42 protein-coding genes, 2 pseudogenes and 1 other annotated feature (2 of these 45 only partly in view) are annotated in these 57671 nt (G+C 36.0%); of the genes and pseudogenes, 9 read left to right on the forward strand and 35 right to left on the reverse strand.

Translation table 11 applies throughout. From position 1 onward, the window contains the following. On the reverse strand, nt 1-581 hold the 5' portion of the coding sequence (locus B4U37_RS19450) for a cell wall-binding repeat-containing protein (protein WP_088019571.1). Its footprint begins 1699 nt before the window's first position; 581 of the gene's 2280 nt are visible here — the first part of the coding sequence; the start codon lies at nt 579-581; its stop codon lies off the left edge, out of view. Nucleotides 582-853: 272 nt separating this feature from the next. On the opposite strand from B4U37_RS19450, the gene B4U37_RS19455 reads away from it, so the two are divergent. Then, nucleotides 854-1219 (forward strand): hypothetical protein, encoded by a 366-nt coding sequence (locus B4U37_RS19455; protein ID WP_088019572.1) that lies wholly within the window; start codon nt 854-856, stop codon nt 1217-1219. 54 nt (nt 1220-1273) lie between these two features. Here the strand turns inward: B4U37_RS19455 and B4U37_RS19460 are convergent, their stop codons facing one another. Continuing rightward, entirely contained in the window at nt 1274-3121 is a 1848-nt protein-coding gene (locus B4U37_RS19460) for a cell wall-binding repeat-containing protein (RefSeq protein ID WP_245840105.1), read from the reverse strand. A 162-nt stretch (nt 3122-3283) separates the two neighbouring features. Then, a complete protein-coding gene (locus B4U37_RS19465; RefSeq protein WP_088019574.1) occupies nt 3284-5443 on the reverse strand; it encodes a cell wall-binding repeat-containing protein in 2160 nt (719 codons plus the stop codon). A gap of 192 nt (nt 5444-5635) precedes the next feature. Between B4U37_RS19465 and B4U37_RS22295 the strand changes: the two genes are divergently transcribed. Next, nucleotides 5636-6565, forward strand: a complete 930-nt coding sequence (locus B4U37_RS22295) for a hypothetical protein (RefSeq protein WP_198317050.1) — start codon at nt 5636-5638, stop codon at nt 6563-6565. Between the two features lie 48 nt (nt 6566-6613). On the opposite strand, the gene B4U37_RS19475 is transcribed toward B4U37_RS22295, so the two are convergent. The 13 genes from B4U37_RS19475 to B4U37_RS19535 form a co-directional block, all read right to left on the reverse strand. Further along, on the reverse strand, nt 6614-7408 hold the full coding sequence (locus tag B4U37_RS19475; RefSeq protein WP_157663847.1) for a hypothetical protein: 795 nt from the start codon (nt 7406-7408) through the stop codon (nt 6614-6616). Between the two features lie 18 nt (nt 7409-7426). Beyond that, nucleotides 7427-9028, reverse strand: a complete 1602-nt coding sequence (locus tag B4U37_RS19480; protein ID WP_088019576.1) for an ABC transporter ATP-binding protein — start codon at nt 9026-9028, stop codon at nt 7427-7429. A 19-nt stretch (nt 9029-9047) separates the two neighbouring features. Beyond that, nucleotides 9048-9851 (reverse strand): ABC transporter permease, encoded by an 804-nt coding sequence (locus B4U37_RS19485; protein WP_088019577.1) that lies wholly within the window; start codon nt 9849-9851, stop codon nt 9048-9050. A 176-nt stretch (nt 9852-10027) separates the two neighbouring features. Beyond that, nucleotides 10028-11452 (reverse strand): acylphosphatase, encoded by a 1425-nt coding sequence (locus tag B4U37_RS19490; protein WP_088019578.1) that lies wholly within the window; start codon nt 11450-11452, stop codon nt 10028-10030. Between the two features lie 54 nt (nt 11453-11506). Beyond that, nucleotides 11507-13168 (reverse strand): acylphosphatase, encoded by a 1662-nt coding sequence (locus B4U37_RS19495; RefSeq protein WP_198317051.1) that lies wholly within the window; start codon nt 13166-13168, stop codon nt 11507-11509. Between the two features lie 17 nt (nt 13169-13185). Further along, a complete protein-coding gene (locus tag B4U37_RS19500) occupies nt 13186-14811 on the reverse strand; it encodes an acylphosphatase (RefSeq protein WP_088019580.1) in 1626 nt (541 codons plus the stop codon). A 20-nt stretch (nt 14812-14831) separates the two neighbouring features. After that, nucleotides 14832-16328 carry an ATP-grasp fold amidoligase family protein gene (locus B4U37_RS19505; RefSeq protein ID WP_157663848.1) on the reverse strand — a complete coding sequence of 499 codons (1497 nt, stop codon included), beginning with the start codon at nt 16326-16328 and terminating at the stop codon, nt 14832-14834. Between the two features lie 15 nt (nt 16329-16343). Then, the gene (locus tag B4U37_RS19510; protein WP_245840106.1) at nt 16344-19109 is read right to left on the reverse strand and encodes a glycosyltransferase; all 2766 of its coding nucleotides are present in this window, start codon (nt 19107-19109) and stop codon (nt 16344-16346) included. Further along, nucleotides 19006-21540: a glycosyltransferase gene (locus B4U37_RS19515; protein WP_245840017.1), complete on the reverse strand. Its 2535-nt coding sequence runs from the start codon at nt 21538-21540 to the stop codon at nt 19006-19008. The genes B4U37_RS19510 and B4U37_RS19515 overlap by 104 nt, the downstream gene beginning before the upstream one ends. Nucleotides 21541-21705: 165 nt before the next feature. Beyond that, nucleotides 21706-22911, reverse strand: coding sequence for a glycosyltransferase (locus tag B4U37_RS19520; protein ID WP_088019583.1), 1206 nt, complete (start codon nt 22909-22911; stop codon nt 21706-21708). Between the two features lie 17 nt (nt 22912-22928). Beyond that, nucleotides 22929-24032: a glycosyltransferase gene (locus B4U37_RS19525; protein WP_342746488.1), complete on the reverse strand. Its 1104-nt coding sequence runs from the start codon at nt 24030-24032 to the stop codon at nt 22929-22931. Between the two features lie 266 nt (nt 24033-24298). Continuing rightward, on the reverse strand, nt 24299-26410 hold the full coding sequence (locus B4U37_RS22110; protein ID WP_157663849.1) for an SH3 domain-containing protein: 2112 nt from the start codon (nt 26408-26410) through the stop codon (nt 24299-24301). A 234-nt stretch (nt 26411-26644) separates the two neighbouring features. After that, nucleotides 26645-27925: a nucleotide sugar dehydrogenase gene (locus B4U37_RS19535; protein ID WP_088019585.1), complete on the reverse strand. Its 1281-nt coding sequence runs from the start codon at nt 27923-27925 to the stop codon at nt 26645-26647. Between the two features lie 335 nt (nt 27926-28260). Here B4U37_RS19535 and tagU point away from each other — a divergent pair, with 335 nt between their 5' ends. After that, a complete protein-coding gene (gene tagU / locus B4U37_RS19540) occupies nt 28261-29187 on the forward strand; it encodes a polyisoprenyl-teichoic acid--peptidoglycan teichoic acid transferase TagU (protein WP_088019586.1) in 927 nt (308 codons plus the stop codon). A 50-nt stretch (nt 29188-29237) separates the two neighbouring features. Here tagU and B4U37_RS19545 read toward each other — a convergent pair whose 3' ends face one another. The 4 genes from B4U37_RS19545 to B4U37_RS19560 all read right to left on the reverse strand — a co-directional run bounded on the left by B4U37_RS19545 (nt 29238) and on the right by B4U37_RS19560 (nt 32278). Further along, on the reverse strand, nt 29238-30008 hold the full coding sequence (locus B4U37_RS19545) for a tyrosine-protein phosphatase (RefSeq protein WP_088019587.1): 771 nt from the start codon (nt 30006-30008) through the stop codon (nt 29238-29240). A gap of 327 nt (nt 30009-30335) precedes the next feature. Next, nucleotides 30336-30965, reverse strand: coding sequence for a class D sortase (locus B4U37_RS19550; protein ID WP_281252755.1), 630 nt, complete (start codon nt 30963-30965; stop codon nt 30336-30338). A 69-nt stretch (nt 30966-31034) separates the two neighbouring features. Further along, entirely contained in the window at nt 31035-31352 is a 318-nt protein-coding gene (locus tag B4U37_RS19555) for a hypothetical protein (RefSeq protein ID WP_088019589.1), read from the reverse strand. A 137-nt stretch (nt 31353-31489) separates the two neighbouring features. Further along, nucleotides 31490-32278 carry an N-acetylmuramoyl-L-alanine amidase gene (locus B4U37_RS19560; RefSeq protein WP_088019590.1) on the reverse strand — a complete coding sequence of 263 codons (789 nt, stop codon included), beginning with the start codon at nt 32276-32278 and terminating at the stop codon, nt 31490-31492. A 223-nt stretch (nt 32279-32501) separates the two neighbouring features. Here B4U37_RS19560 and B4U37_RS19565 point away from each other — a divergent pair, with 223 nt between their 5' ends. From B4U37_RS19565 to B4U37_RS19575, 3 genes are all read left to right on the forward strand, one after another. After that, nucleotides 32502-33062, forward strand: coding sequence for a BsuPI-related putative proteinase inhibitor (locus tag B4U37_RS19565; RefSeq protein ID WP_088019591.1), 561 nt, complete (start codon nt 32502-32504; stop codon nt 33060-33062). Nucleotides 33063-33344: 282 nt separating this feature from the next. Continuing rightward, complete coding sequence (locus B4U37_RS19570) at nt 33345-34910, forward strand: hypothetical protein (protein WP_157663850.1); 1566 nt, start codon at nt 33345-33347, stop codon at nt 34908-34910. Continuing rightward, on the forward strand, nt 34903-37722 hold the full coding sequence (locus B4U37_RS19575; protein WP_088019593.1) for a DEAD/DEAH box helicase: 2820 nt from the start codon (nt 34903-34905) through the stop codon (nt 37720-37722). Before B4U37_RS19570 ends, B4U37_RS19575 begins: the two co-directional genes overlap by 8 nt. A 25-nt stretch (nt 37723-37747) precedes the next feature. Here B4U37_RS19575 and B4U37_RS19580 read toward each other — a convergent pair whose 3' ends face one another. Both B4U37_RS19580 and B4U37_RS19585 read right to left on the reverse strand, forming a co-directional pair. Continuing rightward, nucleotides 37748-38278 (reverse strand): VanZ family protein, encoded by a 531-nt coding sequence (locus B4U37_RS19580; RefSeq protein WP_010197342.1) that lies wholly within the window; start codon nt 38276-38278, stop codon nt 37748-37750. Nucleotides 38279-38366: 88 nt separating this feature from the next. Continuing rightward, complete coding sequence (locus B4U37_RS19585; RefSeq protein WP_088019594.1) at nt 38367-38861, reverse strand: hypothetical protein; 495 nt, start codon at nt 38859-38861, stop codon at nt 38367-38369. A gap of 231 nt (nt 38862-39092) precedes the next feature. On the opposite strand from B4U37_RS19585, the gene B4U37_RS19590 reads away from it, so the two are divergent. After that, the gene (locus B4U37_RS19590; protein ID WP_010197348.1) at nt 39093-39497 is read left to right on the forward strand and encodes a helix-turn-helix domain-containing protein; all 405 of its coding nucleotides are present in this window, start codon (nt 39093-39095) and stop codon (nt 39495-39497) included. A 267-nt stretch (nt 39498-39764) separates the two neighbouring features. Here the strand turns inward: B4U37_RS19590 and ssb are convergent. From ssb to B4U37_RS19625, 8 genes and pseudogenes are all read right to left on the reverse strand, one after another. Beyond that, nucleotides 39765-40196, reverse strand: a pseudogene (ssb, locus tag B4U37_RS19595) (single-stranded DNA-binding protein); the annotation flags it as partial. Between the two features lie 357 nt (nt 40197-40553). Further along, nucleotides 40554-40748, reverse strand: a complete 195-nt coding sequence (locus tag B4U37_RS22635; protein WP_281252757.1) for a GrpB family protein — start codon at nt 40746-40748, stop codon at nt 40554-40556. A 58-nt stretch (nt 40749-40806) separates the two neighbouring features. Further along, nucleotides 40807-41084, reverse strand: a pseudogene (locus B4U37_RS22640) (GrpB family protein). Between the two features lie 114 nt (nt 41085-41198). Beyond that, nucleotides 41199-42251, reverse strand: a complete 1053-nt coding sequence (locus B4U37_RS19605; protein ID WP_157663851.1) for a hypothetical protein — start codon at nt 42249-42251, stop codon at nt 41199-41201. Between the two features lie 189 nt (nt 42252-42440). Next, nucleotides 42441-44075, reverse strand: a complete 1635-nt coding sequence (metG, locus tag B4U37_RS19610) for a methionine--tRNA ligase (RefSeq protein WP_088019596.1) — start codon at nt 44073-44075, stop codon at nt 42441-42443. Between the two features lie 56 nt (nt 44076-44131). Then, nucleotides 44132-44399, reverse strand: a binding site (T-box leader). 380 nt (nt 44400-44779) lie between these two features. Further along, nucleotides 44780-45661: a S16 family serine protease gene (locus B4U37_RS19615; RefSeq protein WP_088019597.1), complete on the reverse strand. Its 882-nt coding sequence runs from the start codon at nt 45659-45661 to the stop codon at nt 44780-44782. Between the two features lie 117 nt (nt 45662-45778). Further along, nucleotides 45779-46543 (reverse strand): CPBP family intramembrane glutamic endopeptidase, encoded by a 765-nt coding sequence (locus tag B4U37_RS19620; protein ID WP_088019598.1) that lies wholly within the window; start codon nt 46541-46543, stop codon nt 45779-45781. 104 nt (nt 46544-46647) lie between these two features. Then, nucleotides 46648-47094 carry a GNAT family N-acetyltransferase gene (locus B4U37_RS19625; protein ID WP_088019599.1) on the reverse strand — a complete coding sequence of 149 codons (447 nt, stop codon included), beginning with the start codon at nt 47092-47094 and terminating at the stop codon, nt 46648-46650. A gap of 295 nt (nt 47095-47389) precedes the next feature. Here B4U37_RS19625 and B4U37_RS19630 point away from each other — a divergent pair, with 295 nt between their 5' ends. Both B4U37_RS19630 and B4U37_RS19635 read left to right on the forward strand, forming a co-directional pair. Next, nucleotides 47390-48520 carry a winged helix-turn-helix domain-containing protein gene (locus B4U37_RS19630; RefSeq protein WP_088019600.1) on the forward strand — a complete coding sequence of 377 codons (1131 nt, stop codon included), beginning with the start codon at nt 47390-47392 and terminating at the stop codon, nt 48518-48520. A gap of 68 nt (nt 48521-48588) precedes the next feature. Next, nucleotides 48589-49872 carry an MFS transporter gene (locus B4U37_RS19635; RefSeq protein WP_088019601.1) on the forward strand — a complete coding sequence of 428 codons (1284 nt, stop codon included), beginning with the start codon at nt 48589-48591 and terminating at the stop codon, nt 49870-49872. Nucleotides 49873-50182: 310 nt separating this feature from the next. On the opposite strand, the gene ltrA is transcribed toward B4U37_RS19635, so the two are convergent. From ltrA to B4U37_RS19660, 5 genes are all read right to left on the reverse strand, one after another. Then, a complete protein-coding gene (ltrA, locus tag B4U37_RS19640) occupies nt 50183-52000 on the reverse strand; it encodes a group II intron reverse transcriptase/maturase (protein ID WP_088017010.1) in 1818 nt (605 codons plus the stop codon). A 1284-nt stretch (nt 52001-53284) separates the two neighbouring features. Then, entirely contained in the window at nt 53285-54571 is a 1287-nt protein-coding gene (locus B4U37_RS19645) for an IS110 family RNA-guided transposase (RefSeq protein ID WP_088019602.1), read from the reverse strand. Nucleotides 54572-54725: 154 nt separating this feature from the next. Next, nucleotides 54726-56681, reverse strand: coding sequence for a TniQ family protein (locus B4U37_RS19650; RefSeq protein WP_157663852.1), 1956 nt, complete (start codon nt 56679-56681; stop codon nt 54726-54728). A gap of 71 nt (nt 56682-56752) precedes the next feature. Further along, nucleotides 56753-57634: a TniB family NTP-binding protein gene (locus B4U37_RS19655; protein WP_088019604.1), complete on the reverse strand. Its 882-nt coding sequence runs from the start codon at nt 57632-57634 to the stop codon at nt 56753-56755. A gap of 14 nt (nt 57635-57648) precedes the next feature. Beyond that, nucleotides 57649-57671, reverse strand: partial view of a Mu transposase C-terminal domain-containing protein gene (locus tag B4U37_RS19660; protein ID WP_088019605.1) — the final stretch only. 2038 nt of this gene lie beyond the right edge of the window; only the last 23 of its 2061 coding nucleotides appear in the window; the start codon falls outside the window, past its right edge; its stop codon occupies nt 57649-57651.

A 57671-nucleotide genomic window follows, 5' to 3' on the forward strand; every position in this document is an offset into this window, starting at 1 on the left:
CCAGTAGATTGAAAAGAAAAGCTCTCTGTAACAGTTTCTTTAGTAATTCTTTGTTTTTCACCTTGCTCTACTAAAATTAAAGAACCATTATCAGCATGCGTATATGTATCTTTTAGTAGCATGACACTATCTATAAGATTTTTATTCGCATCTACATAGGTTACTTCTATTCCGTCAGTATCAACATTTACAGAACCCATCTTATACTCTTCGGATAAGTACAATTGCTTTGAAATACCTCCTGTCAATTCCAATAAGATGAATTGCATGTAACCGCCTGTACCTTGTTTTTTATTTTCTAATAAAACATACCCTTTATTGTTTACATTCCAAGTGGATACTGAGGAAAATTCAGCAAGATCCATCACTAATTCCTCTAGCAATTTTCCTTCGAAATAAACACTTGCGGTAGAAGTTTCTCCATTAGAAACCGTTACTTCATAATTCCCTAGCGACACTGTAGCATTTCCGCTTGGATGAACAGAATGTTTCTCCCCCTTCCATTCTGCGTGGCCTTTATCTACAGCCAGTACCAGCAAAAGCAACAAACACAACTTTACGGCAATAATACTTTTTTGCACGAAAAACTTTCCTCCTTGTTATAAAACTACAATTATTTCATTACAGTATTAATTTTATCAAATAGATTACAAGAGAATGAATAGGTAATTTGTCTATTATTTGCCGATATTGTCGTGTTTCCACTAAAAATGTAAATAACTGCGTTTTAAATTTCTATAAAAGTTGTGAAATCAATGTTACAAATCTAGTAATTGGGGAATAAAGTAAAGTAGGAATATTACTAGAATGGCATACATATGTTGAGAATAGAAGATTAAAGGGGAGGTTTCTAATGGAATTTACAAAACGTTTTCTACCTGCACTAAAACTCAAACGGCCAAAGTTAAACATTGCCTTTGAAAGAGAAAACTTCTCAGTTTTTTTTGAAACATACTGGATACAAATGATTATAGTGTCTTGCCTATCCAGTGTGGCACTGGGACTGCCGGCATACATCATTAAATTCGCCCACACCGAAGGAATCTTTACCTTTTATTTGCTTGCTCTATTACTCTCCATTCCTTGGTTTTTAGTTCCATTACTTTTTGTTTTGTATTATGTGAAAGACACTACCCTTGCCAAAAAGGTAGTTGGAATTACTAGCGGAGTATTACTTTTAACTTTCACTATTTGGATTATTGCACTTTTTCAATTATAAAGCTTGGCACGAAAGTTAATCCCCACTCCGTTATAGGGAGTGGGGATTGTTGTATTATTTAAGGATAAGTCTACTCAAAACATCATTATTGACTGCAGAGTCTCCTCCTAGTACATAGAAAGTATCAATGTTGTGTTTAGCAATGAGATTTGTAGTTTCTATGCTCTCTTGGTTTTGTATATTTCCAATTAACAAGATTGCTGCATTCTCCTTTGCTGCTAAAACAGAGCCAGTCAATGCATCAGCAAAGCTCTTTCCTGTTGCAACATAAAGCATATCTATTGGCATCTTAAGTTCTTCAATAATCGCAACAGATGTAGCATAACGATCCTTACCTGCAATTCTATCAGCTTTAGGGAGGGCATTGAATGCTTTTTTACTTACCACATTGTCTCCACCTACTACAATAGTTGAAGTAACCTTATGGTTGTTAATGGTATTAGCCACAACTGAATTTAAAGGTTCGCTTCCTCCACCCTTTGTTAACAAGATAGGGATGCCATTTTTTGCGGCATAAGGTGCAATGGCAAGAGCATCTGGGAAGTTGCTACCACTAGCTACAACTGCTTGAGAAGTAACTCCTAGTTCTTTTGCAATGAGGGCAGATGTTTCATATCTATCTTTCCCTCCAATTCGTTTAACTGTTAACCCCATTTCCTTTATGGTGCTTTGAACCTTAGAAGACACGGCACTTTTACTACCCAAAATAATAGCCTCTGTTGCTCCTAGCTCTTTTATTTTTGCTTTGGTAGATTCATTGAGCTCTGCCTTTTTATGTGAAGTAAGCAAGATTGGTGCATCTAACTTATACGCTAAAGGGGCACCGGATAGTGCATCTGGAAAGTTGCTTCCGTCTGCAATAATGACAGTATCCGCTTTGTTTCCCCATCCCTCTTCGGAAATCTTGGTAGCAGTTTCATATCGATCCTCTCCTGCAATTCTTTTACCGAAAGGCTTTAAGTAACTGGAAGCGACATGACCCGTTAATTTATTTTCAACCCCACCATTAGAAGCTAAATACCAGCCAAAATGGTTGTATGAGCCGTGTATATTTTCTTTATCGGTTTCATCAGTTTTCACCAAGCTTTTTATGGTGAGAATACCCGGATTGAAATAAGGTTCAAAATCCTTAATGGTTCTTGGTTGTGCCCTTCTTCTAACTTTTGTATCCACTCTTACTAAATCATCTGGTCCGAATAAATAAGCTGTGTGTGTAAGCGGACCAAAAGTAGTGTAACTTTTCTTCTTGAAACGAATTATTTCTTTCCCACCTGCAACTTCAACATACTCTAAATCTTCCAGTTTAATTTGGTCGAATGTTCGATTTAATTCAATACCAGGATTCCCCTTTTCTAATGCTGTCAACACTCGGTCCTGGTAAGATTTAATATTTCTTTGTCCCTTTTTATCTTTATTTTCATCAGATAAATAAATAGGGCTATTCATAGGCACAATACCATTGTATGCCATGATTGCAAAATACCAATTCTCAATATACATACGATTACCATCATTAAGCATCGGAATTACATTACCACTGAATCTCTCAAACTTATCATTTAGAATCATAACACCACTTTTAATATTATATTGAATGTCGGTTACTAATCTTTTCTGATCTAGTTTATACTCACCTTCAGGATCTGTAACTTGCATAATTCCAATTCCACCATCTCCAGAGATAATCGCCTTATCACCAACACAGTGGGCCCACCCTAGTGACTCAACAAATGCAATCGCTTTAACTATTTCAGCTGGTACATCCTGTTTAATTGCCTCTTCTGTTAACATGCGGTCAATCTCATTCAATGAAGATGGTTGCTTACATCCCGTGTTCTCTTGTGCACTAATGGATTGCGGCAGGAACAGAGTAAGTGTTAATAGTACAACTAGAAATTTCATTTTTTTCACTAGCTAAAATCCCCCTTAAAATTTGTCTGTCCTGTTCTATGATAACAAGATTACTAGATAAATACACTAATTTTTACCACAAAAAGAACATTTTAATATATTTAAATAAAAAATGGAGAACCTCTTCAAAGAGATTCTCCCTCGTTTTCTTCATCATTTTCCAATAAACATCTGAGTCCAATGCTTGAACTCTTTCTCGTACCCTACGCCAATATGCGTCAAATCAGGATTTAATATATTTAACCTGTGACCATCTGAATTCATCCAAGCATTAACAACCTGCTCAGGACTTACATGACCTCTAGCAATATTCTCAGCACCGATTGTGTACTCGATATTGAAGTGATTCATCATGTCAAATGGGCTACCATACACAGGACTTGTGTGATGGAAGTATTCGTTCTCTTTCATATCTAATGATTTTTCCCTTGCCACAAGACTAAGTTGAATATGAGTAGATAATGGCGGAACTCCATGCTTTGTACGTTCCACATTGACTAGCTCAATTACTTTTCTTTCCTCAGTACTTAATTCAGCAGTATTATAAACACCTTTACTAGCTTTAAAGAGTAGATTAAGAGCTTTGTCATTGACCGCACTTCTCCCTCCAAGCACTTGGAAGTTAGAAATGTTTCTATTACTTACCAATTCAGAAACTACTGATCTTTTTTTGTCATCGACAAGTAAAATGGAAGTTCCCTTCTTCGCAGCGAGAACAGAGCCTGTCAAAGCATCAGCAAATGACCTGCCTGTTGCAGTATAAATATTCTCAGTAGGCAAGTTAAGTTCTTTGATAATTTCCACTGAGGTAGCGTAGCGGTCACTACCTGAAATACGCTCTGCTTTAGGCAGTGCTTTCATTACCGCATCGCTCACTGCAGACGGACCTCCAGCTATTATGGTTTGGCTAATTTTCCTATCTGTTAATAATTCCGCTGTCGGGGCATTAATTGTTTTTGATCCACCTTTAATTAAAAGGATTGGATAACCGTTTTCCGCTGCATATGGTGCGATTGAAAGGGCATCAGGGAAATTGGAACCATTAGCAATTATCGCTTTTTCTGGTGTCCCTCCCAGACGTTCTGCAATTCTGACAGCAGTTTCATATCGAGTAGTACCGCTAATACGTTCTACTTCCACGCCTTTAATATTCTCAATGCTCTGTTTAACCTCATTACTGACAGCACCCGTCCCGCCTAACAAAATGACTTTACTCGCACCGAGCTCTTCTATCATCTTCTTGGTCTGAAGTGGTAAGCTATCTTTTTTAGTTAAAAGGATTGGAGCATCTAATTTATAGGCCAGCGGTGCGCCTGCTAAAGCATCAGGGAAGTTCTGTCCACTAGCAATAACAATTGTTTCTGCCTTAGCCCAGCCTTCGCGGGCAATTTCATTAGCAGTAGAATATCTATCTGGTCCAGATATTCTCTTACCAAAAGAAGTTAAATAAGAAGAAGCGACATACCCATGTTTCTCCTTACCTTCCAAGTCGTTAGAAATAGGATACCAACCAAAATGATTAAAGTTTCTATTAGCCGTATCATAGACATATGAATCTTCAATCATGATTACTTCTTGATTAAGCTTTCCAAGTCTTGTACCTGTAGCGCTAGGCGTATCCCTAACATTTACTTCCTCCGTTGCTATAACCAGTTCTTTTGGTTGAAATTTATGCTTAGTTTTATGTACGATTCCTTCTTGCTTATAGTCTAGCTTATCAAAGGATAAAGAACCATTTTCACCATATGTTAGATGAGATAATTCTATTTCTTCTAGAGCAGTATTTAAATTTAAATCAGAGCTTTTTCCAATGCGTTGAAAAACACGATCCTGATAGGAATCAAAATTTCTCTCCCTTGATGCTCGTATTAACGGACTGTTAACCTGCTTAATCCCGTTATATGCCATAACTGCGAAATACCAGTTCTCAATAGTATCGCGGTTACCATCATTTAGCACAGGGATGTCAACGCCACTATATTCAAATTTCTCATTCAGGATACTTATTCCAACACGAACGTTATAGTCTATGTCATATTTTAATCTTTCTTCATCATACTGATTTGCATGGTCCGTTATTTGCATAATCCCAATGCCATTGTCAGGTGCAACCAAAGGTTCTCCCTCCACGCATTGTAACCAGCCTGATTCTTCAAACGCAATTGCCTTTACTATCTCTGGCGGGATGTCAGCTAGAAGCGCTTCTTTTGTAAGCTTTTCGTCGATTTCATTAAAGCTAGGTTGCGCACATTCTTTATATTCTTGTCCCAAAATCGACGTTGGCATCGTTAGCGAAAATAGTAAAATTAACATGATGTACCTAATAGTCTGCAATTCTCAATTTCCCCCTTTAGTTTGAATAATTGTACTGGTTCTATGATAGCAAGTTATTATACAAAATAATACTAAACTATGTAAAATAATGTTTATTTTTCTATAATCTATAAATATTCTTTGAGAGAAATGTGCTAAAATAACGGATAGAAGAGTTATTAGGAGGAAACTATGAAAAACAAATGTTTTAAACCAATATTAACTATCCTGTTTGCTTCTTCCCTACTGTACTTACTAGAAGAAGAAACTACCGTTTTAGCCAATACCAATGATAGTAATATGGAGGCTATAAAGTTAACTACTTTTTCTTTTGCTAGTCCTATTATTAATCCAATAACAGAACCTGAGCCCGAACCGGAACCCGAGCCCGAACCAGTTCCGGAGCCGGAGCCTGAACCCGAGCCAAAACCGGAACCAAAGCCCGAACCAAAGCCCGAACCAAAACCAGAACCAAAACCAGAACCAAAGCCCGAACCAAAGCCAGAACCAAAACCGGAACCGGAACCTGTTCCAGCACCACAACCTAAACCTGAGCCTAAGCCTGAACCTGCTCCACAGCCGGAGCCAGTAGTTGAACTGGAACCTGAGCCAGATGCTATTGAGGAAGAGGACACTGTGTTGGAAGAAGAGATGACTGAGTTTAATGTCGATGAAGCCTTGTACTTATACCATATCAATCAATCGACTTACCCTTCCTTTAATTATTACATTCTAGACAATATCTTAAGGATGATGTCTGATAGCAGCAATTCGGATGAGGAGCACAGTTTAGAAGAACTGGTAAAAAAATTATCAGATAAGCAAATGAAAGAGTTAGATGTATTAATTAATTCTGAGGAATTCCAATCTTTAAGTCAGTCCGTTTTAATGGTTGAAGTATATAATAGGATGATGGAACTCCGAGAAGAGTATAAAAATGAAGTTAAAGGAAAAAAGCCTAAAATAATTTCAAATAAAGAAACCAAAAAAAGTACAGATAAGAAGATAGAAGAAACAAATAGTACAGAACAAACTATTAATGAAAAAGAAGCGGAAGAAAGCAACGTATTTGTCAGAGTTTATAAATCAGTAATCTCTTTTATTACAAATATATTTAACTAACCTAAACAAAAAAACTTGTAAGAATTGTATATCTTACAAGTTTTTTTATTACTCTTTATTTGTAAAGTATTTGATAAGATAGCTTGCCCAAATATCCTGACCTTCTTGTTTAGAAATGGTAGGTGTATTTTCCTCTTCAGATGGCCATGTTTCCCAGTGATCTAGGTATACATAATTATTTTCACTTGCAAAATTCTCTAATTCCTTTACTTGATCAAGATAATACTCATTATCTGCGATTGGGTTGGCCGGTTGCAGCATTATTGTAACGTTTGGTTTAATTATTTTTACCGTACTTAACAAAATATCTAAATGGTAAAGGGTGTCTTTCATGGTGGTATACCCTAAATCATTTAAAAGAAATGGCTCAATTATTAGAATGTCTGGTTGAAGTGTGACAACCTTTTCATGGATATTTTCCTCGATTACTTGGCTAGAGTTTTTTGTTCCAACGTTTTCAATGTGATATTCAAACAGATCTGCATATGATGCATTTAGTTCTTCTACAAAACGTTTTGTCCACGAAGTCCCTTCCTCATGCTCTCCAATAGCCTGGGATCCAAGTATAACTAAAGTAAGCTTTTTCTCTTCTTCAAGAGCGTTTGAAATTTTCTGTGCTAACGGCTCTTGTAGATTAGCTGTTAGAGTAGATAGTTCCTTTGTATCCATTAGTTGAGGCTTACTAGTTTCCTTTTCTTCATCAACATTAGTATCTGTTTCAGCAATCTTTAACTTGGCTTGCTCACTAGTCGTTTCAATTTTCTTGTCATATTGAAAAATACCAAAAGCAATTACCCCTATTGATAATACACAAATTATACTTATTACTAGTTTCCCCATCATTGTACTCCCAATCTTTACTTATTCGTTATTTACAGTAATCATTAAAATCTTTTTCTCCAGATTAATGACTATATCATATCCATCAATAGGTATAAAAATCTGTTTTCCATCTTCAGAAACTACATGTGCATTATTTTTAATGGCATCTAGCAGATCTTGGTCACTATAAATCTGAGAGATAATCAGTTGATGTCCAATACCATTTTCGTTAAAAGTGAAAGTGACATTATCATATGAGTATTCTAAGAAAGCATATCCTTCGTTATTTACTCCTTCATTCGTTAAGCCGTTCAATTGATTTTTCACATTTTCAAAATCCATATTCAAGTGAGCTAAGAAGAATAGGTAGGAACTAGATAATCCTTCGGGAAGCAATGGATCAAATTCTAAAATAGTAAAGTTCGCAACAGGAGTGTCCTTCATGATCTCTACATTTTTTTGGTCGGTATAGTATACATTAGAATCGTAGTTTACTTTGTACACCTCTCCAATTTGTTCAAGTACCTGCACTTCACTTCCAAACGCTAGGTTAGTGACTTTATTTGTCAATTCAACATTATCGTAGAAATTAGAAACCTCTACTTTTACCCTCCCTTGTTTATCAACCTTCTCTGGAACAAGATCACTATTATTAGGGACCTCTTCTTGAAGTTCTATCGGGATTACTTCCTTTTCTGAATTAAAAAATGCCAACGGTGATCGTTCAGTGTACATAAAGAAAGCACTAACTACTGTGAAAAGGAATATTACGGAAAGCTGTAAAAAGGTACTTAAAAACATTTTATTTGTAGGAACTACATTTTCTGCGTAAGATCTTTGTTTAGCTACATCTCCCTGCTTATCCAACATATCTTTTCTATATGCTTTCTTTTCCTCATTCGATAATGTATTTAGCCATTCAATAAACTCATTGTAGTTTTCCAATACTTTATTAGTTTCGCCAAACTCTTTAATTTCACCATAATGTAACCATAGCACTCTATCTGATATATACTTTGTTTGTTTCATGGAATGACTAATGAAAAAGATAGTTTTGCCGGCTGCCTTAAATTCATTAATTTTCTTTATACATTTTTTATAAAAAACTCTATCACCAACGGAAAGGGCTTCGTCAATAATTAGAACATCAGGATTTGTAAATGTTGAAATGGCGAAACCTAATCTTGATTTCATCCCACTTGAATAGTTTTTTATTGGTTGGTCTATAAATTCACCAATATCAGCAAACTCAATGATTTGAGGGGTTATTTCTTCTATTTCTTTTTTATCTAATCCCATCATAATGCATTTAAGCTCTATGTTCTCAAGGCCTGTCAATTGCTTGTTTAACCCCTCATTAATTGCAATGAGTGATGCTTCTCCTCTAATAGTTAGCTCTCCTGAAGTAGGAGGAATAATGCCAGCTAAAATATTCGATAGAGTGGACTTCCCAGACCCATTTATTCCAATGACTCCTATTGCCTCTCCTTCAAAAACTTCGAAGGATATATCGTTTAAAGCAGTAAAGGTACGCTCTTTACTCTTTTTCTTAAATGATAAAGCATCATATAATTTATCAGATTGTCTTTTATATAGTTGATAACTTTTAGATATGTTTTCAAATTTCACTTTTGGCTTCATTTAAGTCAAGCCTCCATTATTACAAATAATCCACAAACTTATTTCTAAATTTAATGTGTAAAAAAGCCCCAATAAATAAAACTAGTAGAACAAAGGACCAAAAATAAATAGTTAATAGTAAATCCTCGTAAAACCATGTCCCATTTAATAGAGTATTTCTAAATCCCTCGATAATATAATAAAAAGGGTTTAACTTCAGTAGATTAATCAAAGAATTAGAAAGGCTACTCGCATCCCATAATATAGGCGTCAAGAAGAAAAACATCCTCATAAGGGAACTAATTGCAGTTTGAAAATCTCTTATCAAAACTGAAATGGTAGAACTTAATAATGTGACGGAAAAGAGTAAAGCAATTAATGCAAAAAGGTAGTATGGCAACTGCAGAAAATAAATCCCTGGATAAATCTTATTTAAAAGTAAAATTATTAATAAACCACAGAATAATAGTAAAAAATTGTTTGCATTTTTTATTATCGTAATTGTAGGTAATACACTAACTGGAAACTTCATTTTAGCTACTAAACTGACCTTTTTATATATACTATTTGATCCTTGAGTTATAGAGGAACTTATAAAGAACCAAGGAACAATCCCTACCAATAACCAAATAAAAAATGGTGTATCCCCTACAGGAGCTCCTCCCCTTATTCCAATACCAAATACAAACCAATAAGCAAGAATTTGTACGATCGGGTTAAGGAACTGCCAAATAGTACCTAAGTAATGCATTTGATATGCACTCTTAATATCGTATCCAGCCAACCGGAAAATTAGAGGGATATTTGATATTTGCTCTCTTACTATTTGTAAAACAAATTTCATTATGTCAACTTCCTTTTTGTTTTGCTTAACGAGAAATATAAATGAGTTTTGAGTTGGACCCCAAAATAATATTATACGATATAATTACTATAGATTGAACAAAAATAACATAATTTACAACATTATCCACAGCTAACTTAAAAAGTCCGTCAAGAAGCTCTCAACGGACACTATTCTTAAATAATAGTAAAACCAATTTTTATAGGCTTAGAATACGATTTTTCTGTAACATTCTTCACAGTGGCATCTTTTGGACTTGTTTTATCTAATGTCTTACGCATTTTTTCTAAGTTATCACTTGGCCCTGATACAACCACAAGTACATCCCCGTTTTTTAAGTTTTTCGCGTACCCATTTAACTTTAAACTAATAGCTTTTTTCATAACCCATTTTCTATAACCTACATTTTGAACCTTACCTGATACCCGAATAGCTCTTACTTTATGTTTATACTTTGGTACGTTAGGGACTTTTATTTCTTTAAATAACCCAGCTTCTATAGGCTGTATTATGCTATCAAAGTCAAAAAACAACTTAGTGTTTCTGATATTTACCATATTTTTGGTCTCAGGGAAGTAATAATCAATAATATCTGAAGGCAAGTCTCTAGGCTCTCCCTCCGCCGGAAATGTATGAAGTGAAACTTCCGCCTTTGAGTTAATTTCTAGAACTACCCCATTGTTCGTTTCTTTATTTACCACCATGTCAACAGCACCTTGAACCAGTCCTGGAATGGCGTTTAGAGCACCAATAGCCATCTCTTTAATTTCAGGCGTAAGAGTGTTGGTAATATCTACAGGATCCCCTCCTGCAGAAACATTGCTTTTTTCGGCTAAGAAAATTCTTCGTCCCTCTTCTAGCACACTATTAAAATTAAGATTTAATGCTGTCAGTAGTTTTTTTGCCTCATTATTTAATCGTATTGGTTTATTAAACATATAAGGATTTTTATCTCTATTAATATTCTTTGCTTCTACTAATTCTTTAATAGTGCTTTTTCCATCTCCTATTACATTAGCCGGAATTCTGGTTACAGCCCCCAAAACTCTATCTTCAATAACATAGATTCGGAAGTCTTCCCCTTTTACGAATTGTTCTAACATGACCGCAGGAAGTTTAAGATTCTTCCTTACATAAACTAGAGCTTCTCTCAGCTCTTGTTCGTTCTGGATGTTAGCAACAACTCCCTTTCCAGCAGATCCATCAGAAGGCTTAACCACCAAAGGGAAGCCGATTTTTTTTGCAACCTCTACGATTTGATCATCTGTTGCTGTTTCATCAAAATTATCTCCAAGCGGCACTGATACTCCTGCATCTGACAAAAATTCCTTTGTCAAATTTTTATTAATACAAATCTTAACAGCACCTTTAGTCGTTAAGTCACCTCTAGTAGCGGAAAAATGATGAGTTTTTTTGCCATTACTTAAACTGTATCTTAAGTTCAGCTTCCCATTTATAAAGCTACTATAAAAAAACAGCTCTAGTCCTCTTCTCCATCCTTCAAGTGCTACTGTATAAGTGCAAATTTTATATCCGTAGGCTTCTTGTGGTATTGCGTTTGTTAAGTGTGGTAACCATTCTGTTGTGGTATTTACTGTCATTTTTGTTGCGCCTCCAAAGTAGTATATTCTTCGACTATAATACTAGTTTTTTAGTTACACGGTATATTCAGGAACTGCCCTTCTCTTTCCTTTAACCTTGGTTCCAATCTTTCTAATTATGCTTGTATATCTCCAAGACCTACTTTGTTGCAATTTAACTTTTTCATAGTCTAATTTTCTTTTCACTTTTTTCAGCCTGTCCAATTCTTTCTCGATTGCTTTTAAATTGGTTTCTACTGATTTCAAGTTTCTAACATTAACTTCCTTACTAACATTAAAGCCAATTTTCACAGCCAGGTTCCAGTCTTGTTCGATAACCTCTGTTATGTTGGCATGGTTTGTTTTATTACTTATAACATCTATAAATTCAGCTAATACTTTTTCATTAGTACCAGATACAACTACTTCTATTTGGCCTTCGAATAAGTTATCAATATGGCCATACAACCCTCGGTTAATTGCTTCTCTTTTTATTTGTCTGTGGAAAGATAGGTTTGTAACATCCCCCATCAGAATTAATTTCTTCGAATAAAGTTCTCCTATAGGAGCTTTTGGCAACTCTACCTCAAGTGCAGATCTATTCTGTAATGGTTCCAGCACATTTGTTAAATCAAAGTACGCTTGAGACTTTGGTAAGTTTACAGTCTCAGGAAAATAATAATCAATAATAGCAGAAGGTATATCTCGAGCTTGTCCCTCTACAGGGAATAATATCCCACCAATTTGTGCCGTTGGATTAAGCTCAATAACTACAGCTGCTCTTTCGATTGGTTTGGTCTTATCCCAAATAATATCTACTCCACCATGGTAAAGTCCAGGTATTGCCTTCACAGAATCAATGGCGATTTGCTTTATTTCATCACGTAATTGATCCGTAGCATCAATGGGATCTCCCCCAGCAGAAACATTTGTCTTTTCCTGTAGAAGTACAAATGTTCCCTTTGAAGGAATGCTCTTAAGTGTGTATCCAGACTTACTAAGGAATTCCGTAGTCTCCTTGTCAATGGTAATTAAGCAATCATGTAAACGAGCGTTCTTTTTTCTCTGCCTATTCTTTAGACTTATTAACTCACGGATTGTGTGCACACCATCTCCAACTACATTGGCAGGTATACGGTTGTAAGCCGCTACCACTTTGTCTTCAATGACATAAACTCTATATTCTTCCCCAGTTGCAAACCGTTCAAGTATAACATCTGGGTACCCTAGTTCTTCCCTTACATATTTAATGGCATTTTTTAATTCTTTAACATCTTTAATATTAGTAACTACACCATTTCCTAAACTACCGTTTGTTGGCTTAAGTACTAGAGGAAAATCAATGGTATTAGAGAAATTAATAATCTCCTCATCGACTGACTCCTCCGTGAACCTTTTACCCATCGGTGTTGGTACCTTCGCTCTAGAAAGCCAAATCTTGGTTTCGTCCTTATCTGATCCAATCTCTACGGCTTGCTTAGTTACTTTATCACCTCTAGTTCGAAAGAAGTAATGCGTTCTATCTTTAGAACTAAGAGAAAATAACCTTCCAGGTGGATTTACCCCAAAAGTAATCATGTGATCAAATTTGTCAGAATCCTTTGTGTACCATTTAAGAGTTAGGCCTCTTCTCCAACCTTCAAGTGCTACGGAATAAGCACATAATTTTGTTTTTCTTGCACCTACGAGCACTTCTTTAGGTAAGTGAGGCAGACTTATTACTTCATTCTGATTCAACTTTACAACCTCCATAGTTAATTCTTCTTTTTAAAATAATTTTTTATAGGTAAAGTTACCTTCCTTACCGGTTGAGTCAGCTTCCACGAAGAACTATTCTTCGTGTTTCTAATTTCCTTTTTTGCTAACCTGATTTCTTTTTCTAACTGTTCTTTCTCAGATATTAACCTTTGAAGGTCTTCAAGTCCTGTTTTCAGATCGGCTCTTATTTCAAAACCTACTTTAACGGGTTTATTCCAGTCAATTTCTTCAATTTCCAAAACTTCAGCTCTTTCGGTGTCTTCATAGAAAGCTTCTTTAAATTGTTCAACTTCCTCTTTGCTTGTACCACTTATAACGACCTCAATATCTCCATTATCTAAATTACTTAGGTAACCTACGAGTCCTCTCTCAAAAGCTTGCTTCCTTAAGCCACGATGAAATCCTTTGTTTTGAACAGAGCCTGAAACTGTATATTTTTTCGAGTAAATAGTCCCTACCGGTGCCATTTTTACAGTTGTAACTAGAGCATTTCTATTAAATAGAGGTTCAAGAGCATCTGAAAAATCATAATAGATTTTCTGACGGTCAGTTTGTAATCCTTTTGTTTCTGGAAAATAAAAATCAATAATATATTTTGGGATATCTGTCGCTTTTCCTACTAATGGAAATAGCAAAGAGCCGATTTGAGGAGTAGGATTTATTTCAATAACATGTACTCCTGCTTCATTAACAATGATATCTATTGCTCCATGTGGAAGTCCCGGAATGGCTCGTATTGCTTTAATACATATTTCCTTAATATCAGTAGACAGAGAACTTAATGCTTCTTCAGAATCTCCTCCTAAAGAGATGTTACTCTTATCTGTTAAGTAGACTTCTACTCCCGACTCTGGAACTGATTCGTATGTGTATTTGTTTGCGAGAATATACTCAACCATTTCAGCATTTGGCTTAATCATGCAACTAACCAATCTAGGGTTATCTTCTCGCTTCTGATTCTTCATTTCAATTAATTGTTTTATAGAATGCTTTCCATCCCCGATTACATTGGCTGGTATTCTTTTAATCGCTCCTACCACTTTTCCATCACAAACAAATACTCTATAATCCTGACCCACAATATGTTTTTCAATAACAATATTAGTTGCACTATGAGTAGTTCTTACTTTTTTTATCGCTGCTTTTAATTCTCCAGTGGATTTAATATTTGTATAAACACCTTTACCGAAGCTTCCGTCAGATGGTTTGATTACTACTGGAAATCCTAGTGAAGAAGCGTGTCTAACAATTTCTTCATCCGTATTCTCTGATTTAAACCCTTTTCCTGGAGCTATAGGTATACCCGCTTCTTCTAACCATCTCTTAGTTACAGCTTTATCAGTGCAAATATCTACCGCTGAGTTAGCAATCTTATCCCCTCTAGTTTTAAAGAAATAATGTACTCTAACTCCATTACTCAGTGAAAATAATTTACCTGGTTTATCTGTAAACCAGGTTTTCATCCCTGAGAAATCCTCCGAATCTTTCGTATACCATTTTAGTTCTAGGCCTCGTCTCCAACCTTCCAACGCAAGTGCATATGCATCAAGTTCGGGGCCACGTGCGTCAGCTACTATTTCGGTTGTTAAGTGTGGTAATTGCCCCTCATAATTGTCTTCCATTTCAAATCCTCCTAGATTGCTTATCTAAACGAAATTTTTTCGTTATATCTGTTTTTCTGTAGATATTGATATTGAATAAATTGTTTCCCATTAATGAGGTCAGCTGAAAGCCTTGACTCTGCATCTAAATAATAATTACCTAGCAACGTATCTATTTCCGAGTTAAACTCATCATAATTGCCTGGCTTAGGTGTAAATTCTCCAAACACTAATTCATTATTTGTTTTCAAAAAATCTATTCTCATAAATGGAGCTGGTATTTCCGAGCTTAAAGACGCTGCTATTTCTTTATCATACTCGGAAAATCCACTCCCTTTAAATAAATCATTTTCGTATTTCCCTGTACTAATCCTTGTACCATCAGGTTTCCACCAACAATAATTCAATGTTGGAAAACGCTGAATCTCTAATATTAATGCTACTTTTCCGTAGAAACAATAGAATTTCAAATCTTTTGCTGGGGTAAATGTTTGAGTTTGTTCCAATATAAGTTCTTCTATCATCCATTCATCATTTTCGACCCAACTTGTTTCTATATCATTAAGCATGCTAACAGTGAGGGCCTCCCAACCATGTAGAATTCTCCCTCTTCGTACATCTTGAATATAGTCTTTTTCAAAGACTAAATATACGCCTCTCGATCCAGACCCTTTAACAGGTTTGATAACTACACCTGTATCTCTTGGAATAGTTAAATAAGTAAAAGTTTTATCTTGTACGCTGGGTCTTCTCAGTCCCAAAAAATCTACCCAGCTATAGGCTATTCGTTTATCATCAAGAATCGATTGTGGGCTGTCTTGTATGAATTGAATTCGTCTCGTTTGTAAAGCCATGCTTGTCTTAAACGATCCAACCTCTTTAAAAGGAAAAAACACATCATTATCTTGAGTACGAAAAATAAATTCAGGTATTTCTTCAGTCGGTAAAGCCGAAAGCACCCGACTATATACTAGGTTTTTTAGTTCTACTCTTTCATTTTTGAACAATTTAGCCGCATATTTTAACGATTCAATGTACTTTTTTTGATTAAGCTGCTTATCGTCAATAATAGAATCCAATAATTCGATAAAATTACCATCATCTTTTGCTTCCTTAAGCAACATAAAGATAGACTCCCTATTGTACCCCTCATCGTCTACATCCGATATTTCAAGTAGCTTTTTTCTGTTAGCTTCTTGCTTTAGGACCTCCACTTGACCCTTTAAATAATTATTCTCTTGATGGAGCTCATCATTTATGCCCTTTTTTACTGGATTGATAGAGTCTCTTAGAAAACTAACTAACCAGGAGATTTTATTTAAATGTTTAGACGTTTGCCAAATCTTAGTACTTCTAATTTTTTTACATTCTTTTTCAAGCCTTTTATTATCTCTTAATAAGTTCTTTTTCTCAGCATCTTTTTTCAATAATATTTGGAGCAGTTTTCTTTCTCTTTCTTCTTCTTTATCTATTTCCCCTGACAAACTCTCTATTTGTGACATTTCATAATAACTTGTTTCTTTTGGATTAGTATTCATAAAGGACATCACCTATTATAGTAATTTTAGTACATGATTTGATAGCCTGGAGATATGTTGACTGTGTCCAAAGTTTCTCTCTACAAACTCATGGGCAATCTTAACCTGTTTTTCATATAGTTGACTATCATTCATTAACTCGTTAATTCTTTCTTTAACTTCATGTACTTCTGCATATATGGCTGCATTACTAAAAAGAGTTTGATATTTAGGGTGTATAATTACTGGTACGCCAACTGCCATAGCTTCAAAAATTACCCTTCCAAAAGCTTCTACCCAATCCGGATGTGTATAATATACAAAAACATCCAAGTCTTTAAGAAACTCTTTTGGCTCCATTTCACCGAACTCGTACACTTTCCAGTTATCAGGCAGCTTTCCTAGAAGCTTTCTTGGACTCTCTGCCCCCCCTAGAATATGGACCTCGTATTCGGGGGTTGGAGGATATAGCTCAAGTAGCTCACTTTTCGTATTTGGCCATTTTACGTATTGGGACCGAGAATGACGACCTATTTTTATCACAGAATCTTGAACTTGAGGTGTTCGCAAATCCCTTTTCCATTCATTAACATCAATTATGTTAACCCAGTCATCAGTAGAGAGTTTTATATGTTTTAAATCATTGGAATGATAGCGATTTAAGGTATCTCTTACTTGCGGCCCTATTGGATACCATTTTCCTTTACTACCAGTGTAATCATATAGGTTCTTTACACATTTTTTTATCTCGTATAATGTTACACCTTGTTTGCTATAATCTCGTTTAGGAGGTTGATTTATTATTACTTTCACTGACTTGGCATCAATATTTGGCAAATACCTCTGCCATTCTTGTAAAACAGGGGGATGCCTAACAATAAGTAAATCGCAAGATACACTTTCACCATAAACAATTAACTGAACTTGTTCTCCATCTATCAGATTCCTGACATGGTAATTCATCTCTCTTTGAGATTCAAAATCAAACCTCGACAGCTGAATTAAACCTGTTGTAAGACCTGCAGCATTTTGGGCTTTAATTTCTTCTATATTTGACATGTTGGTGCCACCTTGCAACCGAAATTCAGAAGCGATAATGACATCAAAATGCTTTCTTTTATATGCATTTTCCCGTTTAGGAAGCATAGTATCTGGTACAGCAAACGGGCGTTGTTTCAACTCAGCTGAATAATATAAGTAGTCTCTATTATGTTCATGAAAAGCGCTGTATGCTTCATGGTATGCTTTTCTGGCTCCCATAAAATACCCATGATAGCCGAATTCTTTATTGCCTGTTAAAGAAGAGTTGGATTGACGCTGAAAAGAAAGAGGACCTGTTGCTAAATCTACTACTGCCTCTGCTCCAAAGACCAATATTAACCTCTTTTTAAATTCTCCATCTGCTCCAAAACGAACAGAATCCCAAGAACCCAACAACTTTATTACTTTTTCCCGTCTAAACATAAGTGATGAAAGGTTGGAGAAAATAAAGCCTCCTGGTTTTCCTCTTCTAAAGAAACTTAGTTGATCTGTGGCTCTTGCTTGTTGTGAAGTGTTTGCAATTACGTCATCGTTTTCCATCATGTGTCTAACTTGAGTTTCAATTTTTTGCGGATGAGACCAATCATCTACATCATTAACCGTAACAAACTCTCCAGTTGCTACCGTTAGTGCACGGTTTCTAGCAACATAAGCTCCACTATTTGAATCGAGTGTAATTAATTTCACTCTATTATCGAGAGCCATGTACTCTTCTATAATTAATCTAGAAGTGTCCTTGCTAGAATCATCTACAACAATTAACTCTAGGTTCTTCCAAGTTTGACCTAATATTGATTTAAGCGAAGTTTGTAAATACTCTGCTCCGTTGTATACGGGCATTATAATGGAGACCTTTGGTAACTGTTTATTAGTTTCGATTTCTACATTATTTACACTTGAAGACAATCCATCATAAGGGACTAAATAGTTATCTTTAGTCAGATTAATGTCACTTAGATTATGATAATTAAATGCTTTATTAATCCACTTGATTTTCTCCGAAATAACTGTTTCCAAATTTGCAGCAGCCAAATACAGGTCTGGGTGGGTTTCTCTTGTCATTGCATTATGAATGATCTGTTTGCCCTTAGTACTTTCCCCCAACAAATGTATAGATTCAGCTTCTAATATAGCAATTCTTCGGAGCTTATCTTTAGATTTTTCTCCATTTTTAACAACCGAAAGATAATGTACAGTGTACTTAGCATCGTCTACAGTTTGCTTATTGGCATACCAAAGAGCAAGTTCCCAAGCTGCTGAACGAACCAAATATCTATCCTCTGAAAATTTCACATAATGTTGCAATTCTTTTAATACGGCATGAGTAAAGCCTAACTCATATAGTTTATACCTTAATTTCTTCACTCTTTTTTCTACTCTGTTAATCTTCCAAGTCTGATTAAAAAGTTGTTTCCAGTGACGTTTACCAGTAATGTATAGTTTAAAAGAAGAGGCAACTTTTCTTTGTCTATATATGAATTTAATTATTCCAAGAATCTTGCCTTCCTTAATTTTCATATACTGTTGGTTCAGTCGATAATATTCATTATACCTTTCTTGGTTTAACACTTTTAAATCTTGTACTTCTTGGTCTAATTTCTTTATTTCAAGTTCAAGCTTTAGGTTGCGAGTCTGCATTTTTTTTAGTAGTATCTGTTCATTGCTCTCTTCCATGAAGAAATTTCTCCAATCTTGAAGCGTGTGTAGAATATCCAAAATGTTTTTCCAAGTAATCCAATCCTTTTTCCACCTGGTCATCATATAATTCACGGTCATTCATTAGAAGGTGTATTTTATCTTTCACCTCTTCAGGTTCTGCATATATTGCAGCTTCTTGAAAAAGTTCCTCATAAAAGGGTGGAATAATTACTGGTACGCCTGTTGCCATAGCTTCAAAAATAACTCTTCCAAATGCCTCCACCCAATCTTTATGTGTATAATAAACAAACACATCTAGTTCTTTTAAGAAAGCTTGGGGAGTAATCTCTCCAAATTCATATACCGTCCAATTTGGAGGTATTTCACCTAATATTTTTTTAGGCGACTTTGCACCACCAAGTATTTTAACATCAAAGTCGTTAGAATAAACCTGTAATATTCCTTGACTAGACTCTGGCCATTTAACATACTGATCACGAGAATGGCGTCCAATCCGAATTCTGTTTGCATGCTGTGGCCGCTTCTCTCTTTTCCACTTTATAACATCTATAATATTTGACCAATCTATGGGCATTAGTTTAATATTTACTAACTCTTCTTTATGAAACTCATCCAATACCTCTCTTACTTTTGGTCCAATCGGATACCAATAAGCATTTTTGCCGAAATATTCATATAAGTTAGTTGCGCAAGTTTCAAAGTCGTACAGGGTTACACCAGAATCCCCATAATCCCTTTTTGGAGGTTGATTAATAATTACATGTATACTATCTGCTTTAACGTTTGGTATATAACGTTGAAATTCTTGTAAGACAGGGGGATGTCTTATAATGAGAACATCACAACTAACTTCTTCTCCGTAGACAATCATTTGGACAGTTTCTCCATCTATTAACTCCCGGATCTTTAAGTTAGTTGCTCCAACCGTATTTATATCAAATCGATTCATTTGAATGAGACCGGTTTTTAACCCTATCTTTTTTTGTGCTTTTATTTCCTCCGCATTAGACATGTTAGTGCCACCTAATAATCGGAATTCTGAGGCGATAATAACATCAAAATGCTTTGTATTTTTCATTCTATCTGGCTTCATGGGTTCAGGTACTGGAAACAAACGTTTTTTAAGTGGGAAATCATAGAATAAGTTATTACCATTCATTTCATGATAGTAATCATGTGCCTCAGCATATTCTTTCCGCGCTCCCATAAAAAAGCCAGGGAATCCAAAAGCAGAATGACCTGTCAGGGAAGTTTCTGATTGCCGTTGGAAAGATAAAGGGCCAGTTTTTAAAGATACAATTGACTTCTCACCAAATACCTTCTTAATTCTTTTAACATATTCAGAATCCCCTCCGAACCTTACGGAATCCCAATAGCCTATTTTGGAGAATACAGTCTCTTTTCTAAACATAAAAGAAGACATGTTAGGAAAAGCGTATATCCCAGGCTTACCTCTTCTATAAAAAGTTAGATTGTTTGTAGTTCTCGCCTGCTGAGAAAAATTACCCACTATATCTGAGTGTTTAAGAAGATGGACAACCTGGGTTTCAATTTTTTGAGGATGAGACCAATCGTCTGCATCATTAATAGTAATAAATTCACCAGTCGCTTGTTTTAAAGCTAGATTTCTTGAGGCATATGCCCCTCCATTTGTAGGAGCCTTTATTAGACTAATCCTTGCATCAAGCCTCGCATACTCTTCAACTATTCTCACTGTAGCATCACTAGAACAATCATCAACTACCAATATTTCAATATTACTCCACGTTTGATTTCGCAAAGAATTAATGGAAGTTTCAATTAGATCTTCTGCATTATATGCAGGTACAATAACTGTCACTTTCGGCCCGGATGATAGTGATGTTTGTTTAGAATCACTACTTAATTGATCATATAATGGTGAAGCATTCTGCTTAAGTTTAACCTGTGAATAGTCATATAAATCGAATGCTTTGTTAATCCAAACTAACTTCTTTGAAGAGGAGGTTTCAATACTTGCTAATGCTAAATACAAGTCTTCGTGCTTTTGCTTTTTTAAGACATTAGTTAAAACCTCTCTGGCGGCTTCTAGTTCACCTAGAAGTCTGTAACTTTCCGCAGAAAGTATTGCAGCTCTTCTAATTAAATCTTTATCTTTCTCTTTTTTTATTGCTATTTCTAGATATTGCAAACATAACAATGCGCTTTCTTTAGTATATTGATTTGCATACCATGTAGCTATTTCCCAAGATGCTAATTTGCGCTTGAAAATATCTTCTGCATTTGCACATATATATTTTAGTTCTTCGAGTGCTTTTTCTGTAAAACCCAAACTATTAAGTTTATGTTTTAATCTTTCAATTTCTCTTAATGATTTTCTTTTCTGTCCTGGAGAAATAGCATTTTTAATGGAGCTTTTTTGCTTATTTGTTAGTAAGTTGGATAAGTGTTTTTTTTTGCTTTCACTTAAGAATGTATATAGGAACCAATCGATAACATTGACCGACATTTTTTTAAAACCGAAAATTGAGACCACCGCCAGATTTTTTATCACTTAAACAGAACAAAAAGCTACATTTTAGTAGCTTTATGGTAAAAAGAATCTATACGTATAATAACACAAAAAAATACAGATTTAGACAACATCTATAAAATTCAAACACCCATTTTGTGTATTAGAAACCACATTATTGTAACTTGGGTGTTTTTTGGAAGTTTGTTAATGAGATTTTTGCTTAATTAATGCCATTTTACTTCTTTTGAAGCGATACGAAAGCTCAGGGAAGACGTTTCGCTCTAATATTTCTCCATACCACTCCTGTAGTTTTGAAGCTTCATTATCCCAATTTAAATGCTTTTTAACAGCTTGTTGGCCATTAATGCCCATTCTTTCAGCTTCTTCAGGATTATTTTTCAGGTATTCTATTGCCTCTTTAATTTGGTTGTTATCAAGAGGGTTTACTGCTATTCCACAATTATATTTTTCCACAAGCTCTTTCCAAGCCGGAAAATCAGAACAAATAATAGGAAGGCCCGCACTCATATATTCAAAGAATTTCGTTAGTTCCTTTTTCATATAGTGCTCTGTTGGTGGGAATAAAGCTAGCCCTGCCAACCATTCTCCATTTTGATATTGGAGATCAATTTCATCCTTAGGTACATACCTTCCCTTTCCTTCAATGAAGAGTCTGTCTTTTTTGTTTCCGGCTATTTCATTCATTTCCCTTGCTAAACTGTTCGGGCATTTACCAAAGAAGTGAACCGAGATTTTTTCATCCAAAGAAGGTAATTGCGCATGTATAGCGGCACCCCTATCTTGAGATATATTTCCTGTATAAATCAATTTAGCAGTTGAATTGTTGTTTCTTTTTAACTTATATTCAGTTTTTATTGTGTTTTCTTCTATTATAGGATAGTTAAGAACACATTCACCATTTGGATACTTTTCTTTATAATATTTCTCTGCTAGACATAATTCTAAGTTGAAAGAGAGTACTTTTTCAGCAAATTTAAAACCCTTAGACATTAATAGTCTAATTGGCTTCTTTAGATATTCCTTTTGCATAATACTAGTTTCATAGTCTTCATGTATATCGTAGACTACAACGTTCCCCTTTTTCTTCAACAACCACGCAACCAAAAGCAATTCAGGATCATGGATATGGTAAATATCAGCATTTAGACTGCGGGCTTGTTTTAATGCTTCTAAAGTTGATAAAACTACTCGCTTAATACGCGATTTTCTCTTTTTAATCGATAAGATATTAATAGGGCTTTCAACCTGTACATCCTCTTCCTCTGGTACAATAAGAGTGACATCAAACCCCGCTTTGTGTAGAGACAGACATTCCTTATAATAAATCCTTGGATCTAATGGATGATGCACAGTTGTAATATGAACTACCTTTTTATCTTTAAAATCCATACCCCTTTTTACACTCCTCAGTGATTATCCCTTTTATGATAACTTATTACATCACAAAATACTTCTTCGTATTTTTTTACGATAATTTCCGCATTAAATTCTTTTGCCCTTGTATAACCTTGATCAACCATTTTTTTATAAGACTTAGGTGCAAGTGTAAGAACTCTTAGCATCTCCCTTGCTAAGCTCTCTTCGTCTGCAACTTCACAAAGCACTCCGTATTTCCCTTTATCCAACACTTCTTCTGGCCCAGACAAGCAATTAGTTGAAACAACCGGAAGTCCTGTGGCCAAGGCCTCAGCAATCACGTGACTGAACCCCTCATGGATGGAAGATAAAACAAAAAGGTCGGATTCTCTCATATATGTATAAGGATTTTTTTGAAACCCAACAAAATGAACATTACCGTGAACCCCTAACTCTTTTGCGTATTCTATCAATTCATTTTTGAGAGGTCCTTCTCCAAGGATAACCAACCTACAATTCAAGTCTTTTACTACTATGGAAAAAGCTTTAAGTAATGTTTTGTGATCCTTTTGGGGAACTAATCTACCCGCGGTCATAATAGTTTTACAATCTCCTTTTGTGAAAATATACCTATGCATAGGACATATTTCCGCCTCTGTGAGTTTATTTTTAATCACAGCTAGGTCTATAGGGTTATATATTACTTTAATTCTATCCGCTTTTACTTTATATCGATTAATTAAATTAACTTTCACGCCTTCAGAAAGAGATATTATTTGAGATGATAATTTATAAATAGCACCAAATGCCAATAGCCTTAAATTCTCAGTAAAACTACCTCCAAGATTATCAGCTTCTCTTATTACATTTTTTGCTTTGGAAAACGATAGTAAGTTTGCAATAATCGCAATTGTATTAACTCTCGGGATGGTACTGAAAACAATATCTATTTCTTCGGTTCTAATTAACTTTGATAGACTGAATATAGATCTACTTAACCTTTTTGTATTTAATTTTATTACCTTCACATCTGACTTTAATTCTGTTTCATAAGAACCTTCATAATTTAAAGTCACCAGTACAGGGCTGAACCTTTCCCGATCCAGATTATTGATAATATTAAGGAGCGTACGTGCTGCTCCACCTGCACCCATTTGATATATAAAAAATAACACTCTTATTTTCTTCAGTTTTATTCTACCTTTCTTAAAAGCAATTTACTCTACAAATGTTGAAAAATATCAAAATTACACTTATTATGCCGTTTTTATAATAACAAAAATACTTTCATTAATAAACACTAATTTCATATTTTTTACAATAAATTTTCAATCCGCTTACAGAGTAATAGGGTGTGTATTACTTTATAAAAATAAAATGCCCTTGTAAAAAAACAAGGGCGTGAAGATAAGTGTTTACATTAATTTGAAATTACCAATGTATATTTCGTGTTTGTTGTTATAAATCCGTATGTTCCGTTGTAGTCTACCTTATACCACCAGCTATTATATTTTTCAATTAATGGCACACTTTGACTTCCTTCTAAAATTCCTAATTTTTCACCACCTGTACTAGGACTTCCGTATATTGTTACCCAGCCACCATTTGTCTTTACTACTGGTCCTTCATATACCTCTTCAGGTATCTCACCAATCAACTGTGTATATTTCGTATTTGTCGTGATATAGCCGGTTTTGCCATTGTATTCTACTTCATACCACCAGTTATTGTATTGAGAAAGTACCGTTACTGCTTGATGGCCTTCTAATACTCCTAATTTTTCGGCACTAGTACTCGGGCTCCCAAAGATACTTACCCATCCACCAGTTGTCTTAATTACCGGACCTTCATATTCCTCTTCCGGTATCTCACCGATCAACTGTGTATATTTCGTATTTGTCGTGATATAACCTGTTTTGCCATTGTATTCTACTTCATACCACCAGTCATTGTATTGAGAAAGTACCGTTACTGCTTGCTGGCCTTCTAATACACCTAGTTTTTCACTACTAGTACTTGGATTCCCAAAGATACTTACCCATCCACCAGTTGTCTTGATTACCGGACTATCATATTCCTCTTCCGGTATTTCACCGATTAACTTTGTATACTTTGTATTTGTTGTAATATAGCCAGTTTTACCATTGTATTCTACTTCATACCACCAGTTGTTGTATTGAGAAATCACCCCTACTACTTCATGACCTTCTAATGCTCCTAATTTTTTACTGCTAGTACTTGGGCTCCCAAAGATACTTACCCATCCACCAGTTGTCTTAATTACCGGACCTTCATATTCCTCTTCCGGTAACTCTCCAATCAACTTCGTATATTTCGTATTTGTTGTAATATAGCCAGTTTCACCATTGTATTTAACTTCATACCACCAGTTGTTGTATTTCCTAATAAGAGGAGCTTTCTCAGTATCACTTAAATTACCAAGCCTTTCACTTTTTAGACTAGGCCCTTTAAACACTCCTACCCATTCACCATTAGTCATAATTACAGGACCATCATAATCTATCTCTTCTACAGGTTCTTCATTCTTAAGATTAGTATATTTAGAATTAGTAGTTATGTATCCTACTTGATTTTCAAACTGAATTTCATACCAGTATTTGTTATATTGTCTTATATATGGAGCCTCTTCCCCAAATTGCAGGTTCCCTAATTTACCACTATTAATACTTGGTAATTCGTAAACTGATACCCAACCATAATTTGTCATGACTATTGGATTTGTGTTTACAGGTTGCTCAGGTACTTCTGGTATAATTATTTCATTTTGAGGAGGCAACACATAACTTTCAGGAATAACAGGCTCTTTTTCAATATGTTTGGAAAATTCCTTAGTAGGGTCCGTCGAACCTTCTGGTAGGACTCTTTGAACAGAAAAAAGGTTCTCCCCAAACCAGTAATCAAAGTTATTAATTATTCCAAGTGCAGTTGGGTTATCGGGCGCAGTTCCAATTACAGCAGGTTGCCCATTTAGTTCTCCCATATAAATCGCTACATGCGATATATACTTCGTACCATCTTCTTCAAAGTCCCACCACGTTAAAATATCACCTATTCGAAGATTTTCCATACCTTCTAATTTCCATTTTCCATCTATATTAATAGGTTTAACTCCCTCTACAGGGGTGCCTACCGTTGCATAGTTTCTTGAAACATCTGTAATGATAAAATTAAAATCACCAAAAACTAGTTTTGTAAACTCTGAACAGTCCATCACTCCATGATAATGATATGACAGCAATCCATGGCCATAAACAGAATAACCATTCTCCATATACCAAATTGCTCTTTCTATTACCTTACCCGCTAAACTATTTTCTAAATGTCCGTATTTTTCACGATATTGATTAATAAGTAAACGTTCGTTAGACTCATAATCAGCAAGATTTTGATTATAAAGTTCTATTGCTTGTTCTGTTGTATACAGAGGTGTAACAGGTAATGCAGCATTAATTTGTTTTGGCTGAATAATAAGAGAAAAAATTAAAAGTACGCATAAAACTAGTTGCTTCACGTCTTCACTTCCTTCATTAAATTTACTACGTTATCCTAACGGGTAAAACTTAACATATTTCAAGCTATTCATAGTAATTATACTATAATAAATCAATAGTTTTACATTTTTTTCACAGTCTTACAGTTCATCGCCCTCATATATGAGTTTCATAGTAGATTTTGTTATATCGTGAATCAAATAAAAGCCCCAACTCCTTTATAGAAGTTAGGGCTCTCTTTCAGATATGTTCTTTTATAACCTCCAAAGAGTAACCCCTTCAGGGCATTCCTCTTTTGGCAATTTACTTTTTATATCTACAACGACTCCTTTGCCGTCTTTCAGGAGCGTTCCAAATTGACTCCAGCCTTTCTCTACATAAACCGTATGTGGAACTGCGAAAATAACAGCATCGGCCGGCTCAAGTGCATCGTAGTCAATTAATTCAATTCCATACTCTTTGTAAGCATCTTCCTTTTCAGATAATGCGTCCGTAACTTGCACCTCAATGCCGAACTCTTTTAGTTCATCAATTACATCGATTACTCGAGAGTTGCGCAGATCCGGGACATTCTCTTTGAACGTCAGTCCAAGGATGGTTACTTTTGCACCTTGGATGGTCATTTTTTTGTGTATCATTTGTTTAATAAGAGAAGTTGCAATAAACTTCCCCATGTTACCGTTGATACGGCGGCCAGATAGAATAACTTCTGGGTGATAGCCAACACTTTCTGCTTTAGATGTCAGATAGTATGGGTCTACTCCAATACAATGCCCTCCAACAAGGCCAGGAGAGAACGGCAGGAAGTTCCATTTTGTACCTGCTGCCTTTAGTACTTCTTCCGTGTCAATATCAAGGCGGTCAAAGATTAGTGCTAGTTCATTCATAAGAGCAATATTGACATCACGTTGCGTGTTTTCTATAACCTTAGCAGCTTCTGCAACTTTGATAGAGCTTGCACGGTACACACCAGCTTCTACTACTGAATTATAAACAGCTGCCACTTCTTCCAAAATCTCTTCATTCTGACCTGAAACAACCTTTGTAATTGTTCTAAAAGTACGTTCTTTGTCACCAGGATTTATTCGTTCAGGAGAATAGCCAATGAAAAAGTCTTCTCCTCCTTTTAAGCCAGAACGCTCTTCTAAGATCGGCAAGCAAACTTCTTCTGTCGCACCAGGATAAACGGTGGATTCATATACCACAATAGCTCCTTTTGACAGGTTGCTACCAACTGTTTCAGAAGCTTTGACAAGCGGCGTCAAGTCTGGTTGATTGTTTTGATTGATTGGAGTTGGTACTGCAACAATAATGAAGTCTGCCGCTTTTAGAGCAGACGCATCCATTGTGAAATCAATATCCGCTTTTGCAAGTTCTTCAGGTGATACCTCGTTCGTATAGTCTATTCTTTGTTTCAAGGTGTTTATTCTATGTTCATTTATATCAAATCCAATAATTCTATGGCTTTTGCCGAATTCCACCGCTACAGGTAATCCCACGTAACCTAATCCGACTACAGCAATCTTCTTGTTCATTAAGTTATATCCTCCTTGGATGAATAGCTTCATCAACTAATTGGTTCTATATAAAAAAGGAAAGTTTGATTTAAAATATATAGAAAAGTATCCGAAAAAACAAGTTTCACTCTAATGTCCTATTATAAGTACAACCTTAACGAAAATCCACTTTCACCCCTTAATGTAATGTGAAAGTAATATTGGGCCTTCTTATGTAAATTTCCCTACTTATTATTCACCAAATCTACAAAAAGTTACAATATAAAGAAGTAAATGACTGTTCCTATATTGTATAAATGTCGGAATACCCATATAATTAACTGTACGATTATTAAAAAAAGGAAGAGTGCTGAATGTTCAAGAAAAAATGGTTCGTTTTTTTAGTTAGTATTTTAGGCATTGCTACTATAGGGGTTGGAATTTTTGCTTTCAGTGTCTATAAATCTCTCGAAAGTACTGTAACTTCCATGCATACCCCATTAGAAAGACCAAGTTCTGAAAAAAGGCCTTCTGAAGTTGATTTCAGCCAAAAAGACCCTTTAGCATTCCTAATTCTAGGAGTGGACGAAAGACCTGGCGATAAAGGGCGCTCAGATTCCATGATCGTATTGACAGTAAACCCGAACGATAAATCAATGCAGATGGTCAGCATTCCTCGTGATACAAGAACGGAGATTATCGGAAAAGGATTTGACGACAAAATTAATCATGCTTATGCATTTGGTGGACCGGAAATGTCCATAGCGACTGTAGAGAATTTTTTAGATATCCCGATTGATTATTTTGTCCAAGTCAACATGGAAAGCTTTAAAGATATTGTAGATGCCGTTGGCGGAGTAACCGTAAACAATAAACTAGAGTTCAGTCAGAGCGGACATCATTTTCCATTAGGGGAAATTGAGCTGAATGGTGAAGAAGCATTAAGTTTTTCTCGCATGCGTAAATTAGATAGCGACTTTGGTCGCCAACAAAGACAACGAGATATTATTCAAGGTGTAATCAACAAAGGTGCTTCCATCTCTTCGGTCACTAAGTTTGATGATATTCTTGACGTCTTGGGTAACAATGTTCGAACAAACCTAACTTTCAATGAAATGATCGATATCCAGAGTAATTATAAAGAGGCACGTCATAACCTTTCCCAACATCAATTAACAGGGTCAGGCACAAGAATTAATAATATCTATTATCTAATTGTGGCAGAAAAAGACCGTCTCGAAATTTCTAACCAATTGAAAAAACATCTTGAACTTGATTCAGAAATCGCTAGTAATAACTAAAAAAGGAGAGGGAACCGCTTTATATTGCGGGTGCCCTCTCCTTTTTATAATCATCCTAATAAGCCGAACAACTTCTTCTTTTTAATTCTCTCAGGGATTTCCTTCACGATCATCGAACCTTCCACTAACAGTTCTGCATTTTCCATTAGTAGAAATTTCGCCTCGGTTCCACACTCTTTTTCTATAACCCTATATGCCTCAGTCATATGAAAATTTCTATTCTTAAGGTTATGCGCATCAGATGCGACCAGATGGGTAAGGTTTGCGTCTATTAAGTCCAGAGAAAACTTCTTAATCTTCTTCCCGAACTTACCTGCTATACTCGCAGCTGTCACCTGTGTACAGGCACCCTTTTTCACTAATTGATATATCTTTTCTGGGTTTTCAATCAATTCTGCATTTCGCTCAGGGTGCACAATGATAGGAGTTAATCCTTTTAACTGGATATCATAAATGATTTTTTCCGTATAAAGAGGCACTTGGCTCGAAGGGAGTTCGATAAAAACATACCTATCTGTATTGTTAATAGTTAGCAACTCATCTCTTTCATATTGTTCAAATAGTTCCCCTGAAATTCGGCATTCCTGTCCTGGTAGAATAGTTATATTAATACCTTCCTTGGCTAATCGCTCGTTAAGCTCCTTAACCTTTTCCAAGATCTCTATTTTCGAATTCATGTATTGCCCATTATTATGATGGGGAGTAGCAACTATTTTGGTTATTCCCTCTTTCACAGCAGCCCTGGCCATCTCCAGGCTCTCAGTCATATGTCTTGCTCCATCATCAGCAGCCGGAAGTATATGGCAATGAACATCAATCATTTTTTCCCCTCCAAATATAGTGCTTTTGTACTATCTATCGTTCTTTATATAGTCTACCTTTATATTATCATAGTAGAGAATCATTGAGAATGGGTGTATTTTGTCGAATTAAGTAAATACAGTACTTTTTTCATCTTTTTAAAAAATACGAGATTGCGTAAATATTATATCAATATAAGAAAATAATACTTTTCCATTCTATATTACGCATGTTTTTCTTAGTTTTCCTTAATAAAAAGTTTTTGCAAATAACTACTTTCTAACTATTAAGATTTTCCGGCTCTTGTCGATAAAGAGGAAAAATAAAAAACACCCCGCAAGGTGTTATTATCTTGAATCAACAGGTTTTGCATATAAAATATATCTTTCCGGCGCCGCACCAGTTAGAGTAAAGGGATAACATGTGGTGAGAAGCAGATCTTCCTTTTCCTTTTGAAGGGTAATAACTGTTCTGTCATCTTCATCCACTATCTTAGAGTCATAGATTTCATACATATATTCCCCATATGGCATATTCACATAAAATTTATCACCGATTTCCAGTTCACCCAAGCGAAGGAAAACAGTATCTCTATGCCCTGATAACACGTTTTGCCCCACTTCACCTGGATAAGATGCACCTTTATAGTGCCCTACTCCCTTTTCCAGCTCTGCAGGGTCCGTTCCTTCTACTATTGGCAGCTCGGCTTCAAGTCTAGGTATTTTCAGCAGTCCGACTACTTCTCCTGTCTCAGGTGCAAAATCATCGGGCTTTTTCGGACGGTCTTTTTTATCTGGTGTATCCTTTTCGCCCACCATTCCCTTAGTTATAGAAACAGCATCTTTAAGGGCCGCCTCCGTTTTTCTATCCATACTGATTTTTTCAAATAGGCCATACCCTATAAAGGAAATACCGGTAACAATAAACAGAAATGCTACAATCATTCCTTTTTTCAACTTGTCCTGTCTCCTCTTCATTCTTTTTTTCTTTATTATATTTATTCTATCTGTTATACGGAAGACATCAACCACCTATTGTTCGACAAATTATAGGACTCTATCAAACACTCCAGACAGATTTCTCATTAAAATAGGCAGGAATGCGGCAAAAAAATGCAGCCCTATCAAAGCAAAATAATAAAACTTAAACCTAGCCAACTTAAATACAAGCGGAATGATTACAAGAAGAATACCCGCTACGCTAATTAAAGAATAAATCATGGTCCCTTGAGTTTCCCCATAAGTTACAAGTAAATAAAAGAACCCCACGATACTAATATTGTAGATTAATAATATTAGTGAAAGTGCAAAGCATATGAAATTAGCAGTTCTCTTAAAAAATGATTTCCAATCGATATTTTTCATCGTTCAATATCCCCCTATAAAACACCATTCTTATGTCTATTTCTATAGTTCGATATATAAGTACATTTTCCCTGTTTTTTTCCTAATTTCGAAGTAAATATTGTCGAATTTAAAAAAGACCCGTAGAAAGGGTCTCATTAGATGCTGATAAAGGTCGTATAGCCTTGGGATCTTAAAGTCGCAGCCAAACGGTCTGCGTTTTCTTTTTGCGAGAACGCTCCTGCCTGTACCTTGTATAGATTATCTTCTCTGAACACAAATGTGTTAAAGCCTTTTCTGTTAAGTTCTGTGGCAAGGCTGTCTGCGTTTTCCTTTGCACGGAATGCCCCTACCTGCACCTTGTATACCCTTGTTACCGGGGGTGTTGTTGGTTTTAGCTTTAAGTTGAAATATTCTACTAAGCCACCGGCAATGGCCAAGGCACAAGTTCTACGGTAGCTATCCGTTTTCAACAACTGTGCTTCTGGGTAGTAAGTCATAAAGCCACACTCACAAAGAATAGATGCCATCGTTGTTTCGCGGAGAACATGGAAATTGGCTGATTTAATGCCTCTATCTCTTCTACCTGTTGCTTGGATGAGTCTGCGGTGGACCATATTGGCGAGGCGATTGGAATTTGGGGACTGAACAATAGGTGTATATGTTTCTATTCCTTGAGCCGTATTCCATCCTCCATTACCAAATGCATTTGCATGAATGGAGACAAACGCTCGTGCCCCCCAGGCATTTGCTCTATCTGTGCGTTCTTGCAAAGGAACATCCCTATCGTCTGAGTGAGTGAAAAGCACCTCCACATCTTGATAGCGCAGTAATTCCTGTCTTGTATATTGGGCAACCACCCTATTGAACTCATATTCTCTCATTCCATCAGGTGTACGCTTTCCAGGGGTACTGTATCCATGGCCTGCGTCTAACACTATTTTCATACATTCCACCTCTTTCTACAATTTTAGACCATTTGTACTATTATCATATGTCCCATTTGTAAAAGATTTACAAAAACAGGCATATGACCTGTCCACCTCCTTGTAACTTTTTATATAATTAAACGTCTAACTATACAAAGAAGGGTATGGGTCATATATAGTTGTGTAAGAGGAAGAAACGGCTCATTCGATAAGTCCATACCACCAAAACGGAGGTTGAACTATGTATAAAATAACGTCATTACTACTAATGTTACTGATACTGTCTTCATGTGGAACGACGAAAGACTCTTCCCAAGGTAGTCCTGATTCTTCAGATGGAAAAACACCAGTAAGTGAAGGGACGAATGTAGATGATTCTTCTACAGATCCAAAAGAATCAAAAGATCCTATCAAATCAAAGGAAGAAACTAGAAAGAAGCTAGAAACAAATAAGTTAAATAAAGAAGAATTGGCTGTTCATGTTGACCGAACAAACCGTGACTTCCTTTTCAAGGTTACTAACGACAAAGAGGAAGATGCCGAAATCCACTTTTCTTCCGGACAAGAGTACGATTATGTTGTGTACGACGAATCGGGCAGCGAAGTTAAACGATTTTCCGAAGGCATGATGTACACCCAAGCCATAAAAGAGATGATTTTAGCTCCAGGGGAGTCATTGGAGTACCCTATCCCCTACAGCGATTTGACTGCAAGCTTGCCCCCAGGAGAATACACCATCCAATTCATCTTTACTGATTCAAACCATCACGCTACAGCAAAAGAAACCTTTACTGTCGAATAAGAAGTACCTGTGTCACGAGGTTGTAACTGCCACCCAAAAAACCTATAATAGAATAAGAAGATTTTACCGGCAAAGGTCTACGCGATGAAGTAGACCTTTTCGTTTTTTGCAACAAGTCCCCCCTGAAGCCTGGAGAGCAAGGTGTGAGACTCCAGCGGGGGAGTAACGGTAGATTGAGACCCCGCAGGCAAAGCCGAGGAGGCTCAAGCACCGTCCCGCGGAAAGCGAACACCTGGATCGGAAGGTTGCAGGGAGTTATAGAAACTTTTCAAACACTAATGGATGGTGACAAAAATGGAGCAGTTCGCAGCATGGCTGATAAATACATACCCACTCACTAACGACAACAACAGAAACATCCTAAAAGAAGGCCTAAAACTGTTCCGCCAAGGCAACGTCATACACGCCTACCAAGAAGGATCCAGCATGACCGGAAAAGTACAAGACAACGGCCAAAAACACGTCCTGCTTGACGAAGAAATCGGTGACCTCAGCAGATGTTCATGTGGCGCAACGACCCTATGCCCCCATCAGCTAGCCACCTTTCTTTCCGTTTGGTCACAATCCAAAACAATCGCATCCCTTATCGACGGCTGGAAGGAACAAAGTACGGACAACATCCTTCCAACTTTTGCATCAGCAACAATAAAAAAAGAAGCAACAACCTATGAGGACAGCTCCCTTTCAAGCTGGCTGGAATTTGTCGACTACCAGCATCAACAATATAAAAGCTCCATTCCCAGTAAAAGAACGTATCTGACCGGGCTGACACATGCGTTTTTCCCTAAACTGCGTACACAGGCTCCGAAAAAAGCGGAAATACGTCCATTGTTTTTATTACACGCTTCTCTCTATTGTATGGAACAGGTGATAGACAGCTATGATAGCTCCCAGCCTTATCAATACATCGCTGATATCCTGCACCGTTTTGTAGATACGGTGGAAGAGGAATCAAAAGGCTTGTTTCACAGCGCCATCGCCTTTCAACTTGACTCTTTGCTGAAGGAAAGCAGGCAACTGATCCGTGAAAAGCTGTTGCAACAAGAGGAACCTTTTATAAGAGAAATGTTTTATGTATATCAATTCACCTGGAATGATGTGTTCCAGCGTCGCAATTGGATGTCCTCAGAGCTGAAGGAGCTAGAAGGCGAGACGTCCCTGCAGGCTGAGTTGGCTAAAACCCATTTGTTATTTTTACTAAAAAAAGATGAGGATGCGTTGAAGCTCGTCAAGAAAAACGGCAACCAGTATGCGCCATATCTTTTCCATTGGCTACAATCCCTAGTCTCCACCAAAGCGAAGGACCGATTGGAAAGTTGGCTTGCTATCTCACTGCCGATTGTGACGTCCTATATCCATTCGGAACCGACCTATGACCGCAAAAGGCAACTGACGAAACATTTGCTTAAATTGTTGACGGATTATGCAATGGAAACAAGGCAAGACAAACTTTATAAGGATGCGATGCGCCAGCTGATGCCATATAGTTACGGAGAATATGAATGGTATCTGTTTGAAACGAAAAACTACCGTCAATGGGTGGAGTTGCAGCTTTGGATGGGGTTTGAGCTAAGCGGGTTGGAGGCTTATAAGCTAAAAGAGATAAAGAAAACGGACGCCTATGCGCTTTTCCCGCTCTATCATGTGGCAATAAACAAGGCATTGGAACAGCGCAATAAAACCGCTTATAAAGAGGCTACATCTCTGTTGAAGACCCTACATAGTCTGTATAAAAAAGAGAAACTTGAAGACATCTGGCTTCAGTATTTACTGCAATTAAAAGAAGGAACAAAGCGACTCCGCTCCTTCCAAGAAGAATTAAAAAAGGGAAGATTCAGTTATGATTAATGAGGCGTTATTTGCCAAGTCGAACTACATCGAGGAACGGAATCAGTTTTTTCTGTATGTGAAAATTCGCTCTTCCGTCCTGCCGCCATCTCGTTTCACCCCATTGCTCTTTACCTGGCATGAGGGGTCCTTTTTCGGCTCTGTCCTTGAAGAGTCTACTTATGACGGGATTTCCGGCATATTTTTAAATCCGAGTGACGCACTTGAACTGTATGCCAATAATACCGAGAATTCTTTTATCGAGCTGGAGTGGTGTGATCAGTCGGAACAATATCGCCTTATTGCTCCCACCGTCGCTGATTTGTTGAACGAAAGAGCCTTTCAACCAAGCTTTGCCGCGTGGCAAGAAGGCAAACTTTCGTTTTCTTTAACAAAGGAAGGTCAGGAGATGATTGCACAAAATCCTCTCCTCCCTTCTTATGCCGGTAAAATGGAAGAATGGTTGGACGCCATCATGAAAGATTGGATGGAACGCAAGGAAGAAGGGTACCTCCAAACATACTGGATGGACTATACAAAGGACCCGCGCCAATTAGCAGCGGAAGGTTCCCTAGTAGAATATTTAGATGAAGAAGACTGGCTTCGAGACATCGGCTGGACGAAAGATACCACTCCATTTAAGCTAGGGCTCCGTCTTTTGGAACCAGAAAAAGGGGAACAAGACTGGAAGCTGGAAACGTTGCTGAAAGATAAGAAAACAGAAGAATTATATGTGTGGGAGCAGGATAGCCTCCCTCCTTCTTATAAAAAATACAAAAAAGAAGTGAACCGCGGCTTCAAAAAGTGGCAGCAGCTGACTCCTTCTTTATTTTCAAATGGCCAGATCCGGTCCTATTTGACGGAAGAAGATGCATGGCGTTTTCTTGTAGAGGGCAGCGAAAGGCTGTTGGCAATCGGAAGCTTCATCTTCCTTCCGCCATGGTGGCAAGCTATTAAGGATTCCCGAATCAAGGTAAAAGCAAGAGTGAACGGATCCAAAAAGGGAGGAAACCACTCTCAGTCTTTTGTAGGTCTGCAGTCGTTAGTTAACTTTGAATGGCGCTTTTCCACCCGCAACACGGAGCTTTCCGAAGAGGAGTTCCTAGCGCTAGTGGAAGAAAACCGCCGTCTTGTACAGATTAAAGGCGAATGGGTTGTGCTTGATCCAGGGTTTATTGAAGAAATAAAGCGGATGATGAAGCATGCAGAAGAAAATGGGATCCGTATGGAAGACCTGTTGAAAAGCAATGCGGCTGGCATGGGTGGGGAAATTCCGGATGATGCCTCGCTGGATGCGGGGGCAAGTTATTCTATCCAGGATATCTCCTACGAGCTAACAGGATCTGCTGAGCGCTTGATTGAACAGCTTTATCAAGGCAAGGAAATTCCGCCATTTGATGTACCTGAGACATTTAAAGGCGAGCTCAGACCATACCAGGAGCAAGGTGCAGCATGGCTAACCTTTTTAAGGGATCACGGCTTTGGGGCTTGTCTTGCAGATGACATGGGACTTGGAAAGACTATCCAGCTGATTGCGTATTTCTTATCATGCAAGGAAAAAGAGCCAGAAGGTCCACCAGTTCTCATCATTTGCCCGACATCTGTTCTTGGAAACTGGCAAAAAGAACTGGAGAAATTCGCCCCAAGCTTGGATGTTATGTTGCATTACGGACCTAATCGTGGAAAAGGGTCTATTTTTCGAGAAGCCGTTTTAGATTCAGATGTCGTGTTGACCTCCTATGCCATTTCGCATCTGGATGAAGAGGAATTGGCAAGTATCGGCTGGCGCACCATCTGCTTGGATGAGGCGCAAAACATCAAGAACGCTGACACGAAGCAATCTCAAGCAGTGCGAAATTTAAGCGGTGGCCATCACATCGCGCTTACCGGTACCCCAATGGAAAACCGTTTGTCAGAGCTTTGGGCAATCTTTGATTTTATTAACCCTGGCTATTTGGGGTCACTTGGCTCCTTTCATAAGCAGTTTGTGTTGGCGATCGAGAAGGATCAGGACAAAAAGAAGATTCAACAATTGCAGATGCTCATTCAACCGTTCCTACTGCGCCGCACCAAGCAGGATGAACAGGTGGCACTGAACCTGCCAGCCAAGCAGGAGCAGAAGGAATATTGCCCGTTGACCATTGAGCAGGCTTCTATTTATGAACAGCTCGTAAAAGAAACCTTGGATAAGGTGGAAGAGTTGGGTGGGATTCAACGCCGCGGACTTGTGTTGAAAATGCTTGGCCAGTTGAAGCAGGTGTGTGATCACCCTGCTCTTTATCTGAAAGAGGAAACTCCAGAGAATCTCTTGATGCGCTCCAGTAAGATGGAAAAGCTGGTGGAGTTAGTGGAGCAGATTCGTTTACGCGGAGAAAGCTGCCTTATTTTCACCCAGTACATTTCCATGGGGAATATGATTATTGAGGCATTAGAATCCTCACTCGGGGAAAAAGGAAGATTTCTAAACGGCAGTGTCGTTAAAAAAAACCGCGATCAGCTGATTCAAGAATTCCAGGACGGCGAGTTTCATGTGCTGGTGCTTTCTTTGAAGGCCGGGGGCACCGGCTTAAACCTGACAGCAGCCAACCATGTTATCCATTATGACCGCTGGTGGAACCCGGCCGTGGAGAATCAGGCAACAGACAGAGCGTACCGGATCGGCCAGAGCAGATTTGTCCACGTTCATAAGTTTATTGCGACAGGCACGCTGGAGGAAAAAATCGATGCGATGATCGAATCCAAGCAGGCGCTGAACAATCAGATCATCACAAGCGAGGGTTGGATTACTGAACTTGATAATGAGGAATTAAGGGATTTGTTGACGTTGAGGTGATAAACTAAAAAAGCGCAGCACCCATCTACATAGATGAGTCTGCGCTTTTTTGTTTGCCCTCTTTACGATTCTTTTTAACGTAAGTAGAAAGAAATCCCGTAATAATCCCTTTCAGTCCGCCCATCCCATCCAGCCAAACATCTGCCCACTGCCCGCTGCGGTCTGGATGGTGGAATTGCAAAAATTCATCAAGCATTGCAATAACAAGGAGAATGGATAAACTGAAAGCAAACACTCTCCAATACTTTCTTCCTAGAGAACTGGCAAAGTACCGGACAAGCAAATAACCAAGAACACTATAAAAAAATAGATGAGCTCCTTTTCGAAAAAGGAATTCTACAAACTGATACCCTCCCATATTGTCCACACTCATTTTGTTATTCACATACGGAATCTCCACTCCCGCAAACACTGCAGCAATATGTTCCTCTGCCACAAGCATTCGCAAATATGGCCTGATATCCTGCTCAGCATAGGACATGGAAGACAAATAGAACAATATGACGGTCCAGCCAAAGGCCAGAAACAGATAGTATAGAATCCTCTTATTTCTCATATGAGCCACCACCGTAATTGAGTTAGAAGCTGAAAAAATCCACTTAATTACGGTGTGTCCTATCTAGGCATGCCTTATACCTTTCTACTCAAATTCTATTCTTACTGGTCACTCCATGTTTTGATTGCTTTAAACTTAGATAGGCCGTTTTCCCATTGTATTTGACAAAGATCCTTTGTAATAGCCCTTCCACTAATTTCTGGCAGACTTGTTCCGGGCATTCTAGCTTAAGGAACGCTTTACGCTGTCTGTACCAGGCATAAGAGGAGATATCAAGTTGGTAGCTTGGGAGGTTGATGGTTACCGAGATAATCCTTTTATCCTCGTATGAGCGAAAATGCAGTTCAACAGACTGGTTGGAACTTGTCGAAATGCAACGCCAATTTCCACTTTTAGTCGTTTCTTCCTTAGAAAGTTCCAATGCATCAAAGAAAGAGGATCTCGGTGCTGATGAGTAGTCATCCTTTGGTTCTCTTACATAAATATAATAATCTTGTCCTTCTTGAATCTGATCTTCCCTGCCTGGAAGGAAACTTACCGTAGTCAACTTAAAATCAGCCACATCCATCACTCCCTCTTTCATCCTAAACTCCTCCTTAGTATAGATAAATTTACTTTTTATAGAAAATATAGGTAATTAGACGATTTACGGTGTTTTTCTGGGTATTCTGCCCTATTCTCATTCATTCTCTTTCTTTTGCAAAATTCGACAATGTTCTATTTAAGAACATAAAAGAATATTGTTCTAGACGAGAACAACCACTTCTTCCCTTTTCCATTACGTTAAAAGAAATGCGGAAAAGAGGCAGGAGATATGATGAACAACACGTCCTTTTTAGCCAGAAACATTAAATCCCTTCGTAATCAAAAAAACTGGTCGCAACAAGATCTTGCTGATCGCCTTAACAGGGTTCACGGTACCATCAGCAAATGGGAAACGGAAAAAGAAGTGCCACCAATTGAAACACTCATTGAGCTGAGCAAACTATTTCAAGTTTCCATTGATTACTTGGTCGGAAACCACTACGAACAAGAACATTATGTAAAAGAATTCAACCAACTCTATCAAATCAAGCAAGCTGATGAAGAACTAATGCACATTGTTGACTATTTAAAACAACACCCAAACTTTAAGGATATCCTACATAAGTACATCAACCAAAGCATCTCAGATAGAAAATTGATGGAAGACATGATGAGTATCTACGTGAATAAATGAAATTGTTCAAAAAAAGCCAACCCTTAATAAGGCTGGCACCAAGGAATGGAGATCAAAGAGGCACATCTTCTCTCTAGAGGAACCAAGAGGGCTTATCCTCTGCTACATGCTGATAAGCGTAAAAAGAAAGGCAGCTTGTTTCCGCAAGTTGCCTTTTTTAATGAAAGGCTAAAGCAAAAATGGGAGGGGAGCCCTTTGCTTTATAGGTAAAATATAGATTACTTGTTACGTTGCTTGGTTATTGGGATGACCGCGCATGACTTTTAGCTACACTCCCACCTTTTCAGGCGTCTTCGGTTGTGTCGGAAAGTCTGGAAATTCAGATGTCCTTTGTGAGGAGTGGGTAGCAGGCGGCGGACCTTGGTGATGTTCCGGTTGCCTGTTTTCCTGCTGCGGAGGTTGGGACTGCTCCCAACTCTGCACCTCACTACGGACTTGGTTTGTACTCGAATCCAGCTTTTCTGGGTACGGTGGGATTGGTGGTGCAGAAGGTTTTTCTTCCTTCCTTTTTTCAAGAAACCGCACATTGTCCACCACCACATCGGTAACAAAAACTGTCGTCCCATCCTTGGATTCATATCGACTCGTTTGTATCCTACCAGTGACTGCCACCAGTGCGCCTTTTCGACAATAATTTGCCGTCGTTTCCGCCGTACCTCTCCACGCCGTACAAGAGACAAAGTCTGCCTCATAGACACCTTCCTGATTTTTGAAATTACGGTTAACAGCAAGCCTGAAGCTCGCAACAGGGGTTCCATCTGTGAGTTATAATTGATCTTGTCATAAAAAAAAGAAATTATTATTACATTTTTATAATTAAATTTTCATTTTATATATTTAAAGATGTCATAAATTGTTTAATTTATATTTAATAACGTCATAAAAAACTTAAAGTAAAACAGTAAGAATGTATTTGGCATTTAATTTATGTATGAAATGGCAGTATGATTTTTGTTATAAAACTTTGCATATTTTGTGGTCTTTTCATCTACTATTTATTCCATTTAAGCGCCAAAATGCCAAAGACTCGAATTTGAAATAATTATTATAAAATCTTCAATTAGAGCCCCCGTTGATGGAACTAATTTTTTTGAATTCTCCTTTTGCTTTTTCGATAATATCAATAATGAACGGTTCTTTTTGTTGGGTGTATGTTGATCTATCATACTTATATTTTGTAGCAAGTTCACCTTTTAGCAATGCGTATTCTTCTGCCACTTTAGGATAATTTCTAAGGTAATTACGAAACAACAGTTTCTCAACCCATTCTGTACTATGTATTTCACAAATATGTAAATGACAAGTACCTCTACCCCATAATCCCAAAAAATCTCCTGTCTGTTAATTCTGGTTTGGGAACATACTCAAATTCAATTTTACTCAAAGGAGAAACAAGGAATGATATGTTACTTAAATCTTCTATGCCTACCATAATATCAATGATCGGCTTTGCTTTGAAGTGCTTCCAATATGTTCAATTCCAGCTATTTTATCACCTATAGCTTCAGTAATTTTCTTTCTCTCATATTCAAATTGGTTTTCCCATTCTGAATTATACTCATTCAACTTTACAATTGTTTTTGTCATTACTTCTCCTCGCAAATAAATAGACTTATGAGTTAAGTTCTATGTGAAATGCCGGAAACCTACTTCGCGTTGAATATCTCAATTATGAAAAACATATTTATATTAGTTGAAAAATTATAGATATATGGAAATCTCTTTGTACTTGTTTGATTTTAAAATTCGATTATAGACAAAAACTCTGAGACTTAATGCGGCCTCTAACGCATTATTTACTTCCTCAAATGAAGGATTATATCCAGAATGTATAATTTTGTTCCTGATCTTATAACAGTATTTAAACCATTTTCCAACATCATTTCTTATGTTTAAAATATCCCAAGATCCTCCTATTCTCTTAGAAAACTCTCTTTTCACCATGCTAATAAAGTTAGTGTCTTCATGGAATTTTTCAATCTCCTCTAGCGTTAATTCTTCAATTTTTAAAAATTCACTCATTGTAGTCCTCAAGAAGGTTTCTATGCTAGTTTGGGTATTTATTATAGTTTCTTTATAGAATCCTTGCTTGAAATTTCTCTTTGCAGTTAACATTAATTCTTGAGAAAGAATAAAAGGGTTAATGCTATCTTTTACTACAACAGCATACTCTGCTACCTCGCTTTGGGTATTAAAATCTAAAAGTTCCTTCTTATGTTTAATGTTAAAATGCAACGTAAATAACCCATTTTCTATATGTTTGAAACTATTTCCTTCAATATTTACCTTTCTAAAAACACATACAGGTTCCAACATTTCTTTTGAAATTTTATAGACGTCATTATCTTTTTTCTTTATTAAATAGGCAATAATAAGATCATTTAGCCCCTCCAATAAAGTATTAAATATCTCGGATAAAACTTTCTCAGTCATATAATAATAAGTTGTAGCTGTAAAGAAGGACATTTCTACTCTTGTTTCATAATATTCAATTTCATGTGATGATACCAAACTCCCCCCCGTGTATTTTTTTTCGTTTATATGATTTGTTAGAGTGAAAGACAAAATTGAATCGTTTTCGGAAAATGATATGATTGAGTTGTCTTGAAAGGGTATCTGAAAAGGTAGAAAAACAGAAAATTGAATAAGATGTTTGATATTTTTCACACTGTACCTTTTCTCAAAGACGGGTAGATACTGTTGTAGAAAAATTTCTTCGTCTATTCTAAAGGGGGTTGTTTCCATGTATTTCATGCCTCCATAAATTTCTAGTATTCATAGCATAAAATTGCTCTTGAATAATCATCCTTATGGTAACGATTTTACCATAAACAACCAACGGTTTTATTCCCTAATTCCATTAAGTGGCCCTTAACATAAATAAAGAGCACAATTCTTGCTGCAGAATTGCGCCCGTTTCTTGAATAACAGATATCTTCACTGTTATAAAATCCCTTCATTTAATCTCTCTAATTCCTCATCAATTCTTACTAAATCTATCCTTTCAAAAAGTGGTTTAATTTCTTTAAGGGACAGGGATGAAATTTCAATTTCCTCCCATCTAAGTTCATTTAATCCTAACATTTCTTTAACATTTTCACTTGAAAAAGGAAGAAAAGGATTTAATAGCTGTGTAAGATTTGAAATTATATAGATACAATTTGCCATTGTATTATCACATAAGGGTTTTTCTTCTTTAATTTGAATCCATGGCTTCTGCTCATCAAAATATTTATTAGCATACCGGACAAATTCAAAGATATTCTCTAAGGATTTTTTAAAATGGGCATTCATAACTAGTGAGCCAACTTCTTTATATAGTTGACCAATCTTAGCCTTTATTTCTAAATTAATCTTACCTTCTGGTGTTTTACCTTCATAAGATTTTTCGATGAACTTTAACGTGCGATTGACAAAATTACCATATGCACCTAGTAATTCACTGTTATGACTATATACAAATTCACGCCATGAAAAATCAGTATCTCGATTTTCAGGTGCATTGATTGTTAGAAAATACCTAATAGAGTCAGCATCATATCTCTCTAAAAAATATGGAACCCAGACAGCCCAATTTTGACTCGTCGATAACTTCCGCTTTTCCAGGGTTAAATACTCATTGGAAATAATGTGTGTTGGTAGAGCAGGATTATTGATACCCATTAGAATAGAAGGCCAAATGACAGTATGGAATGGAATGTTATCCTTCCCATGAATGTAATAGGAAATGGTTTCTTTATTCCACCAATCTTCTATATTTTCGTTATGTTGCTTCGACCATTCTATACATGCTGTTAAATAGCCTGCAACTGCTTCAATCCACACATAAATTTTCTTACCTTCAAAACCTGCTATGGGAACCTCAACACCATGCGGCAAGTCACGTGTAACTGCTCGGTCAGGTACACCCTCTTTTAAATATCTAGTTGTTAAAGAAATCGCATTTTCACGCCAACTATTTCCCTTTCGCGCGGTCTCCACAAAGGTTTCTAATTTTTTTTGGAATTGACTAAACGAGAAATAAAAATGCTCCGTTTCTTTAATGGTGGGCTGGTTCCCACAGATTTTACAACGCTTATCGATTAAATCAAGGGGATCTAAAATGGCAGAACAATTATCACATTGGTCTCCCCTTGCTTTCGCACCGCAATTCGGACAAATTCCTTCTACAAACCGATCTGGTAAAAATTGATGATCTGTTTCACAATAAGCCTGCTCAATCGGCTTTTTGTATAGATAACCATTTTCAAGAAGCTTTGAAAAAATAACCTGTACAGACTTATGATGATGTATGGCATCTGTACGGGTGTACAAATCATAAGTGAAACCTAGCTTTTGAAAACACTCTACAAATTCTTGATGGTAACGATTTGCAATTGCTTCAGTTGTCGTATTTTCTTGATTTGCTCGTATAGATATGGGTGTCCCATTACAGTCACTACCTGAAACATAAAGTACTGCTTCTCCTTTCTGTCTGTAATACCTTGCTAAAATATCTCCTGGCAATAAAGCTGCTATATGCCCTAAATGCAGTGATCCATTAGCATATGGCCATGCTCCTCCTATAAAAATGGTCATATTCTTCTTCCTCCTTAATAAAATCAAAAAAACCTCGCCCATAGACAAATTAATTGCCTAAGGACGAGGTATATCTCGTGTTACCACCTTTATTTACTAATAATTCACATTATCAGCCTCAATAAGTACGGAGTAAGTGTTTCACTCTTATACTTTGACATTTATAACGAGTGCCAAATCTCGTCAAGGTCTATTTCAATAACCGAAAGTCGACTTTGCTGCTCAAAGGCCATTTTCAATCAACTATTTTCTGCTTCTTTTCAGCTACCGAAGCTCTCTGTAAGAAAATGATGGTTGACTTACTTTCCTCATCATCGCGTTTCAAATATATTTTCATTATTATTACACAAAAATTGAAAATTTAAAAGCAACGTAAGAGGTAATTATTAAAATTTTCTTCAAATAAATGACCTATTCAATAAAAATAGATGATCCAGAAATGCGCCCGATTCTTGAATAAGCAGTTACCTACTATGAAGCTGATTTTGCTTAACAATAATTTGATTTAGTTCCATTATCTAATCCCCATAATTGAATAGGGAAAAGCTAATCCAATTGCAAAATCTTTAGTACCTGTCCTGTTAGCTGTCTATATAGTCTGACTAGTAAGTTATAAGGATTTATCTATTTACAGTGACACCTGATTATGTAAAAGATAATACGTAACTCATACTTACATTTCTCCTACAATATAGAAATGACTTTTAGTTATATTTTTTAATAATTTTTATTGCCTCATCTACATCCCGAACTCCGATTATTTTAATTGATAGATTTAATCTTTCTTTCACTTCGTTGGCTTCTGTAAGATTTCCAATAGGGATTATCATAAATGAGAACTCACCTTCATTAGCAATCTGTATTTTTTCTTTAATACCTCCAACTTTCTTTACTTCCCCAATTTTACTTATGGCTCCCGTTACAGCAATTGGGACATTATTTTGAAACTTACCTTGATCGATAAAACTAGATAGTACTAAAGCTAGACCAGCACTGCTCCCGACATTTTCGTCACGTGCAAAAAATTCATCAATTGCATGGTTGTTTGTTTTTAAATAAGTTGTTACATTCTCAAAAGATTTTTCAACTTCACTTTTATATAAACCTATAAATTCAAAAATTGATGAATTTTTATCCTTGTAGAATTTAAAATTGGTGCCAGGAACTACATCATAAACTCTTTGATTATCATTATACATAGCCCGTATCTCATGTTCGTTATTTACATTACTTAAATGGTCAATTTTTACGGATAGTAAATATATACTAGTTCCTTTTATTAATTCCTCTGGCTCACTGTATCTTGTAACCAAATAATCATTTTCACCAAAAAGTGTAAGTGGCAACTCGTAAATTAGTAGAAGCGAGGACAAAATCGTTGAATACACAAACGCACGTTTTGAAATTACTATATTTCTAATAACAAACAAGAATATAACAAACATAACACTCATAAATAACAGAAATTTCACAAAAACCGTGCCGGAAATGAGACCAGCAAGATATAAAATTAGTTGCGTTAAATAAAGAAGTATTGTTGCCATAAATGGAAGATTTTTATTTTTCATTTCAATTTCTATATTCATTATCCATCTCCTATTTTAATATCGTAAGAATAATTAATTTAACCCGTACATTATTCGGCAAATCAATATTCCACCCTATTTAACTAAATTTCCTTTATATTTAAGCCTATTACATTCTTACATCACAAAAATTTGTATAGATGATGCAATTAAGTTCCATAAGACATGAAGAATAACTGGAACCATTAATCTGTTACTAAGATAATAGCTATAACTATATACTACGGAAAGAAAAAAATAATTCGGGAAGCTAGATAAGGATTGATGCCAAACAGCAAAAATTATGGATACAATAACGACAGCAACTAATAAATTATATTTCTTTGTAAAGGAAACAAGTAAAATCCTTCTAAAAATTATCTCCTCTATTATTGGACCCATTAAAACCATTGGGATAATCATAATTGGGAATGACTTTAATATATTTACTGTTGGATTTTCATTGGGAGTAGATAGCAACAAGCTTCTTAGTATAGAAATAATTATTAATCCAATAACTATAATGAATAGACTCATAAATATAATGAGTAAAGATTTTCTTGTACTTGCTTGTTCCTTATTGAAAACCGTTATGCTTAAATCTTTCTTTAATAAATAGATGATTAAAAATAATAACAATGAAAAATGAATGAAACTAAATGTTACCAATGTTAAATGACTAAAATCATAAATTGAATCTAATAAATCAGACATGATATAAGAACCAAAGTAAATAACTAAAGCTATCCATTGTTTTTTTTCAATATCAATTGGTGATTCCATTTCTCTTTCCTCCACTTTAAACTCCATATTAAAAGAAAATTCCACTTCGGTTGAAAAGTCGCTAACTATATAACGAAAAGGAAAAAGGAAAAGTTCACCAAAAAAGAAATTAGGTACCATTGTTTTTATTTCATTGAAACCTCTGCTTCCTAGCCCGGAACCTAAAAACGAGCGCTAATCCTTGTTAAAGGATCGCGCCCGATAATGGAATATGAACCTGAACCTTATATTACTTGAACTTTCATTAGGGGTAATTTTCTATCCGGAAAAACTGTTGATGGAGAATAACCGGTTTTTATTGCTCCCATTTTTAAATAAAAACCCTCTGCTTTAGGCTCACTGTCGAGAGTAAACTCATTCATTCCTAGTTCTTTAGCTTTGTTAATTAAATGCGTCCACATTATTTTCCCTACCCCTTTCCCAATATAATCTGGATCAATAAACAATGCCTCGAGTTTATAGTTTGTAATGGAGAAGCTATAAAATGCTATTATCCTATTATTGTCCTCTAATAAGAATACAGCCTGTTCTTCTATATAATTTTTTGTTACTGTTAAGTCCTTTTTACATTGTTTCATAAATGATTCTGAATATCCCCAGTATGCCTTTGACTTATAAGCTAATTTACTGAGTGATTCACTATCTTCTTTTACTGCTTTTCTATATTCCATAAGCAATCCCCTCTACTTTTTTTAAGCTTAATTCCAATTATTTCAGAATCTAATAATCTCTACAACATGATATTTTCTTTTGCATTTAAACAAACGAGCGCTGATCCTTGTTTGGATAGCGCCCAATTCCGGAATACGGAATAATTTCTGCTCCTCCATTATCCTTTAAGAGGTTTATATTTTGAAGTTTTTACTTACCAGTTTTTACAAAAATATAAAAAAATTATCAACCATCATTTTCATGCTACATGATACTATATGTTTACAGGAATAATGATAGAAATGTGGTGTGCATATGTCGGTCGTTTTCAATATTAGTGACTATTCCGTTATGATTGACGGAGAAGAGTTAAAGCTTTTACGAAAAGAATTTTTACTCCTTGATTACCTTTATCAAAATGGAAATAAGGCTTTATCGCGACATCAGCTCTTGGATGCAGTTTGGCCATTACAGGTTCCATCCGACCGGACCGTTGACGATCATGTTTATCGCCTTCGTAAAAAGCTAAAGAAGTGGGAGCATGCTTTGAAACTGGAGACGGTTAAAGGCTTTGGGTATAAATTAACAGTGTTTCAACAAAAAGAGTTCATGTCGTTTCCGTTTGTAGAGGACCAGGAGTTTCAACAACTTACCATAAATCTTATTAGTAAATATCATCTTTTTGGACATGGAGAAGCCATTGAGGAGTTACTAAGTAAGCATACCTTTGGAATAGAAATAGATGAAAAGTTGCTACTAGTAATGAAGTTATTACGTGGTGATTTTAAAGCATTTTTACATTCTCCATTACCTTTTAAGGAAAAAGCATTACCGTTGCTTTTCCTATACTCGACAGTTGAAGAAGACATCCACGCAATAAATTACTATTATCGTATATTTGAAGACAAACAACTTTTTGAAAATGAGGGCAAGGAAGAGATAGATTTTTTCAAAATTCTTCTTTGTTTAAAAGAAAAAAATTTTCGTCATGCTTTTGAAATTTTGGAAGCAACTGAAAAGACTATTTCTCTCGATGTACCTGGCTTCTATGGATTTTTCCAAGTTAATTGGCTAGCCTATGCTATTGGTCGGAAAGATTGGAAATTAGCAGAAGATAAAATAAAATGCCTACATGCGTTCTTTAAGGATAAACCATATCAAAGGGAATACGGTTTGTTTTTAATGTTAAAGGGGATTTACTTTCTCCATCAGAAAAGAAAATCACTCGGTGTGGATTTGATTTCTCAATCTTTTCATGTTCTTGAAAAAACAAAGTTTGTCATGCACACTTTAATTTCTATTTTGGTAGCTGGACTATTGCAGGGTGATCTTCACTGTAAAGAGGCCGAAGAAATAATCCTCCTTAAAAAGAACGAAGTTTTCGATAAATATCAATTAATTCCGCTTAAAAAACAAATTAAAACTTTATTTGATTCCGTACTCTGATATTGCTCTGACATACATTCGATATCCTTAAAACAAATAACAAGTTGTTTTGAAAGGATGTTTTATAAATGTCAATTGTAAATATAAAGAAAGAGACGATTTGGCAAAACTCCATTTTTATGAAGTTATTTGCCTCATATTCTGTATCGATGCTTGGGCATTGGTTTGATATGGTGGCAATAATTATTTTATTTGGATACGTTTGGCAAGCAAATCCCGTGATGATTGCTCTTATCCCTGTTGCATATGCACTTCCTCACGTCTTGCTTGGACAATTTGCAGGAGTATTAAGCGATAAATTTCATAAAGTGAAAATTATGATGTACGCGGACTTCATTACCGCTGTCTTAACTGTATGTCTGCTGTTTACGAATACACCATGGATGGCACTAGTCATAATTTCATTAAGAGCAACAGTAAATGTAGTGCACACCCCTGCTCAGCAAGGACTTATTAAACTAGTCGTAAAAGAAAACCTCATTATGAAAGCAGTCACTCTTAACGGCACAGTGAATCAATTAGCCAAAATTATAGGCCCTTTTATTGGGGCTACCTTAATTGGCCTCGTGTCACCAAAGATTTGCATTCTAATTAATGCCATTGCGTTTACTATTTCGGCTTTTATCCTATTATTTGTTTATTTAGATAAAGAAATGAAAAGGATAACTACCGTACCAAAAAATGAAACAGCATTGATTGAAGAAAGCTTTTGGGGAGCTTGGAGACAGGGCTGGCTCATTATATTTAAAAGAAGAGTAATAGTTGTTAGTTTCATCGCAACCTTCTTAGGTTTGACTGTCATTCAAATGGTGGACATTCAATTCCCTGTTCTTTTCCGTGAACTTGCACCACATTTTCCTGAGCTCACTGGTTGGTTAATGGGCGGTTCAGGACTTGGAGCAGTGGTAATGATTATCTTTTTAAATCGCTTTGAAACATTAAAGCATTTTGGATGGTTAATTGGTGCTGGCATGCTGTTAGTAGGCGGCGGCTTTGGCGGAGTGGGTTTCCTAAAGGAAGGTTTTAATGTTCTCTATCCCGTCTTCCTTTGCTTTATTGGTGGATTAGGGGTGGGGTTATTAACTATCACGCCCCAATACATTATACAAAAAGAAACGAAAGAACACGAAATCGGGCGTGTCTCCGGGATTTTTAGTTCGATTATTAGCTTTACCGTATTAGCCTCTCCGCTAATGGGTGGTTTTCTCGTTCAGATTTTCGGTGTCATCCCTTTATACCTATCCTCTGGCGCGGTTTTACTTCTTATTGGAACTGTGTTAGTTACCTTTAACACGTTCCTCTTTCCAGAACAGAAGGCAGAGAAAGAAATCCTTGCAGTAGATGCCAAATAGGAATAACTGGAGTCGTAGATTCGAAAGTTTCGGGGAAACCGTGGTGAATAACAATTGAGTAGGAGGGAGTAAAATACTCCCGTTCTATTACAGCACCGCACAACAAGACTGGTATACGGCGGTTCAGCATATTAAGCATCTACGCTCTTAAATTTGGAAGGTCTTATAAAATCTTATTATAGTGATAGGTAAGCTTTTGACGTTATCTCCAGCTTTTCCCCCACTTCACACCGTACAGGCGAGTTTCCCAGCATACGGCGTTCCAACTAATCCAATTCATTCAAGATTTTTATGATTATGCAAAGGAAAATCAGATAGCTTCGTTCAGACATTGCTTACGCAATTTATTGACTTCTGTAAGTTGCTTTTCATTTAACTTGAGTGAGTTTAAAAGCACTTTTATTTTCTCTAAATCTCTCAAATGTATAAGAAGATGGACAGATTTATGCAATATCATTAAGTTTCCGTATGAATCATCTTTGGTGAGATGGTACGGTGTCTTATGGTGACAATGCCATTCCTCCAGTCCCAATTCAACCCCTGTAACAGCACATTTTCCATATTGTGCAATAAATCTACTAATCCGGTTATCGTTGTATTCGATGGAACGGCTCGGTATGAACTGTTTCATCACACGAGTAAGCGTTTGTTTATTGATTGCTCGCAAGTTTTGATGTATTTTGTCCCTACCTACGGTAGTGTAGTTACAAATATTTTGAGAGAAGTTCAGATTTATCTTACAACGTTGGGCATGAATTGGAATAAGTACCATTTCTTTTATTTTGAAGAGCTTACACTCATATCCCTTGTACCGTTTTTGTAAGGATTTTGGAAAGTCCTGAAACGTAGCTTCTTTTCTCGATTCTTTTAAACGATTATATAACGCTTTATGAAGACGATAGTTCAGCTCAGTTAAATCATCAGTGATGTGTGAAGCTGCTGAATAATAATTTTGGATTCCCATTATAACTGTATTAAAGCGCCAAACATTCTCAACCGATTGGTGTTTCTGAATCTCTTTGATTGTTTGTTTTATTTTTATCTGTGCATTTTTGAGCGCATTCTTTGTCATGTGTGAGCGAGCGACATAAAGAGTTCTTTTCTTCGTCTTTTTTATATGGGCTTTAAAACGAAAACCTAAAAACTCTGATGAGTTTTTCTTTAGGTTGACCACCTTTGATTTTTGTTCGCTAATTTCAAGGCGAAGCCTTGTATGAAGAAAATCATTCACTGCATAATACATTTTAATTGCTTGTGAACGAGTGCGACAAAGAATTTTAAAGTCATCTGCATATCTCACGATGTAACAATGTTTTAAATTAGATTGTTTCAACGCATTATATCTGCCAAGATTTGATTTATATAACTTATGTGTTTCAAAGCTTTCCCATTGATTACTAACCCACCAGTCTAGTTCATTTAATACGATATTAGATAAAAGTGGTGATAAGATCCCCCCTTGGGGTGTACCTTTCTTTGGGAAACCTTCCCCAATAATTTCAGCCTTTAAAAGACGTGAAATAATGGAAAGCAATGCCTTGTCTCGAATGCCTAAAGACCACATCTGTTTTATTAATTTGGCATGATTTACATTGTCAAAAAATCCTTTTATATCAACGTCAACACAGTGATATAGGCATGCGCGATTAATGAGCGTTTCAAACCTAGCTTTCGCATGATGTGTATTGCGGTTTGGCCTAAAACCATAACTATGTTTATAGAATTTCGCTTCACAAATCGGCTCAAGTACTTGCAAGATACACTGTTGGAACAATCTATCCCAGATAGTCGGAATCCCTAGAGGTCGAGTTTTTCCATTTGCCTTAGGAATGAATACTCTCCGGACGGCTTGGGGTGTATAGTATTCAAACATTCTTTGTATCGTCGATACAACCTCAGATACAGATAATCGGTTTATATCTTCAATCGTTAATCCGTCATCTCCAGCAGTTTTACTGCCAGTGTTTCGTTTAATATTTCGATAAGCTAACCGTATATTTTCATCGGATTGCATTAAGTCTAGTAATCCATAAAAATTCTGACCATTAGCACTTTGAGCATATAAAGAATCAAAATAATACTGCATATCATAATACTCATTGTGTCTCAGTTTCTTTCGTTTTAACAAGTTGGTGACTCCTTTAGGAGCTGAACCTCTATTAGTCTTACAAGAACCTTATTAATCGTTGAAGAACTGCCTTGCATGGCTGAATGAATCTTTTATTAGTCTGGTGGCTATCCCTCCACGTTCATTACACGCTTCAATGGTACTGTGCCACTACTTTCACTGATATAAAGAAAAGTTATATAGTCGCTAATCTCACGACTAGTTTCCTTTTCAACGCTTCATAGAGAGTAAGCTCTCCACGTTATCAGCTTACAACGTTGAATTATGTCTATTATGGAACAAACTTAGGTGCTTCCTATGAGCCTGTTAGCATCGCATGTGCCTGTAACACAAGATGGATTTTTATATTGTTGATTCTTACTCATCCAAAGCTAACCCTACATTTAGTAGTAAATACATTTCTATATAATGCCAGTCTAGACCCGTACATTCAGAAGTTCGTCAGCAATATACTTTCATATTTTATTTCGTCGCATTCTCACCATATCTGTTCAACCCAAGCACCATGATTTACACCACCCCATCGGGTAGGCTTTCGTCAGCCTTACTGTTACGGTAAATTCTCACGCCTATTAGCCGAGCTTATAACACACTTCTTCTTACTAAACAGCATGCTATTCGACGCAGGGGGAGCCTTTTGGAGCGTTACCTCCTCATTAGACTCCTCGACATAACCCTTCAGTTTTAGAACTTTAAAACTGCCTGACCTTTACCGAAATTGTGTGTCCACATTTCATTTGAGTCAGGAACATTTCGCACCAATTATCTGGCCCTTATGTTGAATATGCACAACATCAAATTGCGTATAAATATTAAGGTTTATACAGTTTGGTTTTGAGAAATGATTTAAAAATATTGATAAACATACTCCCTCTATAAAGAAAGGAATAACTCTGGCTTTCTAGCTTTTTCTTATGATTTCATTAGGATCTATATTAATTCGACATCAAAGTCATGGATGTAAGTTGAAAGTATGGTTATTTTTGGTGCGTTAGAGAAAAAAAGTCCTTAACCGCCTAACCACTCCTATCCAAAAAGTGGTGGCTAAGTAAAAGTATGGTTGCACTGGTGGATGTCCACATGTCTCATGGAGGTCAACCCTCCCATGTCTCACAGAGTCTATGCTCCAAAATTCCTTCGTCCAACCTTTCCATGAGGTGGATGTCAGTGATGCTGCCCGACAGGATCTAAGTCCGTAGTATTGTTGTTTTACTGACTAATCCGTGCTTCAAATGTCTAAATAATTTTCCTAATAAAACTTTATAAAAAACAAACTAAAGATTCCTAAGCTACTTTCTGTAATAGTGCCATATGAGGAATATCCTTCAACATTCTATCTTCACTAAATTCACATTGTTTTGTCCCAATCGTAAAAAGAATTCGTATCAGCTTATTACATATGGCTATCAACGATTGCATTTTCTTTAGAGGATTATTTTTACGTGTTGTAAAATACTCATGTAAAGCTTTAAAAGCAGTGTTCTTAGCAACCAAAGGCATCGCTACTCGGAAGAGGAGAGCCCTTAGTGTCTTCCTGCCCCTCTTTGTAATCTTCGTTTGCCCTTTGTGCTTTCCAGAGGTATTCTCCTTTAGGCTTAACCCAGCTAACTTGATGATTTGTCGAGGGTGAGAATAGTAACTTAAGTTCCCTACTTCTGAGAAGAAGCCAGCTACAGTGTCCTTGCCGATTCCTGTAATGGCTAACATTTGTTGAACACCTGGTATTCGTTCAAGGAGTCCATCAATATCAGATTCTAGTTCTTCGAACTTCTTAGTTATCAACTCATACTTGTCTAGTAAAGTGCGAAGCTCTAATTTAGCCATCCTTGAACCTTCACGAATACCAATAGAGTCTTTCGCTACTCGTTTAAGTTCTTGAATTTTACTGAGTCCAACCGCACGCTTTACAGCTTTTCTGAGGTGAATGAGGATCTCTTGTTCCGAGAGGATCTCTAACTCATGTGGTAATGCATTTAACTTTAATAATTGTAGTGCTGCTTTTCCTTCCCAATCCTTAAACACTGTAAGAAATTCTGGGAAATATCGATCTAACCAATTATGAATCTGTCCCTGCACAGCTTGTAAGTCAACATATAGGAGATCACGTATTTTCCTTGCCACACGAAGTTCTGCATAAACCCCCTGTGGAATATTAGGTTCGGCATATCTTCCATCTTTGACTAGCTGTGCAATAACTCTTGCGTCCTTTACGTCATTTTTGGTTGGAGAATTATCATCTAATTCTTTAGATTTCTTCACATGCATAGGATTTACAACGACAAACTTAATCTCCTCTTCTTTAAGAAAATGAGCAAGGTTGAGCCAATAATGCCCTGTCGGCTCCATTCCTATAATTACCTTTCGCATGCCGTGTTGTTCCATCAATTGCTTTATCCAGCTTAAAAAAAGATCAAAATGTGGTTTCGTATTTTCAAAGTGACAAGGTGCACCAAACTCTAGTCCTCTAAAGTCTTGAGCACGAGCTACATGCTTGAACTTCGCAATATCTACACCTATAATCAATGTTTCAGAAGTAATTTGAGCAATCTTTTCATTTTGGTTATAATTCATATTGAATGCCTCCTGGTAAATATGTTTTGTCCTTTTCGCTGGCCAGCTTCAGGACACTCATATCATACCAAGAGGTTATTTTATTGTTCAAACCTCATTTTTCTTCATTACAGGAATGCTGCCATAACACACATTATTTAAATGCCAGAAATAGCTAAGAAAAATCTCCCCACTTTTTTCCACATACACGATAATAATAACTAATTGTACCTTCAGATATTCCTATTTGATTTGCAACATCTTTTTTTGTATAACTAATGCCATTTTGGGTATATAACAAGCGGATATTATTAATTTTTTTTAGTTTTTCATTATATAAAAATTGCTTGTATTTTTCATTCTCTTCTAGAACAACTTTTTTAATCCAATTAAAAAAGTCAGGTGAATATACCCTTATTGTACTTTGAGATTTTTTTGTCAAATCACATAATTCACTAACAGAAAATTTTTTAGAGAGATGCTTTTCACTTATATAATCATTTATTATTTCTTCCATTTTTTTTATTTCCTCTAATTTTTGTTCCTTAATGCCCTCCTCAATTAAAAATACTATTACGTTTTTTTTATGCACTTCAGAATTTATTGCTTTATAAATATTAGATTTTTTTATTGGAATATTTTTTTCTTTTAAATAATTGATACTTTCATTAACCTTTTTCTTTAAAAGCTCAATATCTTTTTTGTTAATGTCAAATTTCGCTTCAAAAATAAGGTACCTTTGAATTTCTCGATCGTAAAAATAATAATAAAATTCTTTGGTAGACCAACCGTATAACTTTTGAGATAAAGCTAAAAGTTTATTCATATCCAATGTTTTATATTCACTGATGATTTTTTTGAATTTTTCCAACAAGTTTTTGTCTTCTTTAATATTTTGGTAATTAGGAGACAGTAAGGATGTTTGTGATAGGTAACCAACCAGGCGATAGTATAATACAGGAGATATACTCATTTCCATTTCTATTTCTTTTTTTGTTTTACCTTCTTCAATTAATTTCCTTATTAAGTCTACTTTTTTTATCATATTATTTGTATTTTTCCACTCATTTGTTTTTCTTTCTATACCATATACCTGATAACAATTATTACAATAGTGTACATTACTATATTTAGAAGTTTTTTTGTAATAAACATTAATTTTTTCTAGGTCTTTTTTGGTTCCGTATCCTTTACAGGCACTATTTAAGCAATTCCCATAAGAGAGCCGATTAGATGTTAATAAAGAATCTTTAAAACTATTAGGTACATTTAAATTAAAGAAATCCTTAAGAGCTAAGTTAATCTTAGGGTGCCTGATCACTTTAAATATGTAAGGTAGGAAAGGTCTTTTTTTTATTCCATTTATAACGCTGGACCTAAAATGATTTCTTTCAGATTTTGTGAATACTATTGATTTTTTAGGTTGATACAATTCATTCCTTGCTAAAGAAAGGTATAATAATTTCAAACATCCATCTTGTTCCTTATTATTAAAGTTTTGGTTTAACTCAATAGTATTGCCGTCTTCACCTAATAAAAAATACCAATCTTTATATTTCCTTGCTTCATTTTCGTCTATTTTTAAATTTTCAACTTTTTTCTTGTTATATATTTTCTTTTTACAACTTACACATTTATCTATACTTCCAACTAGAAAGGAAACAGGCGTATTACAATTCATACATCTAGTTTCTAGTTTTATCTTATGCAAATCACAAAAATTAATCTCTTTAACTTTCCAGATTAACTTATGATATTTCTCCTGATGTAAACAAATAGGGCAGAATTTTCGGTTTGTGTTCTCAACTAACTTTAACATCATAAAAAAGAAATAATACTTTCTCTGAATGTTAGGGTCATCACTAAATAATTTTATAGTTGGTTCAAATGTATATTTGTTTATTTCATCGTACTCTTTACCAATAGCTCTTCCTAACTCCTTAATATCTATAACTTCATTTGGCATTACATCAATAAGATGGATTCGTTTTTTCAATACACCTACATACTTTTCATTCCTGTAAAATTTCTTAAATGTGTCAATAAAATCAACTTTATTTATAGTCGAGATCCTTATTAAATAACTAGTGAGTGATTCTCCATTTTTTATTTTTGGTCTAATTGTAAACACTATCCTATATTTCCTCGTTCAGTCTATATTCGCACCTACACTTGTATATAATTAGAAGAATGGATTTTTCATTACTTAAAGCTAATAGCTTTTTCAAACGCATCATCAAACATGTCTCCTTGTATAATTTCATATGCTTCATTTAATAAATCAGGCGTAAAATTAATATGGTCTATTTTTTCTTTTGAATCTTCAAATATTCCCATTAGTCCAAATGCTTCTTGTATTATAGGAATTAAATAACCGATTTTCCCCTTACTCTGTTCAAATAATAATTGGGGAAAATATGTGCTCTTCTCTCCTAACCCAATCGGACTTGGTGGTTTAATTTGTTCTTCTACTCGTTTTAAGAAATCGCAGAATTCATCATCACAGCTTTCAAATCTTGTTAAAGTTTTCGGACGGTACCTTGATTTGTATTGTTCATCTAGAGCTCTAAGCGTTTTTGATTCAGGAGTCCCCATTAAAACTAACGAAATACCTGTCTTATTAGATAGATGCTTAATAGCATCCATTGCTTCGCTGTTATTTATTCTAGATGTAAGTATATTGTTTATTTCATCAAAAATTATTAGTTTTACTTTTTGCACTTTTAGTAGATGATGCACCCTTATCTTTAAATCGTTTACTTTTGGATTTGACTCAAGTCTAATAGCCCCTAATGAATCGATGATAGCATAGTAAAATTCCATTAGAGTAAATGGGTGAGGTACCTCTACATATAGCACTGGCATTATGTCTACCTCTGTTCCTTCTTCATCTTTATAAAGACTTTTCGGGTATTTTTCTACATAATTTTCTGCCATTATGGTTTTACCAACATTAGAGCTACCAATAATGAATAGATGTCGTGTTTTCCCGGGTCTCTTAATAAGAGAGTCCATTATTTTATAAATTTCTAACATTTTGGGGTGCTCAACTCTAATATTTAAAACTCTGTTTTTAAATGTCATAATTCAATCCCCATTCACACTTCATTTTTCTTATAAA

Source organism: Sutcliffiella horikoshii (assembly GCF_002157855.1).
In the GTDB taxonomy this organism is placed as follows: domain Bacteria; phylum Bacillota; class Bacilli; order Bacillales; family Bacillaceae_I; genus Sutcliffiella_A; species Sutcliffiella_A horikoshii_C.

Coding starts and splice junctions, on each gene's coding strand:
- B4U37_RS19455 (WP_088019572.1), top strand. CDS start 854: ATGGAATTTACAAAACGTTTTCTACCTGCACTAAAACTCAAACGGCCA.
- B4U37_RS19460 (WP_245840105.1), bottom strand. CDS start 3,121: ATGAAATTTCTAGTTGTACTATTAACACTTACTCTGTTCCTGCCGCAA.
- B4U37_RS19465 (WP_088019574.1), bottom strand. CDS start 5,443: ATGTTAATTTTACTATTTTCGCTAACGATGCCAACGTCGATTTTGGGA.
- B4U37_RS22295 (WP_198317050.1), top strand. CDS start 5,636: ATGAAAAACAAATGTTTTAAACCAATATTAACTATCCTGTTTGCTTCT.
- B4U37_RS19475 (WP_157663847.1), bottom strand. CDS start 7,408: ATGATGGGGAAACTAGTAATAAGTATAATTTGTGTATTATCAATAGGG.
- B4U37_RS19480 (WP_088019576.1), bottom strand. CDS start 9,028: ATGAAGCCAAAAGTGAAATTTGAAAACATATCTAAAAGTTATCAACTA.
- B4U37_RS19485 (WP_088019577.1), bottom strand. CDS start 9,851: ATGAAATTTGTTTTACAAATAGTAAGAGAGCAAATATCAAATATCCCT.
- B4U37_RS19490 (WP_088019578.1), bottom strand. CDS start 11,452: ATGACAGTAAATACCACAACAGAATGGTTACCACACTTAACAAACGCA.
- B4U37_RS19500 (WP_088019580.1), bottom strand. CDS start 14,811: ATGGAAGACAATTATGAGGGGCAATTACCACACTTAACAACCGAAATA.
- B4U37_RS19505 (WP_157663848.1), bottom strand. CDS start 16,328: ATGAATACTAATCCAAAAGAAACAAGTTATTATGAAATGTCACAAATA.
- B4U37_RS19510 (WP_245840106.1), bottom strand. CDS start 19,109: ATGATGACCAGGTGGAAAAAGGATTGGATTACTTGGAAAAACATTTTG.
- B4U37_RS19520 (WP_088019583.1), bottom strand. CDS start 22,911: ATGGATTTTAAAGATAAAAAGGTAGTTCATATTACAACTGTGCATCAT.
- B4U37_RS19525 (WP_342746488.1), bottom strand. CDS start 24,032: ATGGGTGCAGGTGGAGCAGCACGTACGCTCCTTAATATTATCAATAAT.
- B4U37_RS19535 (WP_088019585.1), bottom strand. CDS start 27,925: ATGAACAAGAAGATTGCTGTAGTCGGATTAGGTTACGTGGGATTACCT.
- tagU (WP_088019586.1), top strand. CDS start 28,261: ATGTTCAAGAAAAAATGGTTCGTTTTTTTAGTTAGTATTTTAGGCATT.
- B4U37_RS19545 (WP_088019587.1), bottom strand. CDS start 30,008: ATGATTGATGTTCATTGCCATATACTTCCGGCTGCTGATGATGGAGCA.
- B4U37_RS19550 (WP_281252755.1), bottom strand. CDS start 30,965: ATGAAGAGGAGACAGGACAAGTTGAAAAAAGGAATGATTGTAGCATTT.
- B4U37_RS19555 (WP_088019589.1), bottom strand. CDS start 31,352: ATGAAAAATATCGATTGGAAATCATTTTTTAAGAGAACTGCTAATTTC.
- B4U37_RS19560 (WP_088019590.1), bottom strand. CDS start 32,278: ATGAAAATAGTGTTAGACGCAGGCCATGGATACAGTACCCCTGGAAAG.
- B4U37_RS19565 (WP_088019591.1), top strand. CDS start 32,502: ATGTATAAAATAACGTCATTACTACTAATGTTACTGATACTGTCTTCA.
- B4U37_RS19570 (WP_157663850.1), top strand. CDS start 33,345: ATGGTGACAAAAATGGAGCAGTTCGCAGCATGGCTGATAAATACATAC.
- B4U37_RS19575 (WP_088019593.1), top strand. CDS start 34,903: ATGATTAATGAGGCGTTATTTGCCAAGTCGAACTACATCGAGGAACGG.
- B4U37_RS19580 (WP_010197342.1), bottom strand. CDS start 38,278: ATGAGAAATAAGAGGATTCTATACTATCTGTTTCTGGCCTTTGGCTGG.
- B4U37_RS19585 (WP_088019594.1), bottom strand. CDS start 38,861: ATGAAAGAGGGAGTGATGGATGTGGCTGATTTTAAGTTGACTACGGTA.
- B4U37_RS19590 (WP_010197348.1), top strand. CDS start 39,093: ATGATGAACAACACGTCCTTTTTAGCCAGAAACATTAAATCCCTTCGT.
- B4U37_RS19605 (WP_157663851.1), bottom strand. CDS start 42,251: ATGAAATACATGGAAACAACCCCCTTTAGAATAGACGAAGAAATTTTT.
- metG (WP_088019596.1), bottom strand. CDS start 44,075: ATGACCATTTTTATAGGAGGAGCATGGCCATATGCTAATGGATCACTG.
- B4U37_RS19615 (WP_088019597.1), bottom strand. CDS start 45,661: ATGAATATAGAAATTGAAATGAAAAATAAAAATCTTCCATTTATGGCA.
- B4U37_RS19620 (WP_088019598.1), bottom strand. CDS start 46,543: ATGGTACCTAATTTCTTTTTTGGTGAACTTTTCCTTTTTCCTTTTCGT.
- B4U37_RS19625 (WP_088019599.1), bottom strand. CDS start 47,094: ATGGAATATAGAAAAGCAGTAAAAGAAGATAGTGAATCACTCAGTAAA.
- B4U37_RS19630 (WP_088019600.1), top strand. CDS start 47,390: ATGTCGGTCGTTTTCAATATTAGTGACTATTCCGTTATGATTGACGGA.
- B4U37_RS19635 (WP_088019601.1), top strand. CDS start 48,589: ATGTCAATTGTAAATATAAAGAAAGAGACGATTTGGCAAAACTCCATT.
- B4U37_RS19645 (WP_088019602.1), bottom strand. CDS start 54,571: ATGAATTATAACCAAAATGAAAAGATTGCTCAAATTACTTCTGAAACA.
- B4U37_RS19655 (WP_088019604.1), bottom strand. CDS start 57,634: ATGACATTTAAAAACAGAGTTTTAAATATTAGAGTTGAGCACCCCAAA.